At 70.6% G+C, this 55,336-nt stretch carries 54 protein-coding genes, 1 tRNA gene and 3 pseudogenes (2 of these 58 only partly in view); 41 read left to right on the top strand and 17 right to left on the bottom strand.

Translation table 11 applies throughout. From position 1 onward, the window contains the following. Nucleotides 1-92: the 5' end (the start) of a patatin-like phospholipase family protein gene (locus ACZJYS_RS00530; protein WP_493175090.1), read on the bottom strand. It extends 1,075 nt beyond the left edge of the window; 92 of the gene's 1,167 nt are visible here — the first part of the coding sequence; its start codon is at nt 90-92; its stop codon lies beyond the left edge, outside the window. 157 nt (nt 93-249) lie between these two features. On the opposite strand from ACZJYS_RS00530, the gene ACZJYS_RS00525 reads away from it, so the two are divergent. Both ACZJYS_RS00525 and ACZJYS_RS00520 read left to right on the top strand, forming a co-directional pair. Further along, nucleotides 250-447, top strand: a complete 198-nt coding sequence (locus ACZJYS_RS00525) for a hypothetical protein (protein ID WP_146202029.1) — start codon at nt 250-252, stop codon at nt 445-447. 74 nt (nt 448-521) lie between these two features. Further along, complete coding sequence (locus tag ACZJYS_RS00520; protein WP_493175087.1) at nt 522-1,997, top strand: protein adenylyltransferase SelO; 1,476 nt, start codon at nt 522-524, stop codon at nt 1,995-1,997. A 13-nt stretch (nt 1,998-2,010) separates the two neighbouring features. On the opposite strand, the gene ACZJYS_RS00515 is transcribed toward ACZJYS_RS00520, so the two are convergent. Beyond that, nucleotides 2,011-2,889 (bottom strand): MBL fold metallo-hydrolase, encoded by an 879-nt coding sequence (locus tag ACZJYS_RS00515; protein WP_493175085.1) that lies wholly within the window; start codon nt 2,887-2,889, stop codon nt 2,011-2,013. Between the two features lie 222 nt (nt 2,890-3,111). Between ACZJYS_RS00515 and ACZJYS_RS00510 the strand changes: the two genes are divergently transcribed. Next, nucleotides 3,112-3,186, top strand: a tRNA-Gly gene (locus ACZJYS_RS00510). Nucleotides 3,187-3,531: 345 nt separating this feature from the next. On the opposite strand, the gene ACZJYS_RS00505 is transcribed toward ACZJYS_RS00510, so the two are convergent. Genes ACZJYS_RS00505 through ACZJYS_RS00495 form a run of 3 tightly spaced genes read right to left on the bottom strand, consistent with a single transcriptional unit; the run spans nt 3,532 to nt 5,794 of the window. After that, a complete protein-coding gene (locus tag ACZJYS_RS00505; protein WP_211849404.1) occupies nt 3,532-3,951 on the bottom strand; it encodes a hypothetical protein in 420 nt (139 codons plus the stop codon). After that, nucleotides 3,948-5,300, bottom strand: a complete 1,353-nt coding sequence (locus tag ACZJYS_RS00500; protein ID WP_211849405.1) for a recombinase family protein — start codon at nt 5,298-5,300, stop codon at nt 3,948-3,950. The genes ACZJYS_RS00505 and ACZJYS_RS00500 overlap by 4 nt, the downstream gene beginning before the upstream one ends. Continuing rightward, complete coding sequence (locus ACZJYS_RS00495; protein ID WP_211849406.1) at nt 5,297-5,794, bottom strand: DUF2924 domain-containing protein; 498 nt, start codon at nt 5,792-5,794, stop codon at nt 5,297-5,299. The genes ACZJYS_RS00500 and ACZJYS_RS00495 overlap by 4 nt, the downstream gene beginning before the upstream one ends. 1,080 nt (nt 5,795-6,874) lie before the next feature. Here ACZJYS_RS00495 and ACZJYS_RS00490 point away from each other — a divergent pair. From ACZJYS_RS00490 to ACZJYS_RS00470, 5 genes are all read left to right on the top strand, one after another. Beyond that, nucleotides 6,875-8,044 carry a toprim domain-containing protein gene (locus tag ACZJYS_RS00490; RefSeq protein ID WP_211849407.1) on the top strand — a complete coding sequence of 390 codons (1,170 nt, stop codon included), beginning with the start codon at nt 6,875-6,877 and terminating at the stop codon, nt 8,042-8,044. Beyond that, entirely contained in the window at nt 8,035-10,302 is a 2,268-nt protein-coding gene (locus ACZJYS_RS00485; RefSeq protein ID WP_493175082.1) for a hypothetical protein, read from the top strand. Before ACZJYS_RS00490 ends, ACZJYS_RS00485 begins: the two co-directional genes overlap by 10 nt. 45 nt (nt 10,303-10,347) lie before the next feature. Beyond that, entirely contained in the window at nt 10,348-10,878 is a 531-nt protein-coding gene (locus tag ACZJYS_RS00480; protein ID WP_211849409.1) for a hypothetical protein, read from the top strand. 15 nt (nt 10,879-10,893) lie between these two features. After that, entirely contained in the window at nt 10,894-11,445 is a 552-nt protein-coding gene (locus ACZJYS_RS00475) for a DUF6456 domain-containing protein (protein ID WP_211849410.1), read from the top strand. A gap of 311 nt (nt 11,446-11,756) precedes the next feature. Next, nucleotides 11,757-12,263 carry a hypothetical protein gene (locus ACZJYS_RS00470; RefSeq protein WP_211849411.1) on the top strand — a complete coding sequence of 169 codons (507 nt, stop codon included), beginning with the start codon at nt 11,757-11,759 and terminating at the stop codon, nt 12,261-12,263. Nucleotides 12,264-12,652: 389 nt separating this feature from the next. Here ACZJYS_RS00470 and ACZJYS_RS00465 read toward each other — a convergent pair whose 3' ends face one another. Further along, nucleotides 12,653-13,660, bottom strand: coding sequence for an IS110 family RNA-guided transposase (locus ACZJYS_RS00465; protein ID WP_211850160.1), 1,008 nt, complete (start codon nt 13,658-13,660; stop codon nt 12,653-12,655). A 178-nt stretch (nt 13,661-13,838) separates the two neighbouring features. Here ACZJYS_RS00465 and ACZJYS_RS00460 point away from each other — a divergent pair, with 178 nt between their 5' ends. Next, nucleotides 13,839-14,075: a hypothetical protein gene (locus ACZJYS_RS00460; protein ID WP_211848972.1), complete on the top strand. Its 237-nt coding sequence runs from the start codon at nt 13,839-13,841 to the stop codon at nt 14,073-14,075. A 97-nt stretch (nt 14,076-14,172) separates the two neighbouring features. Further along, the gene (locus ACZJYS_RS00455) at nt 14,173-14,964 is read left to right on the top strand and encodes a DUF3489 domain-containing protein (protein ID WP_493175080.1); all 792 of its coding nucleotides are present in this window, start codon (nt 14,173-14,175) and stop codon (nt 14,962-14,964) included. A gap of 495 nt (nt 14,965-15,459) precedes the next feature. Here ACZJYS_RS00455 and ACZJYS_RS00450 read toward each other — a convergent pair whose 3' ends face one another. Further along, nucleotides 15,460-16,308, bottom strand: a complete 849-nt coding sequence (locus ACZJYS_RS00450) for a SulP family inorganic anion transporter (protein ID WP_338148311.1) — start codon at nt 16,306-16,308, stop codon at nt 15,460-15,462. Nucleotides 16,309-16,624: 316 nt separating this feature from the next. Between ACZJYS_RS00450 and ACZJYS_RS00445 the strand changes: the two genes are divergently transcribed. The 6 genes from ACZJYS_RS00445 (at nt 16,625) to ACZJYS_RS00420 (ending at nt 21,298) form a co-directional block, all read left to right on the top strand. Beyond that, a complete protein-coding gene (locus ACZJYS_RS00445) occupies nt 16,625-16,855 on the top strand; it encodes a hypothetical protein (protein WP_211848970.1) in 231 nt (76 codons plus the stop codon). After that, nucleotides 16,789-18,867, top strand: coding sequence for a hydrogen gas-evolving membrane-bound hydrogenase subunit E (mbhE, locus tag ACZJYS_RS00440; RefSeq protein ID WP_211848969.1), 2,079 nt, complete (start codon nt 16,789-16,791; stop codon nt 18,865-18,867). The genes ACZJYS_RS00445 and mbhE overlap by 67 nt, the downstream gene beginning before the upstream one ends. Continuing rightward, nucleotides 18,867-19,274 (top strand): MnhB domain-containing protein, encoded by a 408-nt coding sequence (locus ACZJYS_RS00435; protein ID WP_246523935.1) that lies wholly within the window; start codon nt 18,867-18,869, stop codon nt 19,272-19,274. Before mbhE ends, ACZJYS_RS00435 begins: the two co-directional genes overlap by 1 nt. A 36-nt stretch (nt 19,275-19,310) precedes the next feature. After that, a complete protein-coding gene (locus tag ACZJYS_RS00430) occupies nt 19,311-19,619 on the top strand; it encodes an MrpF/PhaF family protein (RefSeq protein WP_211848968.1) in 309 nt (102 codons plus the stop codon). Beyond that, a complete protein-coding gene (mnhG, locus tag ACZJYS_RS00425) occupies nt 19,612-20,085 on the top strand; it encodes a monovalent cation/H(+) antiporter subunit G (protein ID WP_211848967.1) in 474 nt (157 codons plus the stop codon). Before ACZJYS_RS00430 ends, mnhG begins: the two co-directional genes overlap by 8 nt. Before the next feature lie 211 nt (nt 20,086-20,296). Next, a complete protein-coding gene (locus tag ACZJYS_RS00420) occupies nt 20,297-21,298 on the top strand; it encodes a calcium/sodium antiporter (RefSeq protein WP_211848966.1) in 1,002 nt (333 codons plus the stop codon). Between the two features lie 12 nt (nt 21,299-21,310). Here the strand turns inward: ACZJYS_RS00420 and ACZJYS_RS00415 are convergent, their stop codons facing one another. The 5 genes from ACZJYS_RS00415 to ACZJYS_RS00395 form a co-directional block, all read right to left on the bottom strand. Beyond that, nucleotides 21,311-22,753, bottom strand: coding sequence for a GntP family permease (locus ACZJYS_RS00415; protein ID WP_211848965.1), 1,443 nt, complete (start codon nt 22,751-22,753; stop codon nt 21,311-21,313). After that, nucleotides 22,750-23,838, bottom strand: coding sequence for a patatin-like phospholipase family protein (locus tag ACZJYS_RS00410; protein ID WP_211848964.1), 1,089 nt, complete (start codon nt 23,836-23,838; stop codon nt 22,750-22,752). The genes ACZJYS_RS00415 and ACZJYS_RS00410 overlap by 4 nt, the downstream gene beginning before the upstream one ends. Beyond that, nucleotides 23,835-24,329 (bottom strand): phosphate-starvation-inducible PsiE family protein, encoded by a 495-nt coding sequence (locus ACZJYS_RS00405; protein WP_211848963.1) that lies wholly within the window; start codon nt 24,327-24,329, stop codon nt 23,835-23,837. Before ACZJYS_RS00405 ends, ACZJYS_RS00410 begins: the two co-directional genes overlap by 4 nt. Nucleotides 24,330-24,369: 40 nt before the next feature. Then, nucleotides 24,370-27,117 carry a cation-transporting P-type ATPase gene (locus tag ACZJYS_RS00400; protein ID WP_211848962.1) on the bottom strand — a complete coding sequence of 916 codons (2,748 nt, stop codon included), beginning with the start codon at nt 27,115-27,117 and terminating at the stop codon, nt 24,370-24,372. A 90-nt stretch (nt 27,118-27,207) separates the two neighbouring features. Then, a complete protein-coding gene (locus ACZJYS_RS00395; protein WP_211848961.1) occupies nt 27,208-28,032 on the bottom strand; it encodes a universal stress protein in 825 nt (274 codons plus the stop codon). Between the two features lie 424 nt (nt 28,033-28,456). Between ACZJYS_RS00395 and ACZJYS_RS00390 the strand changes: the two genes are divergently transcribed. The 4 genes and pseudogenes from ACZJYS_RS00390 to ACZJYS_RS00375 form a co-directional block, all read left to right on the top strand. Further along, a complete protein-coding gene (locus tag ACZJYS_RS00390) occupies nt 28,457-31,135 on the top strand; it encodes an AMP-binding protein (RefSeq protein ID WP_493175077.1) in 2,679 nt (892 codons plus the stop codon). A gap of 118 nt (nt 31,136-31,253) precedes the next feature. Further along, nucleotides 31,254-31,553 carry a helix-turn-helix domain-containing protein gene (locus ACZJYS_RS00385; RefSeq protein WP_211848959.1) on the top strand — a complete coding sequence of 100 codons (300 nt, stop codon included), beginning with the start codon at nt 31,254-31,256 and terminating at the stop codon, nt 31,551-31,553. Nucleotides 31,554-31,600: 47 nt separating this feature from the next. Next, a complete protein-coding gene (locus ACZJYS_RS00380; RefSeq protein WP_211848958.1) occupies nt 31,601-32,293 on the top strand; it encodes a CBS domain-containing protein in 693 nt (230 codons plus the stop codon). A 30-nt stretch (nt 32,294-32,323) separates the two neighbouring features. After that, nucleotides 32,324-33,355: pseudogene (locus ACZJYS_RS00375) on the top strand (NAD(P)-dependent alcohol dehydrogenase); the annotation flags it as partial. A 77-nt stretch (nt 33,356-33,432) separates the two neighbouring features. Here the strand turns inward: ACZJYS_RS00375 and ACZJYS_RS00370 are convergent. Next, nucleotides 33,433-34,092, bottom strand: a complete 660-nt coding sequence (locus tag ACZJYS_RS00370) for a DUF2459 domain-containing protein (protein ID WP_211848957.1) — start codon at nt 34,090-34,092, stop codon at nt 33,433-33,435. Nucleotides 34,093-34,184: 92 nt separating this feature from the next. On the opposite strand from ACZJYS_RS00370, the gene ACZJYS_RS00365 reads away from it, so the two are divergent. The 4 genes and pseudogenes from ACZJYS_RS00365 to ACZJYS_RS00350 all read left to right on the top strand — a co-directional run bounded on the left by ACZJYS_RS00365 (nt 34,185) and on the right by ACZJYS_RS00350 (nt 37,588). Continuing rightward, a complete protein-coding gene (locus ACZJYS_RS00365; protein WP_211848956.1) occupies nt 34,185-34,814 on the top strand; it encodes an exopolysaccharide biosynthesis protein in 630 nt (209 codons plus the stop codon). A gap of 12 nt (nt 34,815-34,826) precedes the next feature. Then, nucleotides 34,827-35,396 (top strand): annotated as a pseudogene (locus ACZJYS_RS00360) (universal stress protein); the annotation flags it as partial. Further along, nucleotides 35,376-35,876 (top strand): universal stress protein, encoded by a 501-nt coding sequence (locus tag ACZJYS_RS00355; protein ID WP_338148310.1) that lies wholly within the window; start codon nt 35,376-35,378, stop codon nt 35,874-35,876. The pseudogene ACZJYS_RS00360 and the gene ACZJYS_RS00355, both read left to right, overlap by 21 nt. Before the next feature lie 32 nt (nt 35,877-35,908). Continuing rightward, complete coding sequence (locus ACZJYS_RS00350; protein WP_338148309.1) at nt 35,909-37,588, top strand: cation:proton antiporter; 1,680 nt, start codon at nt 35,909-35,911, stop codon at nt 37,586-37,588. An 11-nt stretch (nt 37,589-37,599) separates the two neighbouring features. Here the strand turns inward: ACZJYS_RS00350 and ACZJYS_RS00345 are convergent, their stop codons facing one another. Together ACZJYS_RS00345 and ACZJYS_RS00340 are read right to left on the bottom strand one after the other, a co-directional pair. Further along, complete coding sequence (locus tag ACZJYS_RS00345) at nt 37,600-38,928, bottom strand: sodium-dependent transporter (RefSeq protein ID WP_211848952.1); 1,329 nt, start codon at nt 38,926-38,928, stop codon at nt 37,600-37,602. A 442-nt stretch (nt 38,929-39,370) separates the two neighbouring features. Further along, the gene (locus tag ACZJYS_RS00340; RefSeq protein ID WP_211848951.1) at nt 39,371-39,679 is read right to left on the bottom strand and encodes a hypothetical protein; all 309 of its coding nucleotides are present in this window, start codon (nt 39,677-39,679) and stop codon (nt 39,371-39,373) included. 645 nt (nt 39,680-40,324) lie between these two features. On the opposite strand from ACZJYS_RS00340, the gene ACZJYS_RS00335 reads away from it, so the two are divergent. The 12 genes from ACZJYS_RS00335 (at nt 40,325) to ACZJYS_RS00280 (ending at nt 50,927) form a co-directional block, all read left to right on the top strand. Further along, a complete protein-coding gene (locus ACZJYS_RS00335) occupies nt 40,325-40,648 on the top strand; it encodes a DUF465 domain-containing protein (protein ID WP_211848950.1) in 324 nt (107 codons plus the stop codon). A gap of 102 nt (nt 40,649-40,750) precedes the next feature. Further along, nucleotides 40,751-41,479: a Crp/Fnr family transcriptional regulator gene (locus ACZJYS_RS00330; protein ID WP_211848949.1), complete on the top strand. Its 729-nt coding sequence runs from the start codon at nt 40,751-40,753 to the stop codon at nt 41,477-41,479. 307 nt (nt 41,480-41,786) lie between these two features. Beyond that, nucleotides 41,787-42,254, top strand: coding sequence for a hypothetical protein (locus tag ACZJYS_RS00325; RefSeq protein ID WP_211848948.1), 468 nt, complete (start codon nt 41,787-41,789; stop codon nt 42,252-42,254). Beyond that, entirely contained in the window at nt 42,251-43,540 is a 1,290-nt protein-coding gene (locus ACZJYS_RS00320; RefSeq protein WP_211848947.1) for an MgtC/SapB family protein, read from the top strand. The genes ACZJYS_RS00325 and ACZJYS_RS00320 overlap by 4 nt, the downstream gene beginning before the upstream one ends. Before the next feature lie 298 nt (nt 43,541-43,838). Then, nucleotides 43,839-44,453, top strand: coding sequence for a Na+/H+ antiporter subunit E (locus ACZJYS_RS00315; RefSeq protein WP_493175071.1), 615 nt, complete (start codon nt 43,839-43,841; stop codon nt 44,451-44,453). Continuing rightward, the gene (locus ACZJYS_RS00310; protein WP_027285822.1) at nt 44,446-44,724 is read left to right on the top strand and encodes an MrpF/PhaF family protein; all 279 of its coding nucleotides are present in this window, start codon (nt 44,446-44,448) and stop codon (nt 44,722-44,724) included. The genes ACZJYS_RS00315 and ACZJYS_RS00310 overlap by 8 nt, the downstream gene beginning before the upstream one ends. Beyond that, complete coding sequence (locus ACZJYS_RS00305; RefSeq protein WP_027285821.1) at nt 44,721-45,032, top strand: cation:proton antiporter; 312 nt, start codon at nt 44,721-44,723, stop codon at nt 45,030-45,032. The genes ACZJYS_RS00310 and ACZJYS_RS00305 overlap by 4 nt, the downstream gene beginning before the upstream one ends. Continuing rightward, a complete protein-coding gene (locus ACZJYS_RS00300) occupies nt 45,029-46,003 on the top strand; it encodes a hydrogenase subunit MbhD domain-containing protein (protein WP_374328177.1) in 975 nt (324 codons plus the stop codon). Before ACZJYS_RS00305 ends, ACZJYS_RS00300 begins: the two co-directional genes overlap by 4 nt. After that, nucleotides 45,975-46,331, top strand: a complete 357-nt coding sequence (locus ACZJYS_RS00295) for an NADH-quinone oxidoreductase subunit K (RefSeq protein ID WP_374328175.1) — start codon at nt 45,975-45,977, stop codon at nt 46,329-46,331. The genes ACZJYS_RS00300 and ACZJYS_RS00295 overlap by 29 nt, the downstream gene beginning before the upstream one ends. Further along, entirely contained in the window at nt 46,328-47,770 is a 1,443-nt protein-coding gene (locus tag ACZJYS_RS00290; protein ID WP_493175068.1) for a complex I subunit 5 family protein, read from the top strand. The genes ACZJYS_RS00295 and ACZJYS_RS00290 overlap by 4 nt, the downstream gene beginning before the upstream one ends. Then, nucleotides 47,767-49,242, top strand: a complete 1,476-nt coding sequence (locus ACZJYS_RS00285; RefSeq protein WP_493175066.1) for a complex I subunit 5 family protein — start codon at nt 47,767-47,769, stop codon at nt 49,240-49,242. The genes ACZJYS_RS00290 and ACZJYS_RS00285 overlap by 4 nt, the downstream gene beginning before the upstream one ends. After that, entirely contained in the window at nt 49,239-50,927 is a 1,689-nt protein-coding gene (locus ACZJYS_RS00280) for a complex I subunit 5 family protein (RefSeq protein ID WP_211848941.1), read from the top strand. Before ACZJYS_RS00285 ends, ACZJYS_RS00280 begins: the two co-directional genes overlap by 4 nt. Before the next feature lie 182 nt (nt 50,928-51,109). Here the strand turns inward: ACZJYS_RS00280 and ACZJYS_RS00275 are convergent. Next, nucleotides 51,110-51,852 (bottom strand): annotated as a pseudogene (locus ACZJYS_RS00275) (IS5 family transposase); the annotation flags it as partial. Between the two features lie 188 nt (nt 51,853-52,040). Here ACZJYS_RS00275 and ACZJYS_RS00270 point away from each other — a divergent pair. The 5 genes from ACZJYS_RS00270 (at nt 52,041) to ACZJYS_RS00250 (ending at nt 54,865) form a co-directional block, all read left to right on the top strand. Further along, on the top strand, nt 52,041-52,187 hold the full coding sequence (locus tag ACZJYS_RS00270) for a hypothetical protein (protein ID WP_219764936.1): 147 nt from the start codon (nt 52,041-52,043) through the stop codon (nt 52,185-52,187). Between the two features lie 46 nt (nt 52,188-52,233). Continuing rightward, on the top strand, nt 52,234-52,560 hold the full coding sequence (locus ACZJYS_RS00265) for an ATPase inhibitor subunit zeta (protein WP_211848939.1): 327 nt from the start codon (nt 52,234-52,236) through the stop codon (nt 52,558-52,560). After that, complete coding sequence (locus ACZJYS_RS00260) at nt 52,557-53,591, top strand: universal stress protein (protein ID WP_338148308.1); 1,035 nt, start codon at nt 52,557-52,559, stop codon at nt 53,589-53,591. The genes ACZJYS_RS00265 and ACZJYS_RS00260 overlap by 4 nt, the downstream gene beginning before the upstream one ends. Further along, nucleotides 53,584-53,799, top strand: a complete 216-nt coding sequence (locus tag ACZJYS_RS00255) for a hypothetical protein (RefSeq protein WP_211848937.1) — start codon at nt 53,584-53,586, stop codon at nt 53,797-53,799. Before ACZJYS_RS00260 ends, ACZJYS_RS00255 begins: the two co-directional genes overlap by 8 nt. Nucleotides 53,800-53,872: 73 nt before the next feature. Beyond that, entirely contained in the window at nt 53,873-54,865 is a 993-nt protein-coding gene (locus tag ACZJYS_RS00250) for an IS481 family transposase (protein WP_219764937.1), read from the top strand. Between the two features lie 161 nt (nt 54,866-55,026). On the opposite strand, the gene ACZJYS_RS00245 is transcribed toward ACZJYS_RS00250, so the two are convergent. Next, nucleotides 55,027-55,336, bottom strand: the final stretch of a protein-coding gene (locus ACZJYS_RS00245; RefSeq protein ID WP_211848935.1) for an MFS transporter. It continues 1,034 nt past the right edge of the window; the window shows 310 of its 1,344 coding nt (coding positions 1,035-1,344); the start codon falls outside the window, past its right edge — the gene reads right to left on this strand; it ends in the stop codon at nt 55,027-55,029.

The raw sequence follows: 55,336 nt of genomic DNA, 5'->3' as shown, positions 1-55,336 counted from the left end.
CCGCCCGAGAGCACCAGGGCCGTCCGCATCAGGCGCGCCCCGATGGCCGGCACGGCGCCGGAGCGGCGGGCGGCGGGGCGGAGGCGGCGCAAGGCAAGCTCTGCGGGGTCATGGGTGCTCCTGGCCGTGGAAGGAGAGCGGCGGCCCGCCCCGGAAGGGGGGAGGCGGCCGGCCCACAGGCGCAACCGGAGCGCCATTGCCCGGTTGCCTTTTTCCCACATCCGCCACGACAAGCCCGAGGAGGCCGCCATGACACACGCTTTCCGCAGCCGCTCCGCCATCCTTGCCGCCGGCCCGGCCGGCCCTGGCGATGACGCGCCCCCCGGCACGCCCGGCACCGGCGAGGATGTCTGCCCCGATTGCCAGGGGCAGGGGCGCCTTGGCGGCCAGGAATGCCCGACCTGCCAGGGCACCGGCATCGTGACGAAGGGGGTTGGCGGCGCCTGAGGAGCGCCTCACCTGCCGATTGCAGCGGCGGGGGCGCCCCACGGGACAGGCCACCGCCGCAGGAAAGGATGATCATGCCGGGCTTCGCCTTCGACAACAGCTATGCGCGCCTGCCGGGCCGCTTCTATGCGCAACGCCCCCCCACCCCGGTGGCCGCGCCGCGCCTGCTGCGGCTGAACGCCGCGCTGGCGGAGACGCTGGGGCTGGAACCGGCCTTCCTCGCCAGCCCCGAGGGCGTCGCCATCCTCGCCGGCAATGCGGTGCCGGAGGGGGCGGCCTCGCTGGCGATGGCCTATGCCGGGCACCAGTTCGGCCAGTTCGTGCCGCAGCTGGGCGACGGGCGCGCCCTGCTGCTGGGCGAGGTGGTGGGGCGCGACGGCCAGCGGCGCGACATCCAGCTCAAGGGCTCCGGCCTCACCGCCTTCTCCCGCCAGGGCGACGGGCGGGCGGCGCTCGGCCCGGTGCTGCGCGAATACATCCTGGCCGAGGCCATGGCGGCGCTCGGCATTCCCACCACCCGCGCCCTGGCGGCGGTGGCCACCGGGGAGACGGTGCGGCGCGAGCGGGCCCTGCCCGGCGGCGTGCTGGTGCGGGTGGCGTCCAGCCACATCCGCGTCGGCACCTTCCAGTTCTTCGCCGCGCGGCAGGATCTGGAGGGGCTGCGCCTGCTGGCCGACCACACCATCGCCCGGCACGACCCGCATCTGGCCGGCAGCCCCGCCCCCTATCTCGGCCTGCTGGAGGCAGTGGTGGCGCGGCAGGCGGATCTCGTGGCGCGCTGGCTGCTGGTGGGCTTCATCCACGGCGTGATGAACACCGACAACATGGCCCTCTCCGGCGAGACGATCGACTACGGCCCCTGCGCCTTCCTCGACGCCTACGACCCGGCCACGGTGTTCAGCTCGATAGACCACTACGGGCGCTACGCCTATGGCAACCAGCCGCCCATCGCGCAGTGGAACCTGGCGCGGCTGGCCGAATGCCTGCTGCCGCTGCTGGCCGAGGACGAGGAGGAGGCGCTGGCGCAGGCGCGCGCGGCGCTGGGCGGCTTCTGGCCGCGCTTCGAGGCCGCCTGGCTCGATGGCATGCGCCGCAAGCTCGGCCTGGCGGAGGCGCGGGAGGAGGATGTGGCGCTGGTCCAGGACCTGCTGGACCGCATGACCAAGAACAAGGTGGACTTCACCCTGTTCTTCCGCGCGCTCGGCGATGCGGCGGCGGACCCGGCGGCCGATGCCGCGGCGGCCACGCTGTTCGAGGACCCCGCCGCCTACCAGGGCTGGGCCACCGGCTGGCGGCAGCGCCTGGCGCAGGAAGGCGCCACGCCCGAGGCACGGCGCGACGCGATGCGGGCGGTGAACCCCCTCTACATCCCGCGCAACCACCAGGTGGAGGCGGCGCTGTCCGCCGCGGTGGAGCGGCAGGATCTCGGCCCCTTCGAGGCGCTGCTGGAGGTGCTGGCCCGCCCCTTCGAGGAGCGGCCGGGGCTGGAGGGCTACACCCTGCCGCCCCAGCCGCAGGAGCGGGTGCTGCAGACCTTCTGCGGCACCTGAGCGGGGCCACCGCTCAGGGCGGGGTGTAGGCGCTGCCATCCTCCGCCCGGCGTGGCGCCGCGACATAGCGGCCATCTGGCGGCACGGCCAGCTCGGTGAACGCATCCGCCAGCCGGTGCAGCGCTGCGCGCATTGCCTCGCCCTGCATGGCACGGCCGTGGCCTGGCACCACCCGCTCCGGCTCCAGCGGCGCCAGCCGGGCCACGGAGGCCGCCGCGGCCTGCCAGTCATGGGTGTAGTATTGCGGCGGGCCGTGCAGCGCCGGCTCCTGCACCGCCGAGGCGTAGGCGGATTCGCTGGTGGTGGTGACGAAGGCATCGCCGGCGATCAGCGTGCGGTCGGCCTCGCGCCAGAGCGAGACATGCCCCACCGAATGGCCGGGCGTGTGCAGCCACCGCCAGCCCGGCAGGCCGGGCACGCCGCCATCCTCCGGCAGGGCGTGCAGGTGCGGCCGCAGATCCACCGGCCCGCGCGGATAGAGCGGCGAGAGCCAGGCCATGGCCCCGCCGCCGACCGTGGGGTCGGGCGGTGGATAGGCGCTCCGCCCGTCGAGATAGGGCATCTCCAGCGGATGGGCATAGACGGGCACGTCCCACCCCGCCGCCAACTCGGCGGCGCTGCCCACATGGTCGAAATGCCCATGGGTCAGGATGATGGCCGCCGGCGGCCGGTCCTCGCCGAAGCGCTCGGCGGCGGCGCGGCGGATGCGCCCGGCCATGCCGCCGATGCCGGCATCCACCAGCACCCAGCCCGGCGCCCCCGGCCGGCCGACAAGCACCACATTGACGAAGAGCAGCCGCAGGAACGCCACATCCTCCGCCGCCGCCAGTGTGCCGCCCTCCGCCGCCTCGGCGAGGATGCTGTCTTTGTCGAGGGGAAGTTGCCGCGCCATGGTTCCTCGCCTTGCCTGTGGAGGAGGACATCCGCCGGTCAGACCGCGCCGCCTCCTGCGCATAACCGGCCATGCCGCGCCCGGTTCGCCGGCGGCTCCGCCACGCCCCGACCCCCCTGCCGCCCGAGCGGAGGCATGACAAAATTTCCATGAAGAAATTTGCTCGGCGGACCTTGCGGAGCCCCATCGGCTATGAGATATCCCCGCCACGCCAGACGGAGCGCGGGCGTAGCTCAGGGGTAGAGCACAACCTTGCCAAGGTTGGGGTCGAGGGTTCGAATCCCTTCGCCCGCTCCAATCGGTTTCCCAACCTCATTCTCCCGCCTGACGTCAGCCACCGCCAAGGCCAGGTTTGGCGGGCTTCTCTGCGCGCGGGTTGGGAAATACCCCGAGCCGAGAAGCCCTATTTCTCTCTCCGCAGGGCCAATTCTCTCCGCACCTCGGGACGTGCGCGATTAGTTCCCGAGCTAATAGCGGACTGATTTTGAACAAAACTCCCCGAAATGCCGGCGCTGATAGTTGCGTCCAGCACCGCCCCCCGATGACAACCGGGGTTCAACTCGCGGCTTTGTTGCACCCGACCCTGATCGCTTCTCGGCCGGCCAGATGGCCGCGGACGTGTCCTTCAGACGACTCGCCGCATTACCCTTCGGGATTGTTCGGCTGAAACGAAGCCGGCCTGCTCTCGGAGGCCAACGCTCTGCTTTGGTCCGGCCAGAATGCGGGTAGAGGCCGGAGTAGCGTCGTCAGGCCGGCCTCACAGCGGCCCTCCAAGATCGCCTCAACCAGATCCGGCGCCAGGAGCGTCAGGCTGAGGAGTTTCCCCAGGAAGGACCGGTCGACCTTCTCGGCCGCCGCCAGTTCGGTCAACGATCCATGGCGGCCGTGGTCGAGCAGGCGTTGGTATCGGTGCGCGCGAGCCAACGCCTTCACCAGCGCCGGGTCGGCCCTTGTAGTAACCGCGGCCGGCCCTGCCTCCGCCGGCATGACGATGGTCTTCCGTCCTGGCCGGTGCCGAATCGCCAGTGGCACACGGACCGTGATGCTGGTCGCGTTCGTCATGCTGCTGCCCTCAGGGCGGCCGGCGCTATGGCGGTGAGGTCACGAACAAGGCCGCCAAGCCCATCCAGCCGTAACCGAATGTCCGCGCCGGCCGGGCCGACGACCACCCGCTCCACCAGTGACCGCACGATCCGCGCCTGCTCCGCCGGAAACAGGTGCTCCCACAGCGGATCGAGCCGGTGCAGCGCGTCCTGGGTCTCGGCTTCGGTCAGGTCCGGCGCGTCCTTGCGCGCCGCCCGCCACGTGCCGACCACGATCTCGGGCTGCCGCAGCAGCGCCCGTACCTGGTCCACCACGGCTGCCTCGATCTCCGCTGCCGAAACCCGGCGCACGATGCTGGCGTCGCCGGCAGCGTCGCCCTTCAGAACGCGCTGAGCCACGTAATAGCGGTAGAGCCGGCCGTTCTTCCGCGCGTGCGTCGGCGACAGCGCGCGGCCATCCACCCCAAAGATCAACCCCTTCAGCAGCGCCGGCGTCTGCGCCCGGTTCTGGTTGGCGCGCACACGCGGGCTGATCTGGAGCACGGCATGCGCCCGATCCCATAGCTCCCGCGGCACGATGCCCTGGTGCTCGCCGGGATAGACCTGCCCCTTGTGCGCGGCCTCGCCGACATAGGTCCGGTTGTTCAGCAGCTTGTAGACGTCGCCCTTGTCCAGTGGCCGGCCGGCCTTGCTGGTGGCGCCCTCCGCCCGGAGGCAAGCCACCGTCTCGATGCCTGATCCCGTCTCGGCGAAAATCTCGAACACCCGACGCACGCGCGGGGCCTCGTCCTCGTTCACCACCAGCTTCCTGGCCACGACGTCGTAGCCGAGTGGCACCTTGCCCCCCATCCACATGCCGCGGGCGCGCGACGCGGCGAATTTGTCTCGGATTCTCTCGCCAATAATTTCTCGCTCATATTGTGCAAAGCTGAGCAGCATGTTGAGCGTCAACCGGCCCATCGACGTCGTTGTAGAAAAGGACTGAGTTACACTCACAAAGGTGACGCCGTGTGCCTCCATCGTCTCCACGAGCTTGGCGAAGTCCATCAACGATCGGCTGAGCCTATCGACCTTATAAACAACGATATTGTCTATCAGCCCCTGCTCGATGTCGGCCAGCAGTCGCTTCAACGCGGGGCGGTCGAGGGTACCGCCACTGAACCCGCCATCATCGTAGCGATCGCGGACCAGCACCCACCCCTCGGCGCGCTGGCTGGTAATATACGCCTCGCACGCGTCCCGCTGCGCGTCGAGGGTGTTGAATTCCTTCTCCAACCCCTCATCCGTGGATTTGCGCGTGTAGACCGCGCAGCGCAGCTTCTTCGTGGTGCCCGGCATCGCCGGCTCGACGCGGGCGCGGCGGCTCATGCGTCACCTCGCGCGCGCAGCCCGAAAAACGTCCAGCCATTCCACCGCGTGCCGGTGATGTGGCGCGCGATGGCCGAGAGCGACTGATAGGGCCGCCCCTCGAATTCGAAATCGTCGGCGCGCACCGTGACGACGTGCTGCACGCCTTGCCATTCTCGGATCAGCCGCGTGCCGGCGAGTGGGCGACTGTCGGCGCGAATGCGGCGCAGGACGACGTTGCTGCCGTCCAGCTGCTCGCCCAGCGCCACGAGCCGGTCGACGGTCTCGGGCTTCAGCCCGCCATAGGCCAACTCCTGCACCCTGTATGATAGCCGGCTGACCAGATACGGGCGGTTGAAGGGTGGAGGCTCCTTGCCGAACAATTCCCGCCATTGCTGCTTGAGGTCAGCGGTGGGGGCAGTCTGCAACGCGGCGAGGCGCGCCAACACCTGCGTCGGCGGGATTGCCGGGATGGTCGGCGCTGGCGCGGCCGCGGCGGATGATCGTTTGGTCATGCGAGTCCCTCTCCGTTGGGGCTCGCATCCAGGCGCTGCCTGGCGGTGGAGTGGAGGCGAATGTCTCCCGGCCCCCAAGCCTTTCGGCTGGCGCGGCTGCGGAGCCGCAGCGGCACTCGCGATATGCCCAGCGCTGGGAACATCGCACGGGCGCATTTCGGGGGGATGGAGCTTCGTGGGGTTCGACCGGGCATCGAGATCCAGCACGCATGGTTGTGCCTCTCATATACGGATCGGCCCGCCTGAATTTCCCACGGCCCGGCGATCGACACGGCGGCGCTGATGTTCGGTGGTGTGCTCATCCGCGCCATCAAGCACATCGCGCTGGGTCTTCGGGAGCGCGTTCTTGTAGCGCACGTGTCACTGCGCAAACAAAGGAAGCACTGCGCAGACGGCGTAGCGCGCGGGGGCGACAAAGCGGCAGGCTGCCAGGATGTCGGCGACGCGCCTGCCGCGAATCCGCGCTGCGCATCGTCGCCGCTGTGCCGGCATTGGTCTCGTGGCGATGGTGGTGATTGGCATGCGAAGCCCTCCACCCATCCATTACCCATCAAGACGCAAATCCGTATCAGCCGCTTTGTGGCAAGCGCGCGCCACCCGTGGAACGCTGCCGGCTTCCGCGCTGCACGTGCTTCCCGCCCGCGGGAACCAAGCCAGCCTTGAGCCCAGATCCAAGCTTGGGGGTTTCGACGCACGGTTTGCAGTATCGACTGCCTACCAAACGCAACTTCAACTACTCTCCGTCAGTCACCAGCCTCGGTTTCAGGCGATTCGATTTACAGATCGCGCTTCTGCGTAGAAGATCGCATTCATTCGTAGGCGATCTATGCTTAGAACGGCTGGACCGGAAATCAATCTCGTGGTCCTATGGGCATGGGCAAATCTGCGGGCGCCAACCGCCGCGGCACCTCCCCACACCACGATCTGCCGGCCCGCTGAGACGTTTTCGTGGGTCCCTCGGTAGTCAATAAGCAGGGGGCCTCGCGCTCCCCACCGATCGCAACCCGCCGGGCCGGCGCACCTCGAATTCCCACCGCGGGGAAGTCGATGCGCCGCCCGTGGCCAGCAGGAGGAAACCGCATGAGCCGCGACCTCGAGGAACTGCGCAACGCGCTGATCGCCAGCTGGTCCGCGCTGCTGGAGGAACTGCTCGGCAAGCCATCCCGGCGTACCGCACGCCAATGGCGCTGGAACCGCCGCGGCAGCCTCTCCGCGGTGATGAGCGGTGCCAAGATCGGCACCTGGTTCGATCACGCTGCTGGCAGCGGCGGTGGCCCCTTCGAGCTCATCGCCCGCGAGCGCGGCGGCGACTGGCGCGATGCCGCTGATTGGGCGCGGGCCTGGCTCGGCATGCCGGCCTGGGCACCTACCGAACGTGCGCCCACACCTGTCCCGGAGATTGTGCTGGCGGCGCCCGCGAATGATGTGGATCCCATTGAGCAGCACCGCATCGCGCGCCGGGCCGCTCAGGCACAATGGGAGCATGCTGGCCCCGCCGATCCGGACCAGGCCTATCTCCGACGCAAAGGCGTGCAGCCGTTCGGCATCCGCATGGACATTGGCGCCACGCTGATCATTCCGCTGATCGATTTGGACGGCACCATCCACAGCATTCAGCGTATCTATGAGGATGGCACCAAGCGCTTTCTGTCGGGCGGTGCCAAAGCAGACCACTTCGCGCTGATTGGCGGGCCGTTGGAGAGTGCGCCCGCCATCCTGCTCTGCGAGGGCTGGGCCACCGGCGCCACGGCCCATGCCGCAACCGACCTGCCGGTGGTCGCTGCGATGGACGCGGGCAACCTCGTGCGCGTCGCCCCGCTGATCCAGGCGCGCTTTCCGGATACGACGCTTGTCATCCTGGCCGACAACGACCTCAAGCCCGACCGCGACACCAATCCCGGTGTGGCAGCCGCTACCGCCGCGGCGCTCGCAACCCAGGCCCTGCTCGCCATCCCGTCGCTGCCAGGCGACTTCAACGACCTCGCCGCGGCCTGCGGGATCGACGCGGTGCGCGACGAGATCTGGGCCGCAGCGCCGCTCGCCCCGCTCACGCCGACCTATCCGCTGGCCATCCTCGACCTCACCAGCATCCGCGCGACGCTGGATCATCAGGTCGCCGAGTTCATGGCGGATGTGGCGGCGCTTTGGACGGCCGACCCGCTTGACGCCGATTGGGAGCCGGCTGCACCGCCCTGGGCGAACGCATCGGTCGACGGCGCCGCCGAACAGCGGGAGACGGCATGCTCCTAGACTTCAACGCCGAGCCCCGTCCGCCGCGTCTTGCCCTGCCGGTCGGCGTGGGCATTGGCAAGACCAGGGCGATGCAGCGAAGCGTCGCCGGCCTGCTGCGCAGCGAGGTCCTGCGCGGCCGCAAGGTCGTCATTGGCGTACCGCGCCATGATCTCGCCGAGGAGCAGCGGGACGCATTCCACGCTCTCGACGTGGACGCGATGGTCTGGAAGGGGCGCACCGCCCCCGACCCGACTCCGGAAAACCCCGAGCGCCTGATGTGTCTCGATCCCTCGGCACCCTTCGATGCCATGGAGGTCGAGCGCATCGTCGAGACCACCAGTTGCAAGGTCACCCGCCGCGGCATCACGCATATCTGCCCGCTCTACAATTCATGCGGCTACCAGACGCAAAAGCCCAGGCTGGAGGCGGCCCAGGTTGTGCTGACGGCGCATGAGGCGCTGTTCCACCAGGCGCCCAATGAACTCGGCGCGGTGGGCCTGCTGGTGCTGGATGAAGGGTTCTGGGGCGCCGGGCTGCGCGGCACCGACGGCAAGGCACTGCTGACGCTGGATGGTCTCCGCCCGCACCTCGGCACGGTGCAGTGCTGGACGCTGCGCAACCACGAGGATTGGGAGGCGACGGCCGATCTCGCAGCCCAGCGCGAGCGGCTGTGGAAGGTCCTGGCCACTGCGAGCAACGGCCCGCTCTCCGTCGCCGTACTGCGCGCGGCCGGGTTGACGCCGGAGCGCTGCCGCCAGGCTGCAGGCCTTGAGCATCGCCGCATGCGCAACCCGGGCCTTACTCCCGGCATGGATCCGGGCGAACGCCGACGCCGCATCGCTGCCGTGCTCCCAAAGGAGGGCGAGCCCTGGGCGCCGCCCAACCGCGCGGCGGCCATGTGGCTGCTGATCGCCGAGGCGCTGGAGAATGACCACGACGTCGCCGGCGCGGTGCTGGTCGACACCATGTCGGAAAATGGCACGGTCCGCTGCCTCCGCCTCGCCTGGCGTGCGGATCTCCGAAACGGCTGGGGGGCCCAGGGACCGATCCTGCATCTCGATGCCACGCTACGGCCTGAACTCGTCACCCCCTTCATTCCCGAGGTCACCATCGCCGAGCCTTTGATGGCGGCGGAGCCGCATGTGCGCGTGCGCCAGGTTCTTCGCGCGCCGGTGAGCGCCCGGGCTCTGACGCCGGGCGAGGATGCCAAGCCCCGTGATCGCAGTGCGGCGGAAAACCATCGGCGCCAAGTCTCGGCGCTGATTGCCTTGCGGGCGGCCAGTCTGCGCGGTCGCAGCGTTTCACCGCCCGACCTGCTGATCATCGCCCAGAAGGCGGCCGTGGATGCGCTGCGGGCGACAGGCCTGCCGCGCAACGTCCAGGCGGTTCATTTCAACGCCCTCAGCGGCATCGATCGCTGGCGCAGCGTCGCGGGGCTGATGGTGCTCGGCCGCACGCTGCCGGCGCCGTTGACGGTGGAGGCGCTGGCCGCCGCAGTGACCAACTGCCCCCCGCTCGCCAGCCGCGGTGGCGTGGACTGGTGGTATGAGCAGGAGGAGCGCCGCATCGCCCTGGCCGATGGCGGCGCACATGTCCTGCCGGGCGAGGTGCACGCCGATCCGACCGCCGAGGCCATCCGCTGGACGATCTGCGAGGGCGAGCTGATCCAGGCGATTGGGCGCGGCCGTGGCGTGAACCGCACGGCGGCAACGCCGCTGGAGGTCGATCTGCTGACCGACGTGGTGCTGCCGGTCGCGGTGCATGAGGTGCTGGACTGGGACGAGGTTTGCCCGAGCCGCCAGGACATGATGGCGGCCTCCGGCGTGGTGCTGGAGAACGCCGCCGACATGGCGAAGGCATTCCCGGACCTCTGGCCGAGCCGGGAGGCGGCCAAGAAGCAGAACCAGAGGAGGGGGACAAACTGCTATTATAGGGATCTTTCTAATAGCAATTTGTCCCCCTCCTCCTCGATTGTCGCCTACCGCCCGGCGGGGCCCGGGCAGAAGGATCGGACGGCGCGGTTCGACCTCGCGCTGATCGCCGATCCGCGCGCCTGGCTGGAAGCGAAGCTCGGGCCGCTCGCCCATTTCGAGATGATCAGCGGCAAAGCCCCGCAGCACACGACGCCCCCTATTGCCGATGCCCGCGCGCGCCTCAACGCGCTCAGCGCCCGGCTCGACGCTGCCCTCGCGCAGCGCATCACCCATGACCGCGCCCGCCTCACGGCGCTGTCCCACCGCATGGAAGCCGCTCAGCCCAACCCGGCCGCGGCATGACCGGCACCGCGTCCGCGGTGTTGCAACTCGAGCTCGGAGAGCTTCATGGATCAGGACAACACCATCACGATGTTCCACGCTGGCAGATTATCGACCGAGGCCGCGCCACCCTGGCTCATCGCGATCCGGGAGCGGCGCTCCAAGGCCATGGACTGGAACAAGGCTGCCCTGGCGGTCCTTGGCTACACCACCGCGCACGTCACCATCGGTCATGACGCATTTCCCATCGGCGAGATGCGCGCCTATCCGACGCCAGATGGTGGACGATACGTCGAGCTTGGTGAAGGCGAGGGCACCTTTGCTGAGATCTGGGTGGCCGAGGCGACGGACTGGCTGCCGTTCAACAGCTCCTATGTCGAGCCGTTTCTGCTCACCCGGGCCACGCTCCATCAGGCCGATAGGACAGAGCGCCTGGGCAATGCGCTCATTGCATTCGCCAGGCACGGAGAGGGCAAGCACTTGGATCGCGAGACAGGGGAGTCGCGCATCGACCATCGGGAGGATTGGGAGAGGGAGAAGCGCGAGCGAGCCCAGCAGCGCGCCCTCAGTGCCGCGCACGCCAGCCAGAACGCCTGAAAGGAGACGAACATCATGGCCAAGCGCAGCAAGCGCCACGTCCCGACCCTCGAAGAGCTGTCCAAGCCCTCGCGCTGGCGCCTCCAGCATGGCGGGTTCAGCGAGCCTGTCCGCGACGCCGATCCCGACACCGGAACACCCGTGCAACATCGTCGCGCGGTGGACTCCATCGCCGCCATGCTCGGCAACGGCACCATCACCCCGGAGATGCACGAGGCCGGCGCGATGTTCCGCACGCAGTTTCGTGCCGCCGCGCTGGATGGCATGCGCACCACGCAGCTGCTGCGCATCCCCGGCGCCTCTGCTGACCCCATGACCGAGCGCCAAGTCTCGGCACGGCAGCGGGTGCTGTCCGCGATGGATGCCCTGGGCGGGCTGCACAGCCCGGGCGGCTCTGCCGTCTGGCACGTGCTCGGGCTGGAATGCTCGATCCGCGAATGGGGATCGCAGCAGGGTTGGCAGGGACGCCCGATCGCGCCAGCCCAGGCGCAGGGCATGTTCACCGCGGCGCTGGCGGTGCTGGCCATGCACTATGGTCTGGTGCCGCGACCGCGCATGGCGGCGTGACGAGAGACGGCGCGATGCGCTCATGCGAAAGATCGAAAGGCAACGCATGAGTGCATTGCGCCGTCGAATCTGCGGGGTGTAGATTCGCGATACGCCGAGAAGCCGCGGCAGCGACGGCGATGTCGAGGCCATGGTTCCTTCCGGACGATATCGTATGCGGGGGGCCATCGCGCGCAAGGTCGCTAGCGGTAGGCGATAAACGAGGTTGCCAAGGCGTGAGGATCGTCGCGTAAGCGATGCATGAGACTCAATTTTGATCCGCTGCCAGGTGCAAACCGATTGCCAGGCCGAAGCCACGACAGGAGATGCACTTGCCAGAGCGCATCACCTCCGCACGTGACGTCGCCCGTCGCCTGGGCCTTTCGCACACGGCGATCCAGAAGGCTGAGCAGGTCGGGCGCATCCGCCGTGAGGCGGATGGGTCCTGGGATGTTGAGCGTGTTCGCCGCGATCTGACCGCATCGGCTGTGCCGGGACGCTCGCCGATGGCGCCGCCAGGTGATGACACGCCGCTGGGCCGGCTGACGCTGGCGCGGCTCGCCCTCGGCGTCGAGGCGCAGCGCCTGGCCATAGATGAGAAGAAGGGCCGCCTCATGGACGTCACCGCGGCTAACTACCGCATCGACGAGTGTGCCGCCGGCATGCGCGATGCGGTGCTGAACTGGCCGGCGCGGGTGTCGGGACAGATCGCCGCCGAGATCGGCCGCGATCCGCATCTCGTGCAGACCATCCTGCAGGAGCAGATGAATGCGTTACTGCTGGAGGTCGCGGATCGGCTCGATCCGTCTGCTTCATCGGTGCGAGACCCGCGCGCGTGATGCGCGCGATACAGCGCACCAGCGGCCTACATCGACTTCCCAGCGGCGGGAAGTCGACCAGAGCAAAGACACCTCGGTAAGCGGGCGCCACGTCCACATCATGGATCATGACGTGATCCAGACCGCCGAATCATAGCATGTGTGGATGGCCCCCGGGCTTCAAGGGCGGTGGATGGCAATCTGATGCAGCGGGTTGCCTGCGGTCATGTGTCCGGCCTGTTGTGCGGTCGGCATGACCGCTGGCCCTGATGGGTTCCGCGGGTTCGGTCCTTAACAATCTCGCGGGCTCGAAGCCCCCGCTATGATCCAGGTTTGCCCAACCCGTCGGTGCAACCGACTACGCCATCATGCTCCTCTGCCTTCGCTGGCCCCCGGCCGGCAGTCGCCGCCTAAGCGGCGACTGCGACTCCGTATTGCGTCCGCCGGGCCATGAGCGCCCAGGCGATACGCGCCATCTTGTTCGCCAACGCGACCACCACGACCATGCGCGGGCGTCGCGCCATCATGCCCTGGACCCAGGGGTTGGCCTTGACCTCCTTCGAGCACAGGAGCGCCGCCTGCGCACCGATGATCAGCAGGCGTCGCACATGTTCGTTGCCTTGCTTGCTGATCTTCCCGAGGCGGGCTTTGCCCCCGGACGAGTTCTGCCGCGGGACCAAGCCAAGCCACGCCGCAAACTCGCGCCCGCCTCGGAACACCGAAGGATCCGGGACCGTCGCAGCGATAGCCGTCGCGGTCATGGTCCCAACGCCGGGGATGCTGGCCAGCCGCCGGCTGGTCTCATTGTTCTTGTGCCAGCTGACGATGCGCCGATCGACCTCGGCAATCTGCTCATCAACGGCATCGAGCTGCTCTGTGAGCACGCCGATGAGCTGGCGCGCGAGGTCGGGCACCCCGCCGGCCTCGAGCGAGGCGAGCAGCCGCACGATGTTCTGCGGACCCTTTGCCTCGATCACGCCGAACTCCGCGGCATGCGCTCGGATCGCGCTGATCAACTGGACCCTCTGTCGCACCAACAGGTCGCGCACCCGATGCAACATCAGAGCCGCCTGCTGCATCTCGTCCTTGAGCGGGACGAAGCGCATGGACGGGCGGGCAACCGCCTCGCAGATCGCCGCCGCATCTGCAGCGTCATTCTTGCTCCGGCGCACATAGGGCTTGACGTATTGCGGCGGGATCAGCCGTACGTCGTGCCCGAGGGACCTTATCTCCCGACCCCAGTAGTGGGCCGTCGGGCACGCCTCGATGCCAACCAGGCAGGGCTTCAGCCCGGCGAAGAACTCGAGCATCTGGCTCCGACGCAGCCGCTTTGTGACGCTCACCGCGCCGGAGGCGTCCACCCCGTGCACCTGGAAGATGTGCTTGGCCAGATCCAGGCCGATCGTCTTAACCTCCATGGCGGATGGCTCCCGTTCGCTGACTGCTGACAGCCGCCAGCTTGGCACCAAGATGCCGGTAGGGGGCCATCCACCCCAACAATTCCGCGCTGCTGCATCTTGCTTGGCTCGCGCGCGCCACAGCGCGAATGGTCCGTCACACACAGGGGATGCCCTGTAGCAACAGACGGAGACCACGATGACCGACCGCACCGCCCGCGCCGCCCGCAATCAGGAACGCAGCCTGGCCGCCTTCCTGGCGAAGAAGGCCGAATTCGATGCCCTTCTCGCGGAACTCCAGCAGGCCAGCGCAGACCATTTCAGCGCGGATCCGGAGTCGGTGCTCTGGGGCGAGGCGGCCTGGCTTTCCGACGCCACTGCGAAGCTGAAGGACATCGCGGACCAGCATTTCCGCCGCGGCGAATACGAAACCTGAAGCGGGCTGTCCCAGCACCGCCCCGACCGGGTTCTGCCCGACGGGGCTCCCGGCAGTAGGGGCCGATGACCGGCACCCGGAACCGGAGACCACCACGATGACCAAGCTTTCCGATACTCAGCGCGTGATTCTCAGCGCCGCCGCACAGCACGAGATGGGCCTCGCCCGCGCGCCCAAGACCCTGCCGGCCGCGGCCCGCAACGCGGTGTTCCGCAGCCTGATCAAGAACAACCTGCTGACCGAGATCAACGCCCCGCGGGAGCATGTCGGGCTCGGCTGGCACCAGGATGACGAGGGCACCCGGATCGTGGCGCGCATCACCGATGAGGGGCTGCGCGCCATCGGCATCGACCCGAACGAGGACGACGCGCAGGCCGCCGCGCCGGTCGCCGGCACGGCGCCCACGGGCGGGGAGGACGCCGCGGAGGGAGACGCCCCTGCGGAGGAGGCGGAACCCGTCCACGCCGCGCCGACACCGGCGTCGCGCACCAGCCTGCGCGACGCCGCCGCGGCGGTGCTGGCCGCCTGGGACAACGAGGCCAACCGCGAGACGGACATCATCGCCGCCCTGGATGCGCCGATGGAAGCCCTGCGCACCCTGCTCGCCAGGAAGGCGCCCCGCCAGGTGGGGGAGCCCGGCGCGTCGCGCAAGCCGCGCGAGGGGACGAAGCAGGAGGCGGTGCTGGCGATGCTCCGTCGCGAGGAGGGGGCCACAATCGCGCAGATCTGCGGGGCGACGGGCTGGCAGCAGCACACGGTCCGCGGATTCTTCGCTGGCCTGAAGAAGCGGCAGGGGATCGAGGTGCAGGTGCTGGAGCGCATCCGCGAGGTCGGCCCAAATAAGGATGGCGCACGCGGGAGCTACACGATCTACAAGGTAGCGGGCTGACCTGCACGCGATTGGATCAGGGCTCGCTGCTGAGGCAACGCGAGCCCTGATGCTGCGGGACCACGGCTCCACCCTCCTCGTTCGCCCGCGCGCAGATCGGCGGTCCCTGCGGCTGACGCCAGCAATGGGGAGGGGGGCTCGAATCTCTGGCACCTTGGGGGAGCCATCCGCGGGAGGGGGCACGCAGGGATTATTCCCGCCTAAAAAAGAGCCTTCGGATTCATCGAGCCCGGCCGGCCGATGCGGCCGAACGGCGCTTGCGAGACGCGCGGCTGGTCCGGGACAGGTGCCTTCAACTGAACGCGGCGGCTCGGGCCGATGATCCGCCGCCGTTCAATTTATCTCGCCTGCACCCAACATCAGCCGAGCTGATATTGGCGCCTCACGCTATGGATAGCGGCCGTACCCCAACGGCGTTCACGCGACTTCGCCGCAGCCAACGCACAAGCCCACAGACCGGATGAAGCCCACGGAGCGATCCGATCGTGCCGCGGCTCACGGCCTCATGGCTGGCGTGTTGTCGAGAACGGCCTCAAGCGTCGAAGCCCGGCCTATGTCACCGACCAGGTCCGCAAAGCCCTCCCGTCGCAGAAGGTCGCGCACGGCGCCGTGCGCCCCTATCACGGCCAGGCGTGCGCCTCGGCGCTCCACCTCGGCATGCAGCTTCCGCAGCATCGCCGTGGCCGCGAGGTCGAGATAGGGCGCGGCGGAGAGGTCGCAGACCACAAGGCGCTGCGTGGCGGGGCCCGCGGCGCCGAACCGCGCGATGACGGCATCGAGCACAGCCTCCGCATTGACGTAGAGCAGCGATCCTTCCGGGCGGAAGGCGATGACCCCCGGGATCGGCTCGTTCTCCGGGTGGCGCGCCATGTCGCTGTACCGCGTCGTGCCCGGCACGCGGCCGAGGAACGCCACATGCGGCCGGCTCGTCCGCACCAGCATGATCAGCACGGACACCAGTGCCGCGAGCAGGATGCCCTGCAGGATCCCGAACAGCAGTACGCCCGCCAGCGCGACCGCAGCGGCCGCGAAATCGGGCCGGCTGACGCGCCACAGGCGGATCAGCGCCGGAATGTCGATCAGGCCGGCCACGGCCGTCAGCACGACCGCCGCCAGCACCGCCTTCGGCAGGTTCGCGAACAGCCCGGTCAGGAACAGCAGGCAAAGGCCGAGCGCCACGGAAGCAAGGATCAGCGTGAGCGGCGTGCGCGATCCCGCCTTCTCCGCCACGGCGGATTGCGACAGCGCCGGCAACTGGGTCATGGCGATGGTAATGCCCGCGCCGGCCTTGAAGCCGACCAGGATGCTGTCGCTGATCAACTTGGTCAGCACGCTCAACCGCAGCGTCCAACCGCAGCAACGGGAGAAGCGCTAAGCGGAGACAGCCTCGCCCGACCTGTGCTTGCGTGGCATCTGGCTGAGGTGGACCCAGATGGTTCTCAACCTTGGGACGCGTTCGCGCCGGTCATCCGTCGTGCGGAAGACGACCGCGAGGACTGGGTCCAGCACGGGGGCCGTCGTCACGGGGCGAAGTTGTCGGAACCCGCACACATCCCCACGTCCCGGCGCTAGCGCCGCTGGAAAGCAAGAACGGCGTCCGCATGCCTTCGTACTGCGGTGCGTCCTTTACCTGCCGGTGCGAAGCCTGCAATCAGGCGGCATGCTCGCGCTGCCCGCCATTCCGCTCCTTGCCCTGGCCTGCGTCCCGCTGGTTGGCTGGGGGCTGCGCCGTGCCCCCGTCATGGCGCCCTGGCTCGCCGCGCTCCCGGCGGCGCTGTTCCTGCTGGTCCTCACGACCCCCGACGGGGCCATGTTCAGCCTGCCTTGGATCCCGACGCTCGGCGTAGAGCTTTCCGCCTCGACGGCCTGTCGCGCCTTTTCGCGCTGCTGATCGCCGGCATCGGTGCCGGCGTGTTCCTCTACGCTGCCGCCTATCTTGAAGGGCACCCGCTGCTGCACCGCTTACTCGCGGTGCTCACGCTGTTCATGGCGGCGATGCTGGGCGCGGTTCTGGCCGACGACCTGCTGCTGCTGTTCGCCTTCTGGGAACTCACCAGCCTCGCCTCCTTCCTGCTGATCGGCTTCGACGCCCATCGCGCCGAGGCGCGCCGTGCCGCGCAGCAGGGGCTGATGGTGACGGTGGCCGGCGGCCTCGCCATGCTCGCAGGGATCCTGGTGCTGGGGGATGCCGCCGGCACCTTCCGCATTTCCGCCATCCTGGCGCAGGGCAGCACCCTCGCCGCGCATCCGGCGGCGCCCTGGATCGTGGTGCTGATCGCAATCGGTTGCTTCGCCAAGAGCGCGCAGTGGCCGCTGCATTTCTGGCTGCCCAACGCCATGGCGGCGCCGACGCCGGTCTCGGCCTATCTTCATTCGGCCACCATGGTGAAGCTCGGGGTCTATCTGCTGGCGCGGCTGAATCCCGCCTTCCAGGAGATGGCGCTGTGGCAGGGCCTGCTCACCGGATTCGGCACCGCAACCATGCTGGCCGGCGCGGTGCTGGCGCTGCGCGAGCGCGACCTCAAGCGCAAGCTCGCCTGGTCCACGGTGGTGGCGCTCGGCACGCTGGTCGCGTTGATCGGCATCGAGGACCCGCTCGCCGCGACCGCCGCGGTCGTCTTCCTGCTGGTCCATGCGCTTTACAAGGCGAGCCTTTTTCTGATTGCCGGCATCGTGGACAAGAAGGCCGGCACGCGCGATGCCATGCAACTGCGCGGTCTGGCTCGGCGCATGCCCATCACCGCAGCCGCGGCGCTGCTGGCGGGGCTCTCCATGGCGGGCGCGCCGGGCTTCATCGGCGCCTTCGCGAAGGATCTGCTGTTCACCGTTCAACTCGGCGTGCCGGGACTGCTGCCTGCGGTCGCGCTGGTGGTGAACGCGGCGATGGTGGTGGTTGCGGGCGTCGTCGCGGCGCGGCCCTTCATGGGCAAGCCAATGGAAACCCGCGACGTGGCGAAGGATCCGCCGCCTGCGCTGCTCGTCGCGCCGATCGTTCTGGCGACGCTTGGGCTCGTGTTCGGCATGGCGCCGCACCTCATCTCCGCCGCCATCATCGAGCCTGCGGCCGGCGCCATCCTCGGCCGGCCGACGGGGATCGCGCTCGGCGAGAAGCAGGGCGGCACGGTGGTGATGACCATGTCCTTCGCCGCGCTCGGCCTCGGCCTGCTGATGTTCCTGGGCTGGCGGCGCCTGCAGCCCACGCTGGCCGGCCAGACCTGGCTCGACACCTACGGTCCGGACGCCGGCTATGGTCGCGCGATGCGCGCCGTCTCGGCCGTCGCGGTGGCGCTTACGCGCCGGGTGCAAGGCGGCAGCCTGCGCGGCTACCTGGCGGCGAGCCTCGCATTGGTCTTCGCCGGCGCGGCGCTGGTTCTGATGGCTCGCGGGGGGCTCGCGCTGCCGCTGCCCGGTCCGTGGGCCGGGCCGGCACAACTCGCGCTCGCGGCTGTCATCCTCGCCGGCGCGCTGGCCGCCTGCCGGCTGCGTGCGCTGTTCGGCCAGGTGATGGCGGCAGCACTCGTCGGTTTCGGCGTCGGCATCCTGTTCCTGACGCTGGGCGCGGCCGACCTCGCCTTCACCCAGTTCACCGTCGAGATCCTGGCCATCGTGCTGCTGGTCGCGATTCTGGCGCGGCTGCCCTTCCACGCGCCGGACGCGCGGCGCGCGCCGGAGCGCCGGCGTGACGCGCTGCTCGCCGCCGGCGTGGGCGCGGCCGGCACCGCCATCCTGCTCGCCGTGCTTTCGGTGCCCTTCGACCCCTTCATCACTGAATGGATGGGTCAGGCCGCGGTGCCGGAGGCGAGGGGGCGCAACGTCGTCAATGTCATCATCGTGGATTTCCGGGCGCTCGACACGCTGGGCGAGATCGCGGTGCTGCTGCGCCGGGCCGGGAAGCCGGGCTGATGCTGGACAGCCTGATCCTGCGCGCCTCGGCGCGCTACGTGCTGTGGGCCTGCGTCGCGCTGTCGGTCTTCGTGCTGCTGCGCGGCCACAACGAGCCGGGCGGCGGGTTCATCGGCGGGCTGATCGGCGCGCTCGGCTTCGTCTTCCACGCGCTGGCGCGCGGCCCGGCGGCGACGCGGCGCGTGCTGCGGCTCGACCCGCTGGCCTGGGGCGGCATCGGGCTGCTGCTGGCCGCCGGCTCCGGCCTGCCGGCGCTGCTGCTGCACGCCGAGCCGCTGCTGACGCACCAGTGGATGGAGGGCCTGCCGATCGGCACCGCGATCCCCTTCGACATCGGCGTCTATCTCGTGGTGCTGGGCTTCGCGCTGGCCTTTGTGCTGCCCTTCCTGGGCGAGGACGCGGCATGAAGGCGGCACGGTTCGCACGGGCGGGGCGGCTCTGAGATGGAAACGCTGCTCGCCCTGCTGTTCGGCCTGCTGCTGGCCGCCGCCTGCTACATGCTGCTGGCGGTCGCGGTCGCGCTCACCGGCTGGCGGATGCTGCGCGGCCCGGGCATCGCCGACCGCGCGGTGGCGATGGACCTGCTCGGCCTGCTCGCGGTCAGCGCCACCGCGCTCGCGGCGCTGGCCAGCGGGCACCTCGCGCTGCTCGATGTCGCGCTCGGCCTCGGCCTCGTGGGCTTCGTCGGCGCGGTGGGCGTCGCCGCCTTCATCGCGCGCGCCTCCCGCCCGCCGGAGGCGCGCGATGACTGACGCGCTCGCCGCCCTGCTGCTGGTGCTGGGCGCCGCCATCGCGCTGATCGCGGCGATCGGCGTGGCGCGGCTGCCCGACGCCTTCCTCCGGATGCACGCCGCCACCAAGGCGGGGGTGGTCGGCGCGGGACTGATCCTGATCGGCGCCGGCCTCGCCTTCGGCAGCGGTGATGCCTGGCTGCGCGTCGGGCTGATCGTGCTGTTCCTGCTAGTGACGGTGCCGCTTTCCTCGCATGCGCTCGGCCGCGCCGCCTATATCGGCGGTGCGCCGCTGTGGGCGGGCAGCGCCGAGGACGCGCTGGCCGGCGTGCTGCCGCGCCATGCCATTGATGACGAAACCGCCTCTCCCGCCCCGGTGCAGCAGGCCGCTGCCATCCCGGCGCCGGCCATCGCGTCCATGCCGGGTGCGCCGGACGGCCCGGCGCGGCCCGCCGGTCCGGGCGACGCGCGCGGCGCTGCGCCCTGACCGTCCGTGCTGTAGTACGATCGCAGCCGCGCGCCCGCGCAGTTCCGGGCCGACACGGGGCATCTCGCTGGCGGCGGGGCCTTTGGCCTTCCGGACGCTTCCGAGGGAGACGATACGGCAGGCATGACAGGGCCCGTCGGATCTGCCAGACTCCACGGGCCGGATTCGTGCGCCGCCCGCCGATCGGGACCTGCCAACATGAGGACGACCAATGAACGACGCTCTTCTGATCGCGGGTGGCCTGATCCTGCTGGTGGCGGGCGGGGAGCTGTTCGTGCGCGGCGCCGTGCAGATCGCCGAGCGAATGGGCGTGTCGCCGCTGCTGATCGGCCTCACCCTGGTCGGCTTCGGCACCTCGACGCCCGAGCTGGTGACCAGCGTCAAGGCCTCCCTGGCGGACTCGCCGGGGATCGCGGTGGGCAACATCGTCGGCTCCAACATCGCCAACATCCTGGTGATCCTCGGGCTCGCCGCGCTGATCACGCCGATCGCCGTCGGCCGCGGCGCGCTGCGGCGCGACGGGACAATCGTCGCGGCGGTGGCGCTGGCCTTCACTGGCGTCAGCCTGTTCGGCACGCTCGACCGCGCGGTGGGCACGCTGTTCCTGCTCGGGCTGGTCGCCTATGTCGCCTATGCCTGGCGCGAGGAGCGCCGCGGCGAACCCGACCACGCCGCCGCCTTCGAGAAGGCGCAGGCCTTCGAGGAGGTCCACCCGAGCGGGCTGCATGCGACCAACGCCTCGGCGCCGGGGGCGGGCTGGAAGGGGGTCGCGATCTCGGTCGGCTTCGCCTTCGGCGGGCTCGCGGTGGTGGTGCTCGGCGGCGGCCTGTTGGTGGACGGCGCGGTCGGCCTGGCGCGCGGCCTCGGCGTGTCGGAGACGGTGATCGGGCTGACCATCGTCGCGATCGGCACCTCGCTGCCCGAACTGGTGACCTCGGTGATCGCCGCGCTGCGCCGCCACGCCGATGTGGCGCTGGGCAACGTGCTCGGCTCCAACATCTACAACATCCTCGGCATCGGCGGGGCGACGGCGCTGATCGCGCCCACGCCCATACCCGCGGCGATCGTCGCCTACGATGGCTGGGTGATGCTCGGCGTGTCCTTGCTGCTGCTGCTGGTGGCGCGGACCGGTTGGCGGATCGGCCGCCGGGAGGGCGCGGGGCTGCTCGCGCTCTACGCGTTGTATGTCTGGTCGATCTGGCCGGCGGCGTGACGTGGGCCGCGCTCAGAACGCGCCGAACCGCCCGGCGAGGACGAGCACGACCACCAGCGCCAGGATCGGCCCGGCGCAGGCGACGGCGAAGATGTCGGCATAGGCTTCGCGGTGGGTCAGCCGGCAGATCGCCAGCAGCGTGACCACCGCGCCGCTGTGCGGCAGCGCATCGAGCCCGCCGGTGGCGATGGCGGTCACCCGGTGCAGCACTTCCGGCGCGATGCCGGCGGCGAGCCCGCGCGCGAGATAGGTCTCGCCCATGGTGCCGAGCGCGATGCTCATCCCGCCCGAGGCGGAGCCGGTGATGCCGGCCAGGATGTTCACCGCGATGGAGAGCGAGACCAGCGGATTGCCCGGCGCGATGCCGAGCACCGCGTCGCGGACCAGGGCAAAGGCCGGCAGCGAGGCGACCACCGCGCCGAATCCCACCAGCACCGCCGTGTTCAGCGCGGGGATCGCCGCGGCATTGGCGCCTGCGCCGAGGGTCTCGCCCAGCCGCGGCAGGCGGCGGCGGTTGGCCAGCACGGTCAGCACGATGGTGGCGGCGAGCGCGAGCAGGATCGCCCAATACCCGATCAGCTTCGCCGGATCCGCCCCGCCCAGGCGCGGATCGGCCGGCTGCCCGGCCAGCAGGGCGGGCAGGACCAGGCCGGCGAACAGCCCGTTCAGCGCCACCACCAGCAGGATCGGCGCGGCGGCGAGCGCCAGCGGCGGCGGCGCGGCGGCCGCGGCGGCGCCGTCGCGCTGCGCCTCGGCGATGTCGAAGCCTTCGCCCTGCGCCATCTCGCGCAGTCGCGCCGGCGCGGGCGGCGGTGGCTCCGGCGCATCGGCGGCGAAGCGGCCGCGCCGCGCCCGCCACAGCAGCCAGGCGAGGCCGAAGCCCAGCATCACCGCGCCGCCGATCAGCCCGAGCCCGGGGGCGGCGAAGGCGGTGGTGCCGAAGAACGGCATCGGGATGGCGTTCTGGATCGCCGGCGTGCCGGGCAGCGCGGTCATGGTGAAGGTGAAGGCGCCGAGCGCGATGGTCGCCGGGATCAGCGCGCGCGGCAGGCGGGCGCGGGCGAACAGCTCCGCGGCCAGCGGCTGCACCGCGAAGGCGACGACGAACAGCGACACCCCGCCATAGGTCAGCGCCGCGCAGGCCAGCACCACCGCCGGGATGGCGTTGGCCGGGCCGAGCCGCGCCGCCAGCGCCGCGGCCAGGGCGCGCGCCGCGCCGGTCTCCTCCATCAGCTTGCCGAAGATGGCGCCGAGCACGAACAGCGCGAGGAACTGCGCGAGGAAGCCGCCGAGCGCGGGCATCATGACATGGGTGAGCGAGGCCAGCGCCGGCGCGCCCGCCGCCAGCACCGCGGCCAGGGCGGCGAGCGGGGCGGCGACCAGCACGCTGACCCCGCGATAGGCGAGCAGGATCAGCAGCGCCAGCGCGGCGAGGATGCCGAGGATGCCGCTCACGGCAGCATTCCGGCGTCGGGCGGGACGGCCAGCGTGGCGCGCCGGCCGAGATCGGCGCGGTGGCGCGCGAGCCAGGCGCCGGCGGCATCGAAGCCCTGCTGGTGCAGGCACTGCAGATAGGACCACTCGGGCAGGCGCGCCCTGTCGCCGGGCGCGAAGACGCTTTCGTCGGCGCTGATCCGGTGCAGCCGCAGCGAGCCGAGCCGGTTGAACAGCGGCTCGGCGCCGGCACCCGCCCCGCCGCCCTCTGCCAGCGCGCGCTGGAGCGCGGCGATCGCCCGCAGTTCGTTCACCAGGCTCGCGTTGAAGACGATCTCGTTCAGCCGCTCCGCGGTCGCGGCGGCGCCGCGCGGCGCCTCGCGCCGTTCCTGCGGGGTGAGCTGGACGATCAGCAGGTCGCTCGCGTCGGCTTCGGCGATCAGCGGCGCCAGCGGCGGATTGGCCAGGTAGCCGCCATCCCAGTAGGCGCGGCCGTCGATCTCGACGGCGCGGAACAGATGCGGCAGGCAGGCCGAGGCCAGCACAGCCTCGGGCGTCAGGTCGGCGTTGCGGAAGACACGCAAGGCGCCGGTCGCGACGTCGGTCGCCGAGAGGAACAGCCGCGGCGCGTCGGCGGCGCGCAGGCGCTCGAAATCCACCGCCTCGGCCAGCAGGCGGCGCAGCGGGTTGAGATTCTGGCCCAGTGCCGTGCCGCCGCCGAGCCCGCCGATCGCCGTCTCGGCGAAGGCGCGCCAGGCGGCCTGGGTGGCCGACCACAGCGCGAAGGGCGCCCATTCGGGCAGCGCCGCGCCGAAGGGACCGGCCGCGAGCCGCGCCGCCTGCGCCGCGCGGCTGACACTCTTCCAGAACTGCCACAGGGTGCGCTGCGCCGCCGGGCGGCCGCCCTCCATCAGCCCGTGCGCCAGCAGCACGGCATTGACCGCCCCGGCGCTCGCGCCGCTGATGGCCACGATTTCGATGCCGTCCTCGTTGAGCAGCCGCTCCAGCGCGCCCCAGGTGAAGGCGCCATGCGCACCGCCGCCCTGCAGCGCGAGTTCGAGCCGGACCGGCGGCATTGCGGTGCCGGATGGCGGGCGGGCGGTCAAGTGCCGGCGTCCCCGTCGCGGCGGGCTGGCGGTGTTTCGGCGTTGTCCTTCCGCGCCAACCGCACGCTGACCGGGGGCGTGTTCTGGACCAGCCAGTAGCCGACACTCGTTGCGACGACCAGAAGAGCGAGTCCGAACATCTCCATCGGCTGGGTCGTCTCCTGGTCCAGGATGATCACCTTCCGCGCCACCGCCATCAGGGCGGTGGCGATGACGATCTTGATGTGGATGACTTCCTCGCGCAGGTAGATCGTGATGTTGACGAAGATCTCGATGGCAACCAGCACGGCCATGAAGGCGCCGAAGGTCGCCAGCATGTCGGCAATGGTCAGGATGAAGCGCGGCGGCGAGGCGAGACGCTGCCAGATCACCCAGCCGACATCCACTACTCCCATGATGATCACGAACACCATCATGACCGCCATGGCGCGGACACACATGCGGATGACGTATTGCAGCCGGTCGATGAGGGGTTCCTGGTCCGGCGCCATGTCGGATCCTTCTTATTGGGGCGATGGCAGGTGGTGGCAATCAGGCAGCGGACACGACTAAGGGGCGCAGGCAACGTATCGCCAATTTCTCCATCTCCAGCAGCGCGAAGATCAACACTGCGACCGCCAGCACGGGCAATCCTTCCCCGAGCGGGTCCAGCGGGCGCGACGCGAAGAGCACCTGCATGGGCTCAGCGTAGGTGAAAAGCAACTGCAGGACGATGACGGCCGCGACGCCGAGCAGCACTGCCCGGGTGCCGAGCATCCCGCGCCAGGTCAAGGAAGCGCCGTGCCGGTAGCGAACGCTGAACAAATAGGCGACTTCGGCCGCCACCAGCGTGTTGACGGCCATGGTCCGTGCCGTCTCGACCGACAGCCCCTGCGCGGTGGCGTATTTGAACATGCCGAAGACGCAGCCGAAGAACAGCAGCGAGACGAAGACGATGCGCCAGACCACGAAGCCGGTGAGGAGCGGCTGGTCGGCCGGGCGCGGCGGCAGGCGCATGGTACCGGGCTCGGTCGGCTCGAAGGCGAGGGTGAGCGCGAGTGCGACCGAGCTCACCATGTTCACCCACAGGATCTGCGTCGGCGTGATCGGCAATTGCGTGCCGAGCAGGATCGCCAGCACGATGCTCATCGCCTCGCCGCCATTGATCGGCAGCAGGAAGGTCACGGTCTTGGTGAGGTTGTCGTAGACCGTGCGCCCGGCCCGCACGGCGGCGGCGATGGTGGCGAAGTTGTCGTCGGCCAGCACCATCTCGGCCGCTTCCTTGGCCGCCTCGGTGCCCTTGCGGCCCATCGCCACGCCGACATCGGCGCGCTTGAGCGCGGGGGCATCGTTCACCCCGTCGCCGGTCATGGCGACGACGGCGCCCCCGGCCTGCAGCGCCTCGACCAGGCGCAGCTTGTGCTCGGGGCTGGTGCGGGCGAAGACATCGCTCTCCAACACGCGCACGCGCAGCGTCGCGTCGTCGAGCGTGTCAAGCTCGGCGCCGGTGACCACCGACCCCGCGCCGCGCAACCCGACCTGGCGCGCGATCGCGCTCGCGGTCGCGGCGTGATCGCCGGTGATCATCTTCACGCGGATGCCGGCGGCCTGGCATTCCGCCACCGCGGCGATCGCCTCCTCGCGCGGCGGGTCGATCAGCCCGAGCAGCCCCAGCAGCACGAGCCCGCCCTCGATGTCGGCGGGCGCCAGGGTGTCGGTGCCGTGCGGCACGTCGGCCCTGGTGGCGACGGCGATGACACGCAGCCCGTCGGCGGCCAGCGCCTCGGCCCGGGCACGCCAAGCGGAGGCGTCCAGCGGTGCGGTGCCGTCTTCCCGCCGGACCGCGGCGCACATGGCCAAGACCCGTTCCGGCGCGCCCTTGACGCAGACGAAGGCAGCGTCGTGGCCGGCGTGCAGCGTCGCCATGTAGCGGTGGCGGCTGTCGAAGGGGATCTCGTCGCGCCGCGGATGGCGCAGCCGCGCCGTCTCGGGCGCCAGACCGGCCCGGGCGGCGAAGGCGAGCATCGCCCCCTCCATCGGGTCGCCCGCCACCGTCCAGCCGCCGTCCGGCTGCTCGCGCAGCGCGGCGTCGTTGCACAGCGCGACGCCCTGCGCGAGTTCCTGCAGTAGCGCCAGCGCGGCGGGGCCTGGCGTCTCGCCGGCCAGGGCGACGCTGCCGCCGGGCGCATAGCCCGAGCCCGAGACCTCGAAACGGCCGAAATCGGAGTCGATGACCGCGACCGCCATCTCGTTGCGGGTCAGCGTGCCGGTCTTGTCGGAGCAGATGACGGAAACGGCGCCGAGAGTCTCGACCGCCGGCAATTGCCGTACGATGGCGTTGCGCGCCGCCATGCGCCGCACGCCGATCGCGAGCGTGATGGTCATCACCGCCGGCAGCCCCTCGGGGATCGAGGCCACCGCGATGCCGACCACGGCCATGAAGGCTTCCTCGGCGCCGAAACCGCGGAAGAGCCAAGCGAAGGCGAAGATCAGGACCGCCAGTCCGAGAATGATCCCGGTCAGCCGCCTGGCGAACAGGTTCATCTGGCGTAGCAGCGGCGTCGTCAGCGTCTGCACGGCACCGATCATGCCGCTGATGCGGCCGATCTCGGTCGCCGGGCCGGTGGCGACGACGACGCCCATGCCCTGCCCCGCGGCGACCAGCGTTCCTGAGAAGGCCATGGAGGTCCGGTCGGCGAGCGGCGCGTCCGCCGCCACGGGATCGGACGTCTTGTCCACCGGCACCGATTCGCCCGTCAGCGCCGCCTCCTCGACACGCAGGCCGCGCGCGCGCAGCAGCCTGAGGTCGGCGGGAACGCGCTCGCCCGGCTCGAGCAGCACCACGTCGCCGGGTACGAGATCGGCCGCGTCCACGGTGATCCGTGCGCCGTCGCGCAGCACGGAAGCGTGCGGGCTGAGCATGTCGCGGATGGCATTGAGCGCCTGCTCTGCGCGGCCTTCCTGGACGAAGGCGACGGTGGCGTTCACCAGCACCACGCTCAGGATGACGATGGCGTCCTTGAAGTAGCCGAGCACCCCGGTGATGGCCGCCGCGGCGATCAGGACCTGGATCAGCAGGTGGTTGAACTGAGCGAGGAAGCGCCGGAACGCGCTGCGCGGCGCGGCCGCCGGCAGCGTGTTCGGGCCGTGCTCGGAGAGGCGCCGGGCGGCCTCACCGCGCGTGAGGCCCGCGGGCGCCGCACCAAGACGGCCCAAAGCTTGCTCCGTCGCCAGGCTATGCCAGCCGGCGCCGCCTCCGTTTTGTGCGCGCGGCGGTGCCGGGCCTGGTGGAAGCGACATGCCGCCTCTCCTCGATGGTCATGGTCCCAAGTGTCGTCCAGTGGTGCGCGGCTGGACCCGACCTGCCCACCGCTCGGATGACCGGTCCGCCTATGCGGCCAGCAGCGTAGGCAGCGTCGGCCCCTGGTCGAGCAGGTCCATCGTCGCGCTGCCGAACACCAGATTGTGCAGCGGTGCATGCCGGACGGCGCCCATCACCAGCAGGTCCGCCTGGGCCTCCCGCGCGGCGTCCAGGATCGCGCGCGTCACGCCGCCGCTGCCGCGCTGCACGGGCCGGAAGTTGGCCTTCGCGCCGTGCCGCGCCAGCAGGTGGGTCAGTTCGACCGCCGACTGCCCCGGGCGGAATTCCTTGTCGTCGGTGACGCTCACGACAGTTACCGAATCCGCCCGCTTCATGAGCGGCAGCGCGCCATGCACCGCGCGCACCGCAGCGGTCGAGGCATCCCAGGCCACGATGACGCGTGAAGGCGGCGACGCGGCGGCGTGGCTGGGCGGCACGAGTAGCATGGGGCGTCCGGACGAGAAGATGCCGCCGTTGGCGACGAAGCGCTTGCCGATGTCGGCGCCCGACCCGAAGGACATGACACCGAGGTCGCTGACCCGCATCTGATCGGCGAGGACCTCCCCGACGCCGTAGGCGAAGCTGCTGCGGCCGCGCACCTCGAAGCGCAGGCCCCGCGTCTCGAGCGCCGCCCGGACGTGCAGCAGCACGCCATCCTCGTGCGCTGCCAGCTCGGTCTCCGGCATCTCGGCGTCTCCGCCCGGCGGCTCGGGGCGATAGACGCTCGCCGCGAACACCAGTGCCGCAACATGCGCCGAATGCGCCTCCGCCAGGGCCAGAGGCAGGGCGATGGACGCATCCACCGCGCCCAGCGTGTCCGGCTCCACATGCAGCGCGATTGTAGTGACAGCCACGATCCCAGCCTCCTTCACGTTCAATTCGGACCCCGCGAGCATGAGGCGCGCACGAGGTCGGTTTTCAAGAGCATGGCGCGCTGCCGAACCGCGGAGCGCTGTTCCGTTCGCTCTCCGTTTGTCCTTCCGCGCCTGGTCACGCCATCGGCCCGGGCCCGCTGCGCCGGCTCGGCCCGCGGCGCTCAGATGCACTCAACGGCGCTGATTGAGCAATGATGTACATCAATGCCGGCCAGTCGCGCCTGCGGATACACGTCGCAGTCTGACGAGCGTTCAGACGTGAGGAGCGCGGTGCTCACGCGGCGTCTCCTGATCTTGAGGGAGGCTGCGGAGCCGATGCCCTTGTCGGCGACCGCGTGCGTTTTCGCACGCGGCAATGTGCGGTGGCGCTGCGCGGCGACACCGCGAGGAGTATTGGGACGGCATGACAACCGACGACAAACCGCGCGCGTTGCCCCCGACACTCCAGACCGCGGTGCATGACCTCGCGCAGGCCGGGTCACGCGACGCGATCGTCTCCTTCGAGGTGAATCGGACGCGGGTGATCAGCTACAGCGATCTCGCCGCCGAGGTGGCGCGCCAGGCGCGCCGTCTCGCGCATGCGGGTGTCGGCCCGGGAGATCCCGTCATCCTCTGCGGGCCGGGCGGCGCTGACTGGATCCTGACCTGCCTCGCCATCCTGCATTGCGGTGCATGCGTAGTCCCGGTGGACGCGACGCTCGGCGCCGACAGTTTCCGCCACGTGCTGCGCGACAGCGGAGCGCGCGTCGCGCTGATCGCGCCATCCTCGGCACTGAGGCTGCGCCGGCCGCTCGACCAGCAGGGCGTGCGCGCGCTGCCGCTGGCCCAGGACGAAACGGCAGAGGAAAGCCGGGACGCCACCTTCGCGCGCGTCGGTCCCGAGGATCGCGCGGTGCTGTTCTACACGTCGGGAACAACCGGGCCGCCCAAGGGCGTGCCGCTGACGCACGGGAACCTGATCTACCAGCTCCGCGTGCTCGCCGGCACGGGCATCGTGTCGCCCGATGACCGCGTCCTGCTGCCGCTGCCGATGCACCATGTCTATCCGCTGGTTCTGGGCGTGCTCACGCCGCTCGCCGGCGGCATCGCCGTGGTGCTCCCGGCGGGCTTCACCGGCCCGCAGGTGGTGGCCGCGCTGCAGGCGGGCAGGCCGACGGTGATGATCGGGGTGCCGCGGCTGTTCGATGCCCTGACCAACGCCGTGGTCGAGCGGATGCGACAGCGCGGGCCTGTCGTTCAGGCGCTGTTCCGCGGCGCGCTCGGACTGTCGCGCCTTGTCCGCCGCCGCTTCGGCTGGCGGATCGGCCGGACGCTGTTCGCGTCGCTGCACCGCCGGCTCGGCCCATCGCTGCGCGTCGTCGTCTCCGGCGGCGCCGCGCTCAGGTCCGAGACCGCCTGGACCATGGAGGCGCTCGGCTGGAAGGTGGCGAGCGGCTACGGACTCACCGAGACCTCGCCTATGCTCACCATCCACCCGCCGGGCGCGATGCGCTTCGAGACCGTCGGCGGCGTGGCCCCGGAGACCGAGCTGCGGATCGAGGGCGCGGCGGAGGGCAACGCCGAGGGCGAGGTCCTGGCCCGCGGTCCGGGCGTGTTTGCAGGCTATCATGCGCTGCCGCAGAAGACGGCAGAGGCCTTCACCGCGGATGGCTGGTTCCGCACCGGCGATCTCGGCCGGATCGACGAGACGGGCTGGCTCCGCCTCACCGGTCGGCGCTCGACGGTGATCGTCACCGAAGGCGGCAAGAACCTGCAGCCCGAGGAGATCGAGGAGGCCTACCAGGCGCATCCGGCGATCGAGGAGATCGCGGTCCTCCAGCACGACGGCCGCCTCGCCGGGCTGATCGTGCCGGCGCGCGCCGCGCGGGCCGAGGACGGGGGCGAGGCGGCGATCCGCGAGGTCGTGCGCGAGGTCGCGCGCGCCCTGCCATCCTACCAGCGCATCGCCGAGTACCGCCTGACCGCCGAGCCCATCCCGCGCACCCGGCTGGGCAAGCCGCGCCGCCAGCTCATCGTGCAGGCCTATGCGCGCGCCGGGGAGGCGGGGCGCGAGGAACGCGGCCGCGCGAGCGGCCTCGTGCCGATCGAGACTCTTTCGGAAGACGACCGGGCGCTGCTCGAACACGACACGGCGCAGACGGTGCTCCGGATGCTCGGCGAGAGGTTCGCCGATCGCCGCATCGGGCCCGACAGCGACCTCCAGCTCGATCTCGGGATCGACTCGATTGGCTGGCTCGACCTGTCCCTCGACATCGCCGACCAGGCTGGCGTCACGTTGTCCGACGCGACGATCGGCGAGATCCGCACCGTACGCGACCTGCTGGTGCGGGTGGCCGAGGGCGGCGATGCCGGGGCCGATGCGCGGCTGCCGCTCGAGGAGCCGGAGCGCGTGCTGGGCGAGGACGGGCTCCGCTGGCTGGAACCGCGCGGCACCGGCCAGCGGATCGCCGGCCGCGTGCTCGCGGCGGCGAACCGCTTGGTGTTCCGCCGGCTGTTCGGGCTTAGCGTGCGCGGCGTCGAGGCGCTTCCCGCCAACGGCCCCTTCGTGCTCGTGCCCAACCATGCGAGCTATCTTGACCCCTTCGCGATCGCCGCCGCGCTGGACGCGGCGCGGCTCGAGCGGATGTACTGGGCGGGCTGGAGTCGGCTCATCGTCGCCGGACCGCTACGCCGCGCCTTCGCCCGCATCGCCGGCATCCTTCCGGTGGACGACGGGCGCGCGACCGCGGCTAGCATCGCCTTCGGTAGTGCGGCGCTGCAGCGCGGCCATGGGCTCGCTTGGTTCCCCGAGGGCATCCGGTCCGCCGACGGGCAATTGCAGCCGTTCAAGGCCGGCATCGGCGTGCTCCTCGCGCACCGCAACCACATCCCGGTGGTGCCGGTGGTGCTGCGCGGGACCGTCGAGGCGTGGCCGCGATCACGCCGGCTGCCGCGGTTCCGCCGCCTCTCGGTGGAGTTCCTCGCCCCTTGCACGCCCACCGAGTTGGCCGCGGAAGGCGTGGGCGAGGCCGAGGCGCGGCGGATCGTGAATGCGCTCCGGACGCGGATCGCGGCGGCGATCCGCGCGCAGGATGCCGGATGACGCGGGCGCTCGGATGCGCTCGATCCAGCCCAGGTAGGGTTGATGCAGGTCAATGCCGGCCGGCGGCGCTCGTGGCAACTCTGCCGGGCCTGACAAGTGTCGACACGGGAGGGGCGTGATGCTGACGCGGCGGTTCCTGACCGTGAGGGAGGTCGCCGAGTTGGTCCAGGTGTCGGAGGCCACCGTCCGTCACTGGATCAAGCTGCGGGAACTGAGGGCTATCGCTCTGGGACGCGAGTGGCGGATCATCCCTCGCGACCTCGAGGCTTTTCTCGCCACGCATGAAACCCGACGCGTGGCCGCATTCCCGGTCGATGCCCCCGACGGAACGGCCGTGATGCCTGGGTCCCAGGGCGAGGCGGCGCCGGAACTGCCGGCCGACGCGTCCGGGCCCCAGGACGCCCGGCGCAACCACTGACGCATGCCGACCGCCAGAAGGCGGGGGTCGCAGAATGGAGAATCGAAATGCTCGCGCGTGATCTGATGTCGACCGGGTTGCTGACGTTCCTGCCGGACATGGGCCTGGAGCCCGCCGCGCGCGCGATGGCCGAGCGCGGCGTTTCGGGCGCGCCGGTGGTGCGGGAGGACGGATTGCTGGTCGGCGTGATCACCGAGGGCGACCTGATCCGCCGCCTCGCCGATGCGGCGGCGCCGAAATCCGGGTGGTTCGCCAGCCTGTTCCGCGCCTCGGAAGAGGACGCCGCGCGCTTCGCCCGGGTCCGTGGCCGTACGGTGAAGGACGTCATGACCATGGACGTCGCCAGCGTCACGGAGGACGCGACGGCGGAACAGATCGCGCACGTGATGGAATCGCGCGGGATCCGCCGCGTGCCGGTGCTGCGCGACGGCGTCCTGGTGGGCGTCGTCTCGCGCGCCGACCTGCTGCGCGCCCTCATCTTCGGGGAGGATGGAACGGCCGTCGCCCGGTCGGACGCCGAGATCCGGCGCGCCCTGTCCGCCGCGCTGCGCCAGCAGCCCTGGTTCGACCGGCAGCTGATGTTCGTCGATGTCGCGGACGGCGTCGTACGCCTGCACGGCTTCTGCGGCTCGGAAGATATCCGCCGTGCTCTGCGGGTGCTGGCCGAGGGATTGCCCGGCGTCAAGCGCGTGGAAACCGATTTCACCGCGCCGCCGCCGTTCCTGCTCGGGGCGCGCTGAGCGCCAGCGGCGGCCACCTCCCGAAGGACAATGCCGATGCCCAAGACCATGAAGGCCGCAGTCTTCGTCGAACCCGGCCGGATCGAACTGCGTGAGAAGCCCGTCCCCGAGATCGGGCCGCTCGACGCGCTGCTGCGCATCACCACCACCACGATCTGCGGCACCGACGTGCACATCATGAAAGGGGAGTATCCGGTCGCCGAGGGCCTGACGATCGGCCACGAGCCGGTCGGCGTGATCGAGCGCCTGGGTTCCGGCGTGAGGGGCTATCGCGAGGGCCAGCGCGCCATCGCCGGCGCCATCACCCCCTCCGGCTGGTCCAATGCCTGCCTGTGCGGCAGGTGCAGCCAGGACGGCGCCGGCACGAAGCACGGCTGGCGGCCGATGGGCGGCTGGCGCTTCGGCAACACCATTGACGGCTGCCAGGCCGAATACGTGCTGGTGCCGGACGCCATGGCGAACCTCGCCCCGGTGCCCGACGAGCTGACCGACGAGCAGGTGCTGATGTGCCCCGACATCATGTCCACCGGCTTCTCGGGGGCCGAGAGCGGCAAGGTGCAGATCGGCGACGCGGTCGCGGTCTTCGCCCAGGCGCCGATCGGGCTGTGCGCCACCGCCGGCGCGAAGCTGATGGGGGCCACCACCATCATCGCCGTGGACCGCGTGCCGGAGCGGCTCGCCATCGCGCGCCGCCTCGGCGCCGACCATGTGGTGGATTTCTCGAAGACCGACCCGGTCCAGGAGATCATGCGCCTGACGGACGGCCGCGGCGTAGACGTGGCGATCGAGGCGCTCGGCGCGCAATCCACCTTCGAGGGCGCGTTGCGCGTGCTGCGGCCGGGCGGCACGCTGTCCTCGCTCGGCGTCTATTCGACCGACCTGACGATCCCGCGCGATGCCTTCGCCGCCGGGCTCGGCGACCACACCATCGTCACCACGCTTTGCCCCGGCGGCAAGGAACGGATGCGGCGGCTGATGGATGTGATCGCGAACGGGCGGCTCGACCTCAAGCCGCTGGTCACGCACCGCTTCCCGCTCGATCGGATCGTCGAGGCCTATGACCTGTTCAGCCACCAGCGGGACGGCGTGATGAAGGTGGCGATCACGCCTGAATGCGGCACGGGGCCCGTCGGGCCTTGTCAGGGCTGCCGCTCCGGCGCGCCCGGCTCCGCCCGTCCCGGCGCGCCGGCCTGGCGCACGGCCTCCGCCCGTACCGCGGCCATGGCTTGGCCGCGCAGGACGATCCCTGCGAACGGGACCGGCAGCCCGGCTTCCGCCAGGGCGCGCGTCACCCATGTATTGCACGTGAAGTGCAGTGAGTAGGCGATGACCGAGGGCACCAGCCGCAACCCGGCGCCGGGCGGCAGGGAAGGCGGCACCGGCACGCGCATCTGGCCGGCGACGAAGGCGGCAATGGCGCCGATGCCGCCCGCCGGGAGCCGGAGCGCGATCGCCTCCTCCGCCCCGGGCGGCACGGCGTCATGAAGCGCCCGGATCGAGACCACCGCGACGCCGCCGGTCAGCGCCTCGAACGCCTCGGTCAGGCCGGGCCGGTCGGCGCGCATCCAGCTCTCCAGCGCGAAGCCGAAGCTGAAGGCCGCCGCCGACGGGGCGCCGGCCCGGACCGGCGCGAGCGCCGTGGAGGCCAGCGCGTGAGCCGGCAGGCAGATCTCCGTGTGCCAGGATTCGGCGATGACGATCAGCGCAGGGCCTGGCTGCAGCGGCGGCCCCGCCGACGGCGTGAGCCGCGCGGCACAGGCGCCGACGAGCAGGGCGGGAAGGGCGCGTCGCAGCGGCATGCCCTCCCCAGATCGGGAGCCGCACGGCGTTCGCCAACGTCCCGCCGCCACGCACCGCGCGGGCCCGGCGCGGCTCGCCGCTCGTTGTGCCGATGAGCGCGACACCCGATCGCCCCGCGTCAACGGCGCTGCGGCGTGTCGCGGACCGGATCGGGACCGGGCAGGCGACGACCATCGGCATGGTGCTCCACGGCCTGGGCCCGGCGGGCGTGCCGCTGGCGGTGGTGCTGCTGGCGCTGCCCTCGGTGCTGCCGGTGCCGTTCCTGCCCACCGGCCCGGTGACGGGCCTGCTCCTGATGATGATCGGCGTGGAGTTCGGCCTGGGTGCGAGGCGGCTCAGGCTGCCGGGCGCGCTGCTGCGCATCGGCCTGCCCCGCGCCGTCCTCGCCGCCGTGTTCCGGCGCGCGCTGCCGCGGGTGGAGCAGATCGAACGATGGCTGCGGCCGGGACGGCTGCGCTGGCTCACCGGCGCGGCCGCGCGGCCGCTGCTTGGGCTGAGTATCGTCCTGCTCGGCTTCTCTCTCATCCTGCCGGTGCCGTTCGGCAATCCGCCCCCGGGCATCGCGCTGATCCTGCTCGGTCTCGGCCTGCTGGCGCGCGACGGCGCGGCGGTGCTCGTCGGCCTCTGCCTTGGCCTGCTGGCGCTGGCATGGGTGGTCGCCATCAGTGCGGGAGCGCTCTATGCGCTGCATCTCGCGGTCGTGGCGCTCGGCTGGTGGTGACCGGGGACGCCGATGGCGGAGCAGGCGGCATTGCGCGAAGGTGTCGCCGGCATGCCCGGCGGACGGCACGCCGCCGCCGCCGCGCGGGCGCAGCAGCCGGCAATGCGGCGGCCGCACCGGCGCCTGGCAGAACAGCGTCGCGGCAACGGGAGGGCTAGGCGGATGTCGGATGCAGAGGGCCTCGTCCGGCGCGGGCCGGCGATCCGGCGGATCGTCGCCGGCACCGATCTCTCATCGCGCGCGGACCGCGCGCTGCGCCGCGCCGCGCTCGTCGCCGCTGCGGCGGGCGCCGAGTTGCTCGTGCTGCACGCGGTGGACGATGACCAGCCGCGCCACGTCGTCGAGGCCGAGCGTCGCGAGGCATCGCCGATCCTCCTCGAGCAGGTGGCGGCGCTCCGACAGGCGTCGGCGCATCCCATTCTCCCGCTGATCGAGGAAGGCGATCCCTTCTAGGCGATCCTGGGCGTCGCCGAGACGTGGGAGGCCGAGCTCATCGTGCTCGGCGAGCACAGGCGCCGGCCGCTGCGCGACATCTTCGCCGGCACCACCGTCGAGCGGGTCATGCGCCATGGCTGCCGCCCGGTGCTGATGGTCAATCGGGCGCCGGCGGGTCCCTACCGCCAAGCGATCGCCGCCACCGACCTTTCCGAGCATGCGGCGCGGGCGCTGCGCGCCGCAGCACGGCTCGGGTTGCTCGACCAGGCGCGGCTGACGCTGCTGCACGCCTTCGAGCCGCCCGGCCTTGGGGCGCTGGCACTGGCCGACGCACCGGCGGCCGCGGTGGCGGCGCGCGAGGCCGATTCGGCACGCGAGGCCGCCGCCGCGCTGGCGGGTTTCGTCGCGGCGCTCGACCTGCCCTACCGGCCCGAGCAGCGCGTCGTGGCGGGGCGGGCGGCAACGGTCGTCAAACAGGCGGTGGAGCAGGCGCGCCCCGACCTTCTGGTCATCGGCACCGCCGGCGCCGGCTTGCTGCGCCGCGCGGTCCTGGGCAGCGTGGCTGCCGAGGTGCTGGCGGCGGTGCGCTGCGACGCGCTCGCCGTGCCGCCCGATGCGCCGCGATGAGAACCCGATCCGGCATGGGGGCCTGAGTCTTGGTGGAACTGATCGCGGCCTCGGTGTTCTACGAGGTCGCCGCCCTGCTGGCGCTCGGCGCCGCGGCCGGGCTGATCGCGCTGTTCCTGCGCCAGCCGCTGATCGTCGGGCTGATCGGCGCTGGCATCATCGCCGGACCCGGGGTGCTCGGCGTGGCGCGCTCGGACGAGCACATCCAGTTGCTGGCCGAGCTCGGCATCGCCGTGCTGCTGTTCCTGGTCGGCCTCAAGCTCGATATCGGCCTGATCCGCAGCCTCGGCGCCGTGGCGCTCGCCACCGGGCTCGGCCAGGTGACCTTCACCGCGGTGATCGGCTTCGGCCTGTGCCTGCTGCTCGGGCTCGACACCGTGACCAGCATCTATGTCGCGGTGGCGCTGACCTTCTCGAGCACCATCATCATCGTCAAGCTGCTGTCGGACAAGCGCGAGATAGACAGCCTGCACGGGCGCATCGCGCTCGGCTTCCTGATCGTGCAGGACATCGTCGTGGTGCTCGCCATGGTGGTGGTCTCGGCGATGGCGGCGGGCGTGGGCGAGGTGTCGGCGCTGGGCGGGCTGCTGCGCGTCGCGGCGGGCGGGGCGGCGATGCTGCTGCTGGTCGGCCTGGTGATCCGCTTCGCCGCCGAGCCGCTGACCGCCCGGCTGGCCCACGCGCCCGAGCTGCTGGCCGGCTTCGCCATCGGCTGGGCGGCGCTGCTGGCGGCGGTCGGCGACGCCCTCGGGATCGGCAAGGAGATCGGCGGCCTGCTCGCCGGCGTCGCGCTGGCCTCCACCCAGTTCCGCGAGGCGATCGCCGCGCGGCTGTCGGCGTTGCGCGACTTCCTGCTGCTGTTCTTCTTCATCGCGCTCGGCGCGCGGCTCGACCTTGGCGCGATGGGCGAGCAGCTGGGCGCTGCGGCGGTGCTCTCGGTGTTCGTGCTGGTGGGCAATCCGCTGATCGTGGTCGCCATCATGGGGGCGATGGGCTACCGGCGGAGAACCGGCTTCCTTGCCGGGCTGACGGTGGCGCAGATCAGCGAATTCTCGCTGATCCTGATGGCGATGGGCGTCGCGCTGGGGCATGTGGCGGAACCGGCACTCGGCCTGGTGACGCTGATCGGCCTGATCACCATCGCGCTGTCGACCTACATGATCACGCATTCGCATCGGCTCGCCGCCTGGTTCGACCGGCCGCTGCGGAACTTCGAGCGCGATCACCCCTGGCGCGAGGCGGCCGAGACGGGCGGCATGGCGGCCGAGGCGGCGGCCGCGCCCGATGTGGTGATCTTCGGGCTCGGCCGTTTCGGCCGGGCGATCGCCGAGCGCCTGCGCGCGCGCGGCCTGGCGGTTCTGGGGGTTGATTTCGACCCCGAGGCGGTGCGCGCCTGGCGCCGCCGCGGCTTCGAGGCGGTCTATGGCGACGCGACGGATCCCAAACTCGTCGCCACGCTGCCGCTCGGGCGTGCGCGCTGGGCGATCTCCGCCATCCCGAGCCATGCTGGCGGGCTGACCCACGAGGACCATCGCCTGGCGCTGATCGCTGCGCTGCGCGGAGAGCGGTTCGGCGGCAGGATCGCGGTCACCGCCCATGGGCGGTCCGAACGCAACGAGCTGCTGGGGCGCGGCGCGGACCTGGTGCTGCTGCCCTTCCACGACGCCGCCGAGCGCGCCGCCGAGCTCGTCGCGGTGAAGCCCGAGGGCTGAGCGGGTTCCGTTCAGCCGGCGAGCAGCCGGAACAGCATCAGGCCGATGATGAACACCGGTGCGAGCCAGCGGATCGCCCACAGCAGGAGCGCCCAGGCCAGGCCGCGCATTCCCGCTAGGTCGCGGGCGGTGCCGGCCGGCAGCACCCAGCCGAAGAACAGGGCGAGACCGAGGCCGGCCAGCGGCAGGACCAGGTTGGAGACCACGTGGTCCACCTCCTCGAGCAGCGGCGCGCCGGTCACGTTGAGCCAGGCGAGCGGTCCGTATCCGAGGGCCGGCGCCACGCCGCCCAGCAGGGCCGCGCCGCCGACAGCGAGGACGGCCGTGCGGCGCCGCAGGCCGGCACGCTGCATGAGGGCAGCGACCGGAACCTCGAGCAGCGAGATCATCGAGGTCAGCGCCGCCGCACTGAGCAGGAGGAAGAAGGCGTTGGCCAACATCTTGCCGCCCGGCATGGCGAGGAAGATGTCGGGCAGGGTGATGAAGGCGAGCTCCGCCCCGGCAGCCGGGTTGCCACCCATCGCGAAGACCGCCGGGAAGATCGCCAGGCCGGCGACAATGGCGAAGCAGGTGTCGCCGGCGACGATCACCGCGGCCGAGCCGACGATGCGCTGCTCGGGCTTCATGTAGCCGCCGTAGGTGATGTAGACCGCCATGCCGAGGCCGATCGAGAAGAAAGCCTGCCCCATTGCCGCCAGGACCACGCGCGGGTCGAACACCGCCGACCACTGGGGCATGAAGAGGAAGGCGACGCCGCCGGAGGAGCCCGGCAGGGTCAGCGCGAAGCCGGCCAGCAGCAGGACGATGAAGGCCAGCATCGGCATCAGCCACAGGCAACTGCGTTCGATGCCGCGGGCGACGCCGGCGACGACGATGGCCATGCTGATCGCCATCATGCCCAAATGCCAGCCGAGCGGTTCGAGCGGATGGGCGATGAAGGCGCGGAAGGAGGCCGCGAAGCCGCCCGGCGGGCGGTCCCACAGCGTCCCGGACGCGGCGGCGGAGAAGTAGCGCAGCGCCCAGCCGGCGATTACGGAGTAATACGCCAGGATCAGCGCCGAGCCCGCCACGCCGAGCCACCCGACCCGGCGCCAAGGCGAGGCAGGCGCGAGGCGCTCGAAGGCAGTGACGCCGTCAACCCTGCTGCGCTTCCCGATGGCGATCTCCGCGACGACCAGAGGCAGGCCGAGCGTCAGGACGATGACCAGATAGACCAGCAGGAACGCGCCACCGCCGTTCTCGCCGGCGACATAGGCGAAGCGCCAGATGTTTCCGAGCCCAACCGCCGAGCCGATGGCGGCGAGGATGAAGCCCGTCTGGCTGCCCCATTGCTCACGCATCGGGCGCGCACCGCCTCCGGGTATCCCATCCGTCCGGGAAACGGACCGGCCGGCGGCATGGTGTCCGGCCGACGGCCTTCGGCTTGAGGATGGCGAAGTCCATCACGGCGGTCACATTCCCGTGGCATCAGGACCCGCGTGCCGGAGCGGGGAGCCATACCACGAAGGTCGGCGATGACGAAGCCGCCTGCACGACCAGCGGCACCGCAGGCTGGCACCATGACCGAGGCGGAGCCCGGCGGCAACGGGGTGCCACACCGCGGGATCCTCCTGCGCCTCAATCCTGTCGCCGCGTCCCGCTTGGGAGCGACACGCCCCTGCGGGGCGGGCCACACTACTAGGTCGGCGCCGCGGACAGGCTCGCGGCGCCGATGGCTTCCCGCCTCCATCGGTGGAAGTGCCAGCTGGTGATTCAACCCGCGCTGATGCCCTGATCGCCCGCTCAGGAGCGGAGGCCAGCCAGGAACGGTCCAGCCGCCTGCACCGCCGCGGCGCACCCCGGAGTCGCCTCCGCGACGATCACGACGCCATCGCGGAAGCCGATCAGCACGCCCGCGGCGGTGGTGATCCCCCACCATGGGTCATCGGCCGCGCGCGCGGCGAGTGCCGGACCCGCCTCCGAGGTGCAGCGCGTCACGTCGGCGACGACCGATGGCGATGCGCCTGCCGCCTGCAGCCGCGTGCTCCATTCCGCCTGCATCGGCTCGACTACCAGGCTCATCAGCAGCCAAAGAAAGAAGTCCCGAATCATCGCATCTTCTCCAGATTGTTGGTTTGGCCGGTGTGGTCGGCACGCCCGACGCGCGGAACCTGCCGACGTCGTGTTCGTTGCCCGCGAAGACCCGCATCGGCGCGCCCGTCCTGAGCAGAAGCACCGCGAAAATGGAGCGCACGCGGTCGCCCAAGGTCAGTCCGAGAACGATGCAGCCGGCCGACAGGCTGAGGCTCTCGCGCATTCCGCTCCGGGCGTGCAGCGCCCCGAGGTCGACGACCGGCAGGCCAATGACGCTTGCCATGAAGGCGCGCCGCGTCCAGGCAGGCTTGCCGGGTCCAGTTGCCGACCAGGATCGAGTCGCAGCAGTCCATGTTGAAACCGGGCTCCATGTGCGGGCGCGACGGTCCGACATGACGCTGCATATCGCGCCAGAGGAACCCGGGTACCGTCTTGCGGCATACATCGCCGTGCCTGAACCGCCAGGCAAGCGCGGGCACGCCCGCCGCGTGCGGTTCCGCACGGTCTCGGCCGGAGCCGGATTGAACCACGCACCAGCAGTCCGGATGTACACCGTGTTAGGTCCGGGTGCCTCTGACGCCGATCCGAACGCTGGGGCGGCGTGATGTCGGACCTTCACCTTGCGCGTCCGACCAACGGGCGCCAGAGACGGAGACGCCGACCATGACCGCCGACGCCCGCCCCCCGATCGCTTCCACGCCGACCGCCGTCACGTGTCGCCACCAGGCCTTGCGGGAGGGATACCGGCTGTTCCCCACGCGGCTCTCGTTTGAGCGAAGCGCGCTGCAATCCAGCGATAAGCTGCCTGAAGACTTGGCCTCTCTCACTTGGCTCCTGTCGCGGCTCTGGCTTCACCATTCGGCGCTGGAGCGCCGGATCGCGGAGGCGGCGGCGAGACCGCGGCCCGACGCCGCCGCACTCGGCGCTCTTAAGCGCGAGCGCCTGGCCGTGCGCGACCGCATCGCCGCCCTGGAGCGCGGCATCTGAGGGACCGCCTCCCGTCCTCGCCGCCATCGAAACCAACACTTCCCGGTTGCGCGAAAGGCCATCGCACGGAACACTACCCGCCGCAGCCGGTTAAGGAACGCGGTGGACAAGGAACGCCTCGCGCCGGGCCTCGGGCGACTTGCCTTCTTCAGGGATGCGGACGCCGCGACGCTCGCCCGTGCGGAGGCTGCGTCGCGGGTCGTGCAAGTCGCTGCCGGCGAGCTAGTGCTCGACTTCGACTGCCCCTCCACCGAGGTGCGCGTGGTCCTGCGTGGCGGGCCGCTGCGGGTCCTCATGCGATCGAGCGGGGGGCGGGAGAAGATCGTGGCCGAGGTGGGCCCGGGCGCCTTCGTGGGCGAGCTGGCAGCCTTCGCGGGCCCCGCCGTTTCCCCCTCGGCTGGCATTCACGCCCTCCATCGCGCGGTGATTGCGGTGATGCCGGGCGACGCCTTCGTGGAACTGATCCTGGCTTCGCCACCGCTCGGGCGGCGGCTGATCGCGCTGCTGGCGGAGCGGGTGCGGAGCCAGAACCGACGCCTACTCGAATACGCCGTGCTGCCGACGCGGCAGCGACTCTGCGCCGAGTTGCTTCGTCTTGCGCGGCCTCGCCCGCCGGAGGCAGGAGGAGGTCTTGCAATCTCGCCGCCGCCGGCCCGGCCCGAACTCGCGTCGCGGATCGGGGCGCGACGCGAGGCGGTGTCGCGTGAATTGGCGGACCTCGTCCGTCTCGGCCGCCTCCGGGTCGGGCCGCGCGCCATTGTCCTGCTGGATGAGGCGGCGATTCGGGCCGACGTCGAGGCAGCGATGGAAGCCGCGAAGCGCTTGGCGTGAGAGTTTGTGAATGAATGTCCGACCGGTGGGAAATCGTCCGGAAGATGGTGAGCGATATCAACGGACATTCAGGTGACCTGCCCCTCTAGAAGCGGTACGCCGGCGATGTAGTCCGGTGGCAGCGTGAGAGCCATCGGGCGAGGCGGCCAGGCACGAGGCGGTTCATGGCCATGCGCAGAAAGCCTATGTGCGATGCTGCACGGCTACTCGGAGCCGCGGACGGCGCGCCGTGCCCGTCGTCCCTCGGCGGATCAGGCGGGGCGGTCTATCGTCGCGTGGGCGGACAGTTTCGGCCGGAGGGACGGACATGGCGACGAGAGAGACGGCGCGGCCGGGGGTGCCGCGCCTTGTGCGCGCGCACGATCTGCCCGCCCCGTCGCAGCGCGGCGGGCCACGCGGGCCGCGGAGCCACGACCGCCCGACCATGCCGGCGACGGTCGACTCCCTCCGGGGCACCGGCCCGACCACCGCGATCACCAGCGGCCGGCAGGTCGCGGTGTTCATCGCCGTCGGTCACCGCCCGGCCGAGCGCGTCGGCGTCCACGCCGCGCCACGCGCCACCCGCTTCGAGACTCTCGAACCGATCCGCCATGACGTGCGCCGCCGCGTCGGCGGCTTCGCCGAGGGTGTCGCTCGCGGGCTCGCGCTTCCCCGCGACCACGCCGGCCAGGACATGGCCGACGACTTCCATGAGGATTTCCTCCTCCCCCGGATCGAGCGCGCGCCCGCCTTCGGCCGCGCACCCGAGGGCAACGCCTGCCGGGCCCGCCGATGAACCAGGAGGCGCTGATCCTGTTCAATCTCGCCGAAGCACTGGGGATCGGCCTCCTGATCGGGGCCGAGCGCGAGCAGCGCATGTCGCCCGACGTCAAGTCTTTGGCGGGAATCCGAACATTTGCCATCACGGCGCTTCTGGGCGCGGTTGCGCAGCAGGCCGGCGGTGTCATCCTGCTGGCCACCGTCATCATCAGCGTCATGCTGCTGGTTGGGCTGGCCTACTGGCGCGACAAGTCAGAACACATCGGCCTGACCACCGAGGTCGCCCTGGTGATGACTGTGCTGCTGGGCGGGTTGTCGGTGACGCATCCCGTGGTCGCCGCCGGGACCGGGGTCGTGGTGGCGGTGCTTCTGGCATCGCGGGCCTATCTGCGCGGCTTCGTGCGGTCGGTGATGACCGAGCAGGAATTGCGCGATGGGCTCTTGCTGGCGGCCGCCACGCTCGTGGTGCTGCCGATCCTCCCAAACCGGACCTTCGGCCCCTACGGCGTGCTGAACCCCTATCTGATGTGGTCGGTGGTGATCATGGTCATGGTCATCGCCGCAGCCGGCTATGTGGCGGTGCGGCTCTGCGGGGCGCAACACGGACTGGCGCTGACCGGTTTCGCCTCGGGTTTCGTCTCCAGCACGGCGACCATCCGTGACATGGCCCGGCGGACGCGCTCGGCACCTGCGCAGATGCGGGGGGCGGTCGCGGGGGCCTGTCTGTCCTCGCTCTCGACGGCCGTCACGATGTCGATGGTGCTGGCGGCGGCCAGCGTGGCCACGCTGAACGCGATGGCGCTGCCACTGCTGGCCGGGGGTCTGGCGGCAGTCCTTTATGCCGCGCCATGGACGATTACGGCCTTGCGAGCGCCGCCGGCCTGCGCCGAGAACCCGCCGCCAGACCAGGGCGCCACTCCGGTCGTGCAGCCGCGCGCGATCAGCCTGACCGGGGCGCTGGCCTTTTCGGCGGCCCTGGCCGGGATCATGCTGGCGTCCACCGCCGTGCAGCAGGAGTTCGGGCTGAACGCCATGATCGCGGCCGCCGCGCTGGCCGGCATCGTCAACACGCAATCGGCGGCAATCTCGGTCGCGCTGATGGTCGGGGCGGGCCAGATCGCGCCGCAGGAGGCGGTGCTGCCGATCCTTGCGGCGATCAGCACCAACACCGGTGCCCGGGTCGTCCTGGCCGTGACGCTCGGGCGCGGCGGCTTTGCCGGCCGGGTGGTGCCTGGGCTCATTCTTGGCCTGGCGGCGGCCTGGGCGGCGTTCCTGCTGCCGGTTCCGGCGGCGCTGCCCTGATGACCCGCCAGCCGCCGGAGGCCGTACGCGGCTGCGTCGCGGAACCGTCCGCTCTCCCGCTGATGCCGCCGCGAGGCCCCGGCCGTGACGACGGTCGCTGCGCGACGACGATCCGCGTCGCCGCAAGCGCAAGCCGACCCTGGCTGGCCCGTTCGACCTCCGATTGTCGCGACCGGCGGCCGACCCGCTGCGTCGCGATGGCGCGCGAGGTCCCGGTGGTCGCCGGCCAGCATCGGCGGCTCAGGGCGGCATGGCAGAAACCCGCCGGGCGCGGTATGCTGTGCCGCTATGCGGTCCGATGAGCCTTCTGCGGGGAGGCAAGCGCTGCCCACGGGCGCTTGCCTGTGTTCCGGTTGTCGAAATCCTGAAAAGTACTATTATCCGACCCGCCACCCACAAGGGCACTCGAAAGACGATGCGGCTTGCCTCAGCTCTGAACCGGTCGGTGATTTTTGCGCTGCTTTGGGTCACCTTGACGGGTGGGGAGGCGGATGCGCTGATTTACGGGGGGCTTGCGGTTGCTGCTGCGACGCTGCTCAGTCTGCGACTGTATCCCGCGGACCAGCCTGGCATCGTGCTCTGGCGGGTGGCGGCGTTCCTGCCGCGTTTCCTGACGGACGCCTTCATGGGTGGACTCGATGTCGCGCGGCGTGCCCTCGACCCCCGCCTGCCGATCGCGCCTGGCTGGGTGCGCGCTGAACTCACCAACCGGAATGAAGCGGCCGGTGTCCTGCTGGGCGGGGTGGTCAGCATCCTGCCCGGAAGCCTCGCGGCGGGATCCGGCGACGCGGCGATGGACGTCCACCTTCTGAACGTCACGGGATACTCTGCCGACAGGATGCAGGCCGATGAACGCCGGATTCTTGGCCTGTTCGACCGGCGCATTGACAGCCAGGATGTCGCGAATGGCTGACTGGTTTACGCTTGCGGCCGTCTTCCTGCTTCTGAGCGTCGCGGTCGCGCTGGGGCGCTGCTGGCGCGGCCCCGGTCCGGTGGAGCGGATCATGGCCGCCCAACTGGCCGGCACCGGAGTGATCGGCGTGGCGGTGGTCCTCGGCGCGGCGCGGCGCGATGCGGCGATGCTGGACGCGGCGCTGATCGGCACGCTGCTGGCCGCCGTCGCGGTGACCGCCTTCGCGCGCAGCGCCGCCAAGCCCGGCGACCGGCCGGAGGGCAGGGGATGAGCTGGATCGATCTGGCGGTTCTGGCGCTGCTGGGCACGGGGCTGGCCTTCTATGGGGCAGGCTCGCTGGGTCTCCTGCGCTTTCCTGACACCGCCTCGCGTTTGCATGCGCTGACCAAGGCCGACAACCTCGGGCTCGGGCTGGTGGCGCTGGCGGCGGCGCTCCACTGGGGTTCGCTGGCAGTGGCCGCCAAGATCGCGCTGGTCTGGCTGTTCGCGGTGATCGCGGCCGGCATCACCTCTCAACTGCTGGCCCGGCAGGCCCGCCTGGACGGGACCCGCAGCCATCCGGACGGCGACCGGCCTTGACCGCTGCCTTCGACATCATCCTGTGCCTGTTGATCCTCGGTACGGCGGGCATCGCGCTTTTCGTGCGCGACGCGCTGGCGGCCATCGCCTTCTTCATCGCCTTCGGCAACCTCCTGGGTCTGGCCTGGCTGGGGCTCGATGCGGTCAACGTGGCGCTGGCCGAGATCGCCCTCGGCGCCGGGGTCACCGGGGTCCTTCTGATCCTGGCCCGGGCGCGGCTTCTGGCGCTGGGCGATGACGCGACCTGCGCCGATACGTCCGCGTGGCTGCGGGTGGGCGCCCTTGCGGCCTGCGGGGGCTTCGTGCTGCTGCTGGCCGCGGCGGTGCTGTCGATCCCGCCGGAAAGCGGGCTTGACCGCGCGATCACACCGCTGATGCCGGGGCTTGGCATCGAGAACCGGGTGACCGGTGTCCTGCTGGCCTTTCGCGCCTATGACACGCTCCTGGAAAGCTTCGTGCTGCTGGGCGCGCTGGTCGCGGTCTGGTCGTTGGCGCCCGCCGGGGTCTGGCCGGGCCGTCCGGCTGATCTCGGCATGGCCGATGGGCCGATGCGCCGGGTGGCCGGCAGTTTCGCGCGGTTTCTGCTGCCGGTGGCGCTGGTGATGGCGACATATCTGGTCTGGGCCGGATCGGACGTGCCGGGCGGAGCCTTTCAGGCCGGCACCGTTCTTGCGGGCGGGCTGATAGTGTCGGCGATAGGCGGCGCGATCGGCCTGCCGCGCAGCGACCTTCCGGGGCTGCGGGTGGCGCTGGTCCTGGGACCGCTGGTGTTTCTGCTGATCGGCCTGGCCGGAACGGGGTTCGGAGGCTTTCTGGTCTATCCCGAGGGATTGGCCAAGGCGGCGATCCTTGCGATCGAATACTCGCTGTTCCTTTCGATCGGGGCCACGCTGGCGCTGCTGGTGGCAGGGCCCAATGTCATCGGGTTGGCGGACCCGGCTGGTGGCACCGAAAGGAAAAGCGATTGCTGAGGCCGAGTTCATGGTGACGGGGCATGTTTACGCCCTGACGGGCGCGGTCCTGACCGGGCTGGGTCTTTTTGCCTTCATCACCCTGCGCCATCCGTTGCGCCAGCTTCTTGCGATCAATGTGGTCGGGGCAGGCATCTTCCTGATCCTGGGCGGGCTGGGCCGAGGGCCCGACGCGACCGATCCATTACCGCAGGCGCTGGTGATCACCGGGATCGTCGTGGCCGTTGCGCTGACCGCCTTCGGCGCGGCGATGATCGTGCGGCTGGCCGAGGCGCGCGCGGCGACGAAAGCCGCCACCCGCCCCGACGGCGGAAATCCCGGGCCATGAGCCCGCTTGACCTTCTGGTGGCGGTGCCGCTCGGCTTCATGCTGGCCGCCCTGCTGGCGGGGCGGGCTGCGCGCTGGCTGATCCTGCCGGCGGCGCCCGCGATGGCGGGGCTGGCGCTCTGGCTGGCGCTGGTGCCGCCCGATGCGGCCTTTCTGGTCGGCCACTGGGACTTGCCCTTGGGCATCCTTTTGCGCCCCGATGGGGTGGCGCGGCTGATGGTGGCAGCGACGGCGCTGGTGATCGGCGCGGTCGGGCTGCACGCGCTGGCCGATCCGCCGGAGAAGGCCGGCCACGCAGCGCAGGCCGAGACCTTCTGGCCGCTGATCTATCTGCTCTGGGCGGGGGCGAATGCGGGCTTTCTGACCACCGATCTGTTCAACCTCTATGTCACGCTGGAGATGGTCAGCCTGGCCGCCGTGGCGCTGGCGGCGATGGGCTCGCTGGAGGCGGCGCTGCGCTATTTCATGATCGCGCTGGTCGGCTCGCTGGCCTACCTCCTGGGAGTGGCGCTTCTGGTGGCGCGTTACAACACCGTGGACGTCACCCTGCTTTCGCAGGTCGCAGAGCCCGATCTGGCGACGGTGCTGGCGCTGGGGCTGATGACGGCGGGACTTCTGATCAAGGCCGCGCTTTTTCCGATGCATGGCTGGCTGCCGCCCGCCCACGCCGCCGCCCCCGCCCCGGCCAGCGCGCTGCTGTCGGCGATCGCGGTCAAGCTGGGATTTGTCATCCTGCTGCGGCTCTGGTTTGAGGCCTTTCCGGCCGTCACCGGCCAGCCCGCGCTGCATGTGCTGGGCGGGGCGGGGGCGCTGGCGGTGATATACGGCTCGGTCCAGGCGATGCGGCAGCAGCGGCTGAAGGCGCTGGTGGCCTATTCGACGGTGGCGCAGGTCGGCTACCTGTTCCTGGCCTTTCCGCTGGTCGCAGGCGCGCCGGACCCGTCCGGTGCCTGGGCCGGGATGATGATGCATGCGGTGGCGCACATGCTGGCCAAGGCGTCGATGTTTCTTGCCGCGGGCCTGATGCTGAAGGCCGCCGCCGGCGACCGGATCGGCGATCTCGGCGGGCTGGCGCAGGCGATGCCGCTGACGGTGACCGCCTTCGGCCTGGCAGCGGTGTCGCTGATGGGGTTGCCGCCCTCGGGCGGGTTCACCGGCAAGTTCCTGCTTCTGAACGCGGCGATCGCGCAGGGCGCCTTCCTTTATGCCGGCGTGATGATTCTGGGCGGTCTGCTGGCGGCGGTCTATTTTTTCCGGACGCTCTCGGCCTGCTTTGCCGCCGGGCCGGCGCCGCGTGAGCCTGCGACGCGCGGGGTTTGCACGGCGGCGCCGCTGGTGCTGGCGGGGCTGGCCATCGCCATGGGTTTCGGCGGCAGCGCGCTGCACAATCTGTCGGCGATTGCCGCGCCCTGGGCCGCCCCGGGCGCGGCCGCGCCATGATGACCTTCGCGCCGCTTGTGCTGGTCCTGCTGCCGGTCGTCGCCGCTCTGGTCAGCTTTGCCCTGCCCGAGCGTCTCTCGGCGTGGCGCAATGGGGCGAACATCGGCGTGGCCTTCGTCAAGCTCCTGGTGGTGGCATACCTGCTGTTGCAGGCGCAGGCGGGCGTGGTGTTCGAATGGCGCTACGAGTTCCTGCCGAGCTACGATTTCGTGCTGCGGCTGGACCCGCTGGCGCTGCTGTTCGTGACGCTTTCGGTGTTTCTGTGGCTGCTGACCACGATCTACGCCATCGCCTATTTCGACCGGGGTCCGAACCTGCCGCGCTTCTTCGGGTTCTTCAACCTGTGCGTGCTGGCGGCCACCGGCGTGGCGATGTCGGGCACCGCGATCACCTTCTTCCTGTTCTACGAACTGCTGACGCTGGCGACCTGGCCGCTGGTGGCGCACCGGGGCGACGACAAGTCGCTGCGGGCGGGGCAGATCTATCTGACCTACACGCTGGCGGGCAGCGTCGCCTTCCTGGCCGGAATCCTGTGGCTGCAATCGTTGGTCGGCGCGATCGAGTTTTCCGCCCCGGCCGATCTGGGCGCCATCCCGCCCCTGACCCTGACGCTGATCTTCATCCTGTGTATCGGCGGGCTGGGGGTCAAGGCGGCGATCATCCCCTTCCATGGCTGGCTGCCCGAGGCGATGGCCGCCCCTGCCCCCGTCAGCGCGCTCCTGCACGCCGTCGCGGTGGTCAAGGCCGGGGCCTTCGGCATCGTGCGCGTGATCTACGATGTCTACGGCATCGGCACCGTGGCCGAACTGGGCCTGGGTGTGCCACTGGCCGCCCTTGCCTCGGCGACGATCCTCTACGGCTCGGTGCGGGCCCTGATGCAGAGCGACCTCAAGAAGCGGCTGGCCTATTCCACCGTCAGCCAGGTCAGCTACATCGTGCTGGGTGCCAGCCTGGTCGGGCCCTTCGCGGTGATCGGCGGGCTGGTGCATCTGGTGCATCAGGGCATCATGAAGATCACGCTGTTCATGTGCGCTGGCGCGCTTGCCAACCGGATGGGGATCAAGGCGATCGCCGAGCTGGACGGCGCGGGCCGGCTGATGCCGGTGACGATGGCGGCGTTCTCGGTCGGGGCGCTGGGAATGATCGGGATGCCGCCGGTGGCCGGCTTCATCTCGAAATGGTATCTCGGGGTCGGGGCGTTGCAGTCGGATGCGGCCTGGGCAGTCGCGGTGCTGGCGGGCTCGTCGCTTCTGAACGCCGCCTATTTCCTGCCGCTGCTGTACCGCGCATGGCTGCTGCCGCCGCCGCCCGGCCGGCCCGCCATCGCCGAGTTGGCCACCACCCGCGACCGAATGCTGATCCTGCCCGCGGTGGTGACGGCGGTGGTGTCGCTGGGGGCGGGCATCTTCGCCTCGCTGCCCTTCAGCCCGCTTGGCTGGGCCACGCTGGTCGGACTGGGCTATTTGCGATGATCGCCGATCCGACGCTGCTTTTGCCGCTGGCCGTACTCTGGCCGATGCTCCTGGCGGGGCTGGCCCTGCTGCCCGGCTGGGGGTCGCGCATGGTGCTGCTGCTGCCGCTTGGCCCACTGCCGGCCCTGGCGGCGGCCCTCGTCGCGTCGCGCGACGTTCCCGTCGCGCTGCCGGGGGTGCTGCTGGACAGCGGCCTGGAGCTGGGCGCGACCGGCGCGCTGTTTCTCGGCGGTGCGGCGACGCTGTGGTTCTGGGCCGGGGTGTACGCCGCCTTCTACATGCGGCGCGACGAGCGGCCCGCCGGCTTCGCCCTGTTCTGGAACCTGGTCCTGGCCGGCAATCTCGGCGTCTTTATCGCCGCCGACATCGTCAGCTTCTACGTGTTCTTCGCGCTGGTCTCGCTTTTGGCCTATCCACTGGTGATCCACGATCGCCAGCCCGCCTCGATGCGGGCGGGGACGGTCTATCTGGTGCTGGCTGTCTGCGGCGAGGTGGCGATCCTGGTAGGGCTGATGCTGGCCTCGTTCGGGGCGGGCGGCGCCATAGGCATCGAGGCGGTTCGCGCGGGCCTTGCCCTGCCTTCGGCGCATCCCGCGGCGGTGCCGCTGCTGATCGCGGGCTTCGGGATCAAGGCCGGACTCATGCCCCTGCATGTCTGGCTGCCGGTGGCGCATCCGGCCGCGCCGGTGCCCGCCTCGGCCGTGCTGTCGGGCGCCATCGTCAAGGCCGGGATCTTCGGGCTGGTGGCCTTCCTGCCGCTGGGCATGCCGGCGGCGGTCGCGGGCAATGTCCTGATGATCCTGGGCTTTTCCGGCCTCTTCCTCGCGGCGCTGATGGGGCTGGCGCAGGCCGGCGCCAAGGCGGTGCTGGCCTATTCGACGGTCAGCCAGATGGGCCTGGTCATGGGGGTTCTGGGCTTTGCCCTGGCCGGGGGCAGCGCGCCGGCGGCCGTGCTGCCGGCGGTGGCGTTGTTCGCGCTGCATCACGGGCTCGCCAAGGGGGCGCTGTTCCTGGGCGTCGGGCTGGCACCGGTCTGCGGGCGGGCCTGGCGCTGGGGGCTTCTGGGGGCGCTGGCGGTGCTGGGCTCGTCGCTGGCCGGGATGCAGCTACTGGCCGGGGCGCTGGTCAAATCGGCGCTCAAGGACCAGGCCGGGGCCTTTGGGGCCACGCTGATCGGCCTCTCGGCGCTAACGACGGCGCTGGCGATGGCGCGCTGTCTGGCAGTGCTGCCAAGGGCGAAATCGCGCTGCCGCCCGCCGCTGCTGATGGCCCTGCCGTTCCTCGCCCTGTCCGGGGCGGCGCTGTGGCTGCCCTGGCTTCTGTACGCCAGGATCACCGGCGAGACCCCGCTGGCCGCAGACCTGCGGTCGCTGATCTTCGAGGCCTGGCCGCTGGGGCTTGCGGCGCTGATGATTGCGGGCGCGGTCGCGGTCGGGCTGAAGGCGCCTAGCCTGCCAGAAGGCGATGCGCTTGGCCCGGTGCAACGCCGGGTGGCGGCCCTGAGCGCCGCCGCAAGGGCCGCCGAGCGTGCCGGGTCGCGGTCGCTGCGCCGATCGCGCCCGAAGCCGCAAACCGTCATCGGCGAGGATCTGGACCGGATCGAGGACGTTTTCCGCGAAGGCGCCGCCGCCGCCATCCTGGTATTGGCCATCGCGGGGGCGGTCGTCGCCGCTAGCCTGATCTAGCAGGCTGCGGAAATTCGCGGCCAAGGGCTTGGTTTTCCTGGCCGGCGTAGTTTTTGTGAGGTGCTTGGCGGGCTGATGGGCGTGGTTTTCGGTGGCCAACCGCCGCGGACTACCGCGTTGAGGCCTGTTGGCGGCGCCAGTCAGGCAGGCGCCGCCAACAGCTTCGGCAGCCGGACGGGGGTTTAGGCGGCGACGCGGAGCGTGAAGCTCCATCCGACCCGCTCCAGCCCGCGCAGCAGGGTGCGGCGCATGCGCGGATCTCCTTGCGCCGGCCGAACACCTCCTCGACCCGCTTGCGGATGCGCTGGCTCACCGCGTAGCCCAGGTGCCGCGTAGTCCGTCCATCGATCGCCGAGCGCCGGCCATTGGCGTGCTGCGTCACGTGCGGCGTCACGCCCATGTCGCCCATTGCCCGGACGAAGGCCCGCGTGTCGTAGGTCTTGTAGCCTCCCAGCGTGCTGCGCGCGGCACGATCGAGCCCTGCCATCATCGCCTCGCCGGCGTCGCGCTCCGCGATACCCGTCTCTTGCGTCGTTGTCGCAGCGACCGCCAGGCCGTGCCGGTTCTCGATCACCACGTGCCCGGCGTAGCAGAGCTTCGATGCTTGGCCGTTCGACTTGCGCGCCAGCCGCGCATCCGGGTCCGTGGTCGAAGCATGCGTCTCGTCGCTGCGCTTCTCGGCATGGAAGTCGCGCTCGCCGTTGCGGCCGGGGCCGAGCGCCTCGCCGGAGCCGTCCTTCGGCCGGAAGCTCTTCATCGAAGCCCAGGCCTCTATCAACGTGCCAGCCACCGAGAAGTACGCCGAGGGCAGCAGCGGCTTGACCTCTGGGTCGGCCAGCACGGCGGCGAAGAACTTGCTCGCCACCTCGGTCCCCAGCAGCCGGTCCCGGTTCTTGGTGAACACCGTCACGTCCCATACGGGCGCCACGCCCGACGCAGCTGCGCAGGAACTGCCCAACTTGCACGTGCGGAACCGCACGGGGCGGCCGTACCCCGCCTTGCCCAGGGCGGCCGGCGCGGCGATGTCTTCCGCGGGACGGTGCCCGGCTGCCCTGCCGTCCGATGCGACGCCACGCTGGGCCGCCGTACCTCGATCTGGAGCCCGCTGCCCGCATGGACGTCCTCGACTCGATCCTGTCCGCCGACTGGCCCGGCAATCCCGGCCCGGATGTGGCTCGCCTTCATGGGCGGTCGTGTCCGGGTTCGCTCGGACGCGCCGTATCCTCGGGGCTGTTCCTGATCGCGACGGGCGGGACATGACGGGACCATGGCGCCGGAGCAACAACCACGTAGAGGAGATCACTTGATGACCCAGATTCAGACCGCCCTCGCCGCCGACATCACACTGCATAGCCTGGAGCAGGCAACGGCCGAGAGCCCCAGGGCGAGGCGGAACCTGCTCATCGGGCTCTGGGCGGGGCGTCGGCTCGGCCTTCCCGAGGCGGAACTGCCCCGCTATGCGCTAGACGTCATGTGGGTGGATCATGCCGAACCGGGCGATGCCGACGTGATCCACAAGCTTGCCGCCGATTTCGACGCGGCAGGTTGCTGCGTCGGCGATGAGGCACTGCGCTCCGAGCTGACCGTCGCGCAGCGCCGCGCTTACGCCGAAACCGTGTTGCACCTGCTATGATCCATTCGGTGGCAGCACCGCCGCCAGCGCAGGCGGCCACAGACGGCGCGATGGGCGCCCGAGATGGAAACGGAGGTTGTGCGATGCAGAAAGACTCAGAACGGCGGGATGCCGGGCTAGGTAGTCCGCCGCGAAGCCTGCTCCTCGCGACGGATCTCAGCTGCCGCTGCGACCGCGCCCTGGACCGCGCAGTGATGCTGGCATCGGCCTGGGGTGCCAAACTGCATGTGCTGTATGTGCTGGAAGGCAATGAGCCGGAGCAAGGCCCCGAACCGGTTCCCGGCGGTTCGGTGCGGGCGCTTGCCGAGCGTCACCTCCGCGCCGCCACGCGCAATCATGACGTCGAAGCGGAGATCGTGATCGAGCGGGGGGATCCCGCGGAGATCATCCTGCGCACGGCGAACGAACTCGACTGCGAGCTGATCGTCACCGGCATAGCCCGCAGCGGAAACCTTGCCCGAGCGGTGCTCGGCACGACGGTCGAGAGGCTGGTCCATCGTGCGCCGATGCCTGTACTGATCGTGAAGATGCGCCCTTGGCGCGCCTACCCGACGGTGGTCGTCGCCTCCGACTTTTCGGAGACTTCCGCCCACGCCTTGCGGCAGGCACTGAGCGTATTCCCGGATGCCCGGATGATACTGGCGCATGCGTACCGCGTGCCGTTCGAAGGCTTCATCAGCCGCGCGGCGCATGAGGCGGAGTTGCTGGCGGATGCCGAGCGTCAGCGTGCGGCGTTCCTGCCGAGCGTGGGCGCACCGCCAGACAGGCTGGAGCAGATGGAGTACCTGATCCGCTACGGAACAGCCGAGAGCGTGATCGGAACGCATGTCTGGGACAACGACATCGACCTCGTCGTGATGGGGACGCATGGCCGAAGCGGTCGCTTCGGCATCCTGATGGGCAGCACCGCCGAACGTCTCCTCATCTGCCTGCATTGCGACGTGATGATTGTCCGCGAGCCGCGCGCGCTGTCCGCCACGATTGGCGCGGGCGGCGCCTCTGCGGGTCCTCGCCTGAGCGGGAATGGGTGAGCAATGGGGTAGCAGAAGCGGGCTAATTTTTGCCGCCATCGGCGCGGCCGCAGGCCTCGGAAACATCTGGCGATTCGCCTACTTGGCCGGGGAGAACGGCGGCGCCTTTCTGCTGGTGAACCTTTTGATCGCGCTGGCGTTGGGCGTGCCGCTGGTGGTCGTGGAACTCACCATCGGCAAGCGGGGTGCAGGCTACGCTTCCGTGTAAACGCAGCGCGCTCTAGATGTTTGGTCCCAGGCTTTGATGGTGCAGTCTTCTCGCCGGCATGGAGAGATGCGCTATGGGCCAGGTTCTTCACGGCTGCGCCCGCACGACTGAGGCGGTCCGTCGCGCGATCCAGCATAGTCAAGAGAGCCTGAGGGCTTTGGCCCGCCGGCATGGCGTGAACCCGAAAACCATCGCCAAGTGGCGGGCGCGAGGCGACGTCGCTGATCGGCGCACGGGCCCGGCCCAGCCGCGCTCAACCACCCTCTCGGCCGACGAGGAGGCGATCATAGTCGCCTTCCGCCGCCACACCCTGCTGCCGCTGGACGACTGCCTCTATGCCCTGCAGCCCAGCATCCCGCACCTGACGCGCTCGGCTCTGCATCGCTGCCTCCAGCGCCACGGCATCTCGCGCCTGCCCGAGACCGAGGGCGACAAGCCGGTCCGCAAGCGCTTCAAGGCCTATCCGATCGGCTACTTTCACATCGACATAGCCGAGGTCAGGACCGAACAGGGCAAGCTCCACCTTTTCGTGGCCATCGACCGCACCTCGAAGTTCGCCTTTGCCCAACTGCACGAGCGCGCCACCACGCGCATCGCCGCCGACTTCCTGCGCGCCCTGCTGCAGGCCGTGCCTTACCGCGTGCACGCCGTGCTCACCGACAACGGCCAGCACTTCACCTCGCCGGGCAACATTGCCTCGGCCGCACCGCTCATCCGCGAGGCGATCGACCGCGGCGAGATCTTCCGCGCCCATTCCTTCGAACTCGCCTGCGCTCAGAACCAAGTCGAGCACCGCCTGACCAAGCCCTACCACCCGTGGACAAACGGCCAGGTCGAGAGGATGAACAGGACGCTCAAGGAGGCCACCGTCCGGCGCTACCACTACAGCAGCCACGACGAGCTCCGCGGTCACCTCGCCCTGTTCCTCGACGCCTACAACTACGCCCGGCGGCTCAAGACCCTGAAGGGCCTCACCCCCTACGAGTTCATTTGCCGTTCATGGGCCGCAGAACCTCACCGGTTCACGGCAAATCCGCACCACGAAATGCCGGGACCAAACATCTAAGAATCGCTGGATTGGTCGGTTCGCAATCGCCGAATGCCTTGGTCGTGGAGAGGCGCGCAAAGATGAGCGGCCTTCGGTGATCTTGCTGTTCAGGGCGCCGGCTGTGTCGCTCGGGTCACCGCGGAGCGGTCAGCTCGGTTCGGCAGCGAAGAGCCATCCCGCTACCGCGTCCTGGCCGGCCACTCTGGATGCAGCTCGTCGATCACGAAGGCATGCCGGTGCCGGAAGCCGTCCGGCCCGGTCACGAGCGGCTGGTGCTCAGCTGCGCGATGCGGGTGCTCCGGTGGGAGGCCAGCATGGTCGTGCTCGATCTCCTCCGGGTCATCCCGCGGCCACAGCGCCGCCGCCGCACCGAGCCCTGCCACCGCCAGCACGGCCAGCACCAGGAAAGTGGGCCCGAGCCCGATCGCTGCGCCGAGGCCGCCGGCCAGCGGATAGGTCAGCAGCCAGCAGGCGTGGCTCAGTGCGAAC

It is taken from the genome of Roseomonas sp. TS2, assembly GCF_058833935.1.
The sequence above is the reverse complement of the archived record's forward strand: the minus strand, read 5'-3'. Positions and strand labels throughout refer to the sequence as shown.

Coding starts and splice junctions, on each gene's coding strand:
- ACZJYS_RS00315 (WP_493175071.1), top strand. CDS start 43,839: ATGAGCCTTCTGCGGGGAGGCAAGCGCTGCCCACGGGCGCTTGCCTGT.
- ACZJYS_RS00345 (WP_211848952.1), bottom strand. CDS start 38,928: ATGCGTGAGCAATGGGGCAGCCAGACGGGCTTCATCCTCGCCGCCATC.
- ACZJYS_RS00305 (WP_027285821.1), top strand. CDS start 44,721: ATGAGCTGGATCGATCTGGCGGTTCTGGCGCTGCTGGGCACGGGGCTG.
- ACZJYS_RS00310 (WP_027285822.1), top strand. CDS start 44,446: ATGGCTGACTGGTTTACGCTTGCGGCCGTCTTCCTGCTTCTGAGCGTC.
- ACZJYS_RS00465 (WP_211850160.1), bottom strand. CDS start 13,660: ATGGAGGTTAAGACGATCGGCCTGGATCTGGCCAAGCACATCTTCCAG.
- ACZJYS_RS00265 (WP_211848939.1), top strand. CDS start 52,234: ATGACCCAGATTCAGACCGCCCTCGCCGCCGACATCACACTGCATAGC.
- ACZJYS_RS00515 (WP_493175085.1), bottom strand. CDS start 2,889: ATGGCGCGGCAACTTCCCCTCGACAAAGACAGCATCCTCGCCGAGGCG.
- ACZJYS_RS00435 (WP_246523935.1), top strand. CDS start 18,867: ATGCTGGACAGCCTGATCCTGCGCGCCTCGGCGCGCTACGTGCTGTGG.
- ACZJYS_RS00400 (WP_211848962.1), bottom strand. CDS start 27,117: ATGTCGCTTCCACCAGGCCCGGCACCGCCGCGCGCACAAAACGGAGGC.
- ACZJYS_RS00495 (WP_211849406.1), bottom strand. CDS start 5,794: ATGACCAAACGATCATCCGCCGCGGCCGCGCCAGCGCCGACCATCCCG.
- ACZJYS_RS00390 (WP_493175077.1), top strand. CDS start 28,457: ATGACAACCGACGACAAACCGCGCGCGTTGCCCCCGACACTCCAGACC.
- ACZJYS_RS00285 (WP_493175066.1), top strand. CDS start 47,767: ATGATGACCTTCGCGCCGCTTGTGCTGGTCCTGCTGCCGGTCGTCGCC.
- ACZJYS_RS00290 (WP_493175068.1), top strand. CDS start 46,328: ATGAGCCCGCTTGACCTTCTGGTGGCGGTGCCGCTCGGCTTCATGCTG.
- ACZJYS_RS00520 (WP_493175087.1), top strand. CDS start 522: ATGCCGGGCTTCGCCTTCGACAACAGCTATGCGCGCCTGCCGGGCCGC.
- ACZJYS_RS00500 (WP_211849405.1), bottom strand. CDS start 5,300: ATGAGCCGCCGCGCCCGCGTCGAGCCGGCGATGCCGGGCACCACGAAG.
- ACZJYS_RS00280 (WP_211848941.1), top strand. CDS start 49,239: ATGATCGCCGATCCGACGCTGCTTTTGCCGCTGGCCGTACTCTGGCCG.
- ACZJYS_RS00475 (WP_211849410.1), top strand. CDS start 10,894: ATGGCCAAGCGCAGCAAGCGCCACGTCCCGACCCTCGAAGAGCTGTCC.
- ACZJYS_RS00365 (WP_211848956.1), top strand. CDS start 34,185: ATGAGCGCGACACCCGATCGCCCCGCGTCAACGGCGCTGCGGCGTGTC.
- ACZJYS_RS00455 (WP_493175080.1), top strand. CDS start 14,173: ATGACCAAGCTTTCCGATACTCAGCGCGTGATTCTCAGCGCCGCCGCA.
- ACZJYS_RS00340 (WP_211848951.1), bottom strand. CDS start 39,679: ATGATTCGGGACTTCTTTCTTTGGCTGCTGATGAGCCTGGTAGTCGAG.
- mnhG (WP_211848967.1), top strand. CDS start 19,612: ATGACTGACGCGCTCGCCGCCCTGCTGCTGGTGCTGGGCGCCGCCATC.
- ACZJYS_RS00370 (WP_211848957.1), bottom strand. CDS start 34,092: ATGCCGCTGCGACGCGCCCTTCCCGCCCTGCTCGTCGGCGCCTGTGCC.
- ACZJYS_RS00380 (WP_211848958.1), top strand. CDS start 31,601: ATGCTCGCGCGTGATCTGATGTCGACCGGGTTGCTGACGTTCCTGCCG.
- ACZJYS_RS00335 (WP_211848950.1), top strand. CDS start 40,325: ATGACCGCCGACGCCCGCCCCCCGATCGCTTCCACGCCGACCGCCGTC.
- ACZJYS_RS00405 (WP_211848963.1), bottom strand. CDS start 24,329: ATGGCGCCGGACCAGGAACCCCTCATCGACCGGCTGCAATACGTCATC.
- ACZJYS_RS00485 (WP_493175082.1), top strand. CDS start 8,035: ATGCTCCTAGACTTCAACGCCGAGCCCCGTCCGCCGCGTCTTGCCCTG.
- ACZJYS_RS00480 (WP_211849409.1), top strand. CDS start 10,348: ATGGATCAGGACAACACCATCACGATGTTCCACGCTGGCAGATTATCG.
- ACZJYS_RS00385 (WP_211848959.1), top strand. CDS start 31,254: ATGCTGACGCGGCGGTTCCTGACCGTGAGGGAGGTCGCCGAGTTGGTC.
- ACZJYS_RS00255 (WP_211848937.1), top strand. CDS start 53,584: ATGGGTGAGCAATGGGGTAGCAGAAGCGGGCTAATTTTTGCCGCCATC.
- ACZJYS_RS00320 (WP_211848947.1), top strand. CDS start 42,251: ATGAACCAGGAGGCGCTGATCCTGTTCAATCTCGCCGAAGCACTGGGG.
- ACZJYS_RS00505 (WP_211849404.1), bottom strand. CDS start 3,951: ATGACGAACGCGACCAGCATCACGGTCCGTGTGCCACTGGCGATTCGG.
- ACZJYS_RS00490 (WP_211849407.1), top strand. CDS start 6,875: ATGAGCCGCGACCTCGAGGAACTGCGCAACGCGCTGATCGCCAGCTGG.
- ACZJYS_RS00355 (WP_338148310.1), top strand. CDS start 35,376: ATGCGCCATGGCTGCCGCCCGGTGCTGATGGTCAATCGGGCGCCGGCG.
- ACZJYS_RS00270 (WP_219764936.1), top strand. CDS start 52,041: ATGGACGTCCTCGACTCGATCCTGTCCGCCGACTGGCCCGGCAATCCC.
- ACZJYS_RS00325 (WP_211848948.1), top strand. CDS start 41,787: ATGGCGACGAGAGAGACGGCGCGGCCGGGGGTGCCGCGCCTTGTGCGC.
- ACZJYS_RS00445 (WP_211848970.1), top strand. CDS start 16,625: ATGCTCGCGCTGCCCGCCATTCCGCTCCTTGCCCTGGCCTGCGTCCCG.
- ACZJYS_RS00420 (WP_211848966.1), top strand. CDS start 20,297: ATGAACGACGCTCTTCTGATCGCGGGTGGCCTGATCCTGCTGGTGGCG.
- ACZJYS_RS00460 (WP_211848972.1), top strand. CDS start 13,839: ATGACCGACCGCACCGCCCGCGCCGCCCGCAATCAGGAACGCAGCCTG.
- ACZJYS_RS00260 (WP_338148308.1), top strand. CDS start 52,557: ATGATCCATTCGGTGGCAGCACCGCCGCCAGCGCAGGCGGCCACAGAC.
- ACZJYS_RS00250 (WP_219764937.1), top strand. CDS start 53,873: ATGGGCCAGGTTCTTCACGGCTGCGCCCGCACGACTGAGGCGGTCCGT.
- ACZJYS_RS00525 (WP_146202029.1), top strand. CDS start 250: ATGACACACGCTTTCCGCAGCCGCTCCGCCATCCTTGCCGCCGGCCCG.
- ACZJYS_RS00430 (WP_211848968.1), top strand. CDS start 19,311: ATGGAAACGCTGCTCGCCCTGCTGTTCGGCCTGCTGCTGGCCGCCGCC.